Here is a 57,671-nt window from a genome sequence, read left to right on the forward strand (position 1 = left end):
CTAACCAACTGAGCCATCGGGCCATATGAAATTGTTAAAAAAGTGGACCTTCAGGGACTCGAACCCGGGACCGATCGGTTATGAGCCGATTGCTCTAACCAGCTGAGCTAAAGGTCCAAATTAAATACGTCCCACTAAGGACAAAAGCCGATGATCGGACTCGAACCGAGAACCTGCTGATTACAAATCCGCTGCTCTGCCAATTGAGCCACAGCGGCATATTGCTGTGTATATACAATTGGCGTACACCAAGTCACTCCGACGGGAATCGAACCGGTGTTACCGCCGTGACAGGGCGATGTCTTAACCGCTTGACCACGGAGCCAAAACTATTTTGGTGAACTGTTTTATAACAGTGACCGAAAATTATAATAGCATAACTATATGATTTTGACAAGTGTTTTTTTGAAAAAAATAAAATTTTTTGGCTAAATTTTTAGCTTAAGGAGAAAATGAGGAATATCTGTGTCGGAAAGCTGAAAATTTATAAGATAAAAAAAGAGCCGATACAAAACTGTATCGGCAGAGTAGAGAGAAGATATATATAAAAGGTATAGGTCAAAGACATATGCCTGATTTTTTAGGCGGACATCCTGATAATCTTACAGAGTTTATATCATATAGGATTACCGGCGTCCCTTAACTTTATGCATTTAGTATAATGGGAAATTATGGAAAGAATGTGACGGGCAGATAAAGAAATCCTGAAATATCTTAAAAACTTCTGAAGAAGAGATAAATTTCAGCAAAACAGTTGACATATATAGATTATCGATATAATATGAAGGTACAAAGTATATAGATAATCGATATAAGGAGGGAGAAAGAAATGGCAGTTGATAAAAGTCTGATATCAGGGAGTACGACTCTTTTGATCTTAAGCCTTCTGGAAGAGAAGGATATGTATGGATATGAGATGATCGATACGTTGAAAGGAAAGTCAAACAATGTATTTGAACTAAAAGCGGGAACCTTATATCCGCTACTGCATTCTATGGAAGAAAAGGGATGGCTTACCGTATATGAGCAGGAGACCGGCGGAAAGATGAGGAAGTATTACCGGATTACCAGAGATGGGAAAAAGCAGTATCAGGCAAAAAAGAAAGAGTGGAAAGAGTATTCGGAGGCTATTTTACAGGTGATCGGAGGTGTGTGTTTTGGAACGGCGTGATTATCTGGAATTGATGACCGGTCAGATCCGCTGCAAGAAAATGTGTCCGGTTATTGTAAGGGAAGTAGAAGATCATATTGAAGATCAAAAGCAGGCTTTTATGGCAGAAGGGATGAAGGAAGAAGAAGCTGAGAAGGCAGCTGTGGAGGAGATGGGTGACCCGGTGGAAGTCGGAGTGGAGATGGATCAGATCCACAGACCGAAGATGCCATGGAAAGCAATTTTTGTAATCGCTCTGATGCAGATTTTAAGTGGAATGTTTGCAGCTTTCTTTTTGAAACAGAATGAAAGTTATGGATATATCGCAGGAATTCGGCAGATATTCCGGCTTGCGATGGCATTTTCGGTTATGATCCTGGTGTGTTATATGGATTACAGCTGGATCGGGAAGCACGCAAGGCTTTTGGCAGGCAGTTATCTGTTGTTTATGGTTCTGATGAGACATTTTTTTGCCCTTCAGATTAACGGTGCAGTAAGATGGATTGGAGTCGGCGGCTTCATTGTAAGTCTTTCGCTGATGAGCTGGCTGTTTCTTCCATTGTATGGTGCAGTGTTGTATAGGTACCGGGGAGAAGGATATGGTGCTGTTCTTAAAGCCATAGTCTGGATGCTGCTTATCGCAGGGATCCTGATCACCTGTCCGGATCTTGTGATGGCAGGGACGGTTGGACTTTCCTGTGTCTTTATGCTGATGCTGGCACTGGAAAAGGGATGGTATCAGGTTGCGGTTACAAAGGTGATGACCGGAATAGGTATCAGTGTTGTTGGAGTTCCGGTTGGCATACTGGCATATTTTTTCTTCTTTGGTGCGGAATATCAGAAAAGCCGTATCCTGGCGATGTTTGCAGTGAATAAGTCACAAATGATGGAGGGAACAACGCTTGGGGCAGTACGGGAACTGCTGTCGAAATGTATGGCAGTTGGACGCGCCACCGGAGTAGAGGACTTTTGGACTGGGGACCGTATCAGTTCCGCGGATTATATGATGCTTGGAATTGCGGGGTATTGTGGAATTCTTGTGATGGTTCTTTGTATTGCAATAATTGCCGGTTTGCTGTGCTGGTTTTTAAGAAGCGCGCTGAAGCAGAAGAACCAGCTTGGTATGATGATGGGATTTGGCTGTGTGATGGTTCTGGCAATTCAGTTTCTGTTATCACTGCTGGCGAACAGTGGGGTATCCGGGTTCGGTCAGGGAGCCTGGTGTCTGTTCTTCGGATATGGACGAAGTGGCCAGATGGTTTCAGCAGTATTGATGGGAATTTTGCTGAGTATTTACCGGCATCAGAATGTAACTCCTGAGCTTGTAGTTGAAAAAAGAGCGGTGGTGAGCTAAGATAGAAGAAAAAAGAGGAGGAACAAGATGCTGGTTTGTGATTATATTGTAGAGAGAATCGATGGAGATTATGCGATGCTGAAGCGGACCAATCTGCCAGAGGAAGAGGCAAAGATGGTAGCAAGAGCACTTCTTCCGGAAGAGATCCGGGAAGGAAGCCGCCTTCATTATGAATTACTTCAGTATACAATTGTTGAATAAAGGTATGGAAAATGTGTGTGCCCTGGGACTGGAAAGTGCCGGAGCACACTTTTTTCAAAGTGTAATTTTCTGTTTAGAAATTTTTCAGAAAATATTAAGGGAAATGGATGTGCATATTTAATAAAAAGAGAGTAAACTCTACTTCCGAGGTGAAGAATATGGATAAGATTTCGGTAGTAGTACCATGTTATAACGAAGAAGAGGCATTGCCTGTTTATTATAAAGAAATGTGCCGTGTAATGGACGAGATGAAGGATGTTGTATTTGAACTGATTTTTGTAGATGATGGTTCATCAGATGCGACGCTTGGTATCATGAAAGACCTGAATGAAAAGGACAGCAGGTGCAGATATCTTTCATTTTCCAGAAACTTTGGAAAGGAAGCTGCGATTTATGCAGGACTGAAAGCATCGGAAGGCGATTATGTTGCACTTATGGATGTAGATCTTCAGGATCCACCGACGCTATTACCTGAGATGTATGAGATCCTGCAGGAGGATGGATACGACAATGTAGCGACAAAAAGGGTTACAAGAACCGGAGAGCCACGTATCCGTTCTTTCCTGTCAGAAAGCTTTTACAAATTTGTCAATGCTATTTCAAAGACAGAGATTGTAGATGGAGCGAGAGATTACCGGCTGATGAAGCGGAAGATGGTGCAGGCAGTTCTGGAAATGAGCGAGTATAATCGTTTTTCAAAGGGAATCTTCGGCTGGGTTGGATTCCGTACAAAATGGCTGCAGTACGATAATATTGAGCGCTCTGCCGGAAAAACCAAGTGGTCCATGTGGAAGCTGTTTAAATATTCGGTGGAGGGAATTACCGGATTTTCAGTGGCACCGCTCTCACTGGCGTCGGTAGTGGGTGTACTGTTCTGCGTGCTTTCCTTTATTATGATCGCAGTGATCGTAGTAAGGACGCTGGTCTGGGGAGATCCGGTATCTGGCTGGCCGTCACTTGCCTGTATTATTTTCATGGTCAGCGGAGTACAGCTTCTCTGTACCGGAATTGTAGGGGAGTATCTGTCAAAGACTTATCTTGAGACGAAGAAACGTCCGATTTTTATTTTAAAGGATTCCAGCGATGATAAGGAGCAGAAGCATGAAAGAACGTAGAAAAGGTCTGCTATGGGAAATGGCACTGATCCTGCTTACGGTTGCCGCCTGTCTGTACTCTACAGGCGCAGGAAATATTTTCGGGGCAAAGGTGGACTGGAGCAGTCAGCACAGTGTGTTCCCGGAATATTTCCGACAGCAGTTTTATCGTACAGGGCAGTTTTTTCCTGAGTTTGCATTAAATATTGGCGGTGGTCAGAATATTTACAATTTTTCTTATTATGGATTGTTTAGTCCGGTCGTTTTGATCGGTTATCTTCTGCCGAATGTGAAGATGTCGGATTATATGATGGTGGCAAGTATTGTCTGTCTGGCAGCAGCGGTTATAATTTTGTACCGGTGGCTGAAAAGCCGAGAATTTACAGCTGCGGTAAGCGGGATGACAGCGCTGATGTTTCTTTTTGCAGGACCTATGATCTATCAGTCGTCGCATCAGATTATGTTTGTAAATTATATGCCATTTCTTTGTCTGACATTTTGCGGAATCGACCGATATTTTGAACAGAAAAAATCTGGTCTGCTGATCGGCGGAACCTTTCTGATGATCATGACAAGTTTTTATTTCAGCATCGGTGGAATACTGGCGCTTGGTCTATATGGAATTTACCGGTATGCAAGGACAAAAGAGCGGGCAGAAGAGATGATTACGGTAAAAGGATTTCTAGGTGACGGACTGCGGTTTGCAGGAAGGATTCTGACGGCAATCATGCTTGCAGGAGTTCTTCTTGTGCCGACTGCGATGGCTCTTCTCGGGAGAAGCGGAAGCAAGGGAGAAAAAACAGATATCTGGCAGCTTCTGACACCGCAGATTAATTTGGAAAAATTTCTGTATGGGGCATATGGACCGGGACTTAGCTGTCTGATGCTGATTATTTTGCTGACCGGACTTTTTTATAAAAAGGCTTATGAGAAGATCCTGTCGCTTGGTTGTCTGGTGGTGCTGACAGTTCCGTTTTTTTCGTATCTGCTCAATGGTGCACTTTATATCAGACCGAAGTCGCTGATCCCGTTTTTGCCGCTTCTGTGCTATCTTACGGCAAAATATCTGGAGAAGCTGAAAAATCAGAAAATAGCGAGAATCTGGATGCTTCTTCCATGTCTGGCAATTATCATATATATTTATCTGAAGAAGGATGATGTGAAAAGCGAAGTCCTTTGGAAACTACTTTTGCTGGATGCGGTCATAACACTGTTGATCTGCGTGGCACAAGCGTATAGTGCATGGATTCGGAAGTATCTGACAGTAGCCGTTCTGGGACCGGTGATCCTGAGCCTTATTGTTACCGGAAGCTATTCCTGGGAAAAGAGTGGAAATCTGGAGAGCAGGAAAGCATATGAGGAAGATACCAGCCGGTCCATCGGGAAAGCTGTGGACAAGGCAATTACATCAGATAGTGGATTCTACCGGGTCGAGCAGGTTGGAAATGAGGATGAAAATGCGGAAAATCTGAATCGTGTGTGGAACAGTGAGCAATATATTACATCCCTGTATTCGTCTTCCTATAATGCTGATTACCAGAATTTCCGTAAAAATGATTTTCAGGTAGAGCAGCCGTACCGAAATTTTCTGATGCAGTCGGTTTCGCAGAATCCGGTATTCAGACAGCTGATGGGAGTGAAATATCTGATCTCCAGTCAGAATATACCGGGATATGAGAAAAAGTGGATGACCGGGGGAGGGGATGTGTACTGTAATGAAAATGCAGCACCGATTGCCTATGAGACGGATCAGACGATGTCGGAAGCGGAATATGACAGACTGGATTTCCCATATAATCAGCTGGTATTTACCAGATATGCTGTGACAAAGGACGGAACTGTATCGGCAGGACAGGTGAAAGAAAAACTGGCAGAAGACATAGAGAAATGTGATTTTCGGATTCCGGAAAAGAATAACGGGATTTCACTGGTTGTCCCGACTGAAAACGGATATCAGGTGAAAATGAAAAAGCAACAGGAGTTCGAAGTGGCTGTCCCGGAACAGGAAGAGAAAGATGGAGTTCTGTTTGTACAGTTTCGAATCGAAAATAAAAAACCGAAAGAGGATATCGAAATATCCCTGGAAGGAGAGCGCAATAAACTTTCGTCAATCCAGCATGTGTATTATAACAGAAATACCGTATTTACCTATGCAGTAGGACTGGAAAAGGGGCAGAAAACGGTCCGTTTATCTCTTGGAAAAGGAGAGTATACGATTAAAGATATGAGTGCATATAACGGCGTATTAAATGAAGATACCGGCCTTTATCAGAGTGTATTCAGGGTGGATAAAGAGCAGACGAAAGGGAATCTGATCCAGGGGAGAATCAAAAGTCAGAAGGATGGAATGTTCATTACGTCCATTCCGTTTGATAAAGGGTTTGAAATGACGATAGATGGCGTAAAGGTGAAATGTGAAAAAGTGAATAAAGCGTTTCTGGGATTTCATCTGGAAGCAGGAAAACATAAAATCAGAATTTTGTATCATGCGCCTGGAGTGACAGCCGGAAAGATACTGACAGGTCTTGGCGTTCTGATTGTGATCGCAGGGGCAGTAAGAAAGAAAAAATGCGCGGAGTGAATCTTTAAGATTCTGAAATAAAAAAGGATACAGTCTTATGCCAACGCCACATAAGGATGTTTTGGTTTAATGCTTATACGGTGCAACTCAGAAATGGGTTGCACCGTTTTTATGATTATGCGATAAAACGAAACTGCTGAGGATTTTTTTGCATTTCTTCCATCATTGCAAGAATTTCTTGTTCAGTCGGAATATCAATCATTCCAACAGCAGTGAAATACACATCAACTTTTACATAACAGTGACCGCTTGATTTATCGTTATTATGAACTTCAATTCGTTCAATAAGTGTATTTACAAGCGTGGGTGTAAGTTCCTTAATTTCTGTAATTTCACGGAGAGTATGTAGCAATAACCTGAGGTCGGTAACTTTCTGTCCTACATCATCTAATACCGCTTTCCATTCTTCTATTTCTGTCTGTAACCGTTTTTGCTCACACTCATAATTTTGAAGCAATTTGGAAAAGCGTTCATCCGAAAGGATTCCGGCAGCGTTTTGCTCAAATACTTTCTCAATTAACTTGTCAATTTCCGATATTCTCTTTCCACCACGCTCAACTGATAATCTGAGTTTTTTATTCTCCGTTTGTCGTACAAGATTTGTTTTCTTGGCAAGCATATACAGAAATGCGGACTCGTAGCACTTTACAAAATCTGCCAAGCTCCTTATAGATTCAAGTACAATCTGTTCTAACGATATATCTCTGATATAGTGAATTTGGCATTCACCTCTGCCGCTTTTGTAATTTGAGCATCGCCAAAATTCTTGATTTCGTTTAAGACTTTTCGCTGCACAAAAGTGTAATTTAGCTCCGCAATCAGGACAATATACCAAACCTGAAAACAAGCTTTGTCTTCCTGTTGCTGTAGGTCGGCGGCGATGTTTTCTCAATTCCTGTACCCTAAGCCACTGTTCTTCAGATATAATCGGCTCTTGCATATTGGGAATAATTTGATATTCTTCAGTAGGATTATGAATTACCTTATGAACCTTATAGCTGACAGTCGTGCTTTTGAAGTTTACCGCACAACCGGTGTATTGCCTGTTTTCAAGAATATTTACAACAGTTTTCTGATCCCATTTGCAAGAATCGCAAGGCACTTTCTGTGTGTGTTTTTTTCCGATACTTTCATAATATGCCGATGGAATAAGTATATTTTCCTTTTCTAACTGCTTTGCAATTTGTAGCGGTCCTCGACCTGCAAGACATAAAGAATAGATTTTGCGTACAATATTGGCAGCGGGTTCATCAATTATCCATTGTTCTTTGTTATCTGGGCTTTTCATATATCCGAACGGAACTGTTGCAGAAACACGCTTACCATGCTCCGCTTTGGATTGCCATACAGCACGGATTTTCTTAGAGGTTTGTGCAGCATACCATTCATTAAAAATATTGTAAAACGGAAGCATTTCCATACCGTCGCCGGTTGTGCTGTTTACATTTTCCTGAATGGAAATAAATGTGATACCTAAGGAAGGATATACAATTTGTGTAAGTCTTCCGGCTTCAACCTGTTCTCTGCCGAAGCGGGAAAGGTCTTTTACAATAATCCTACAAATCTTACCTTCCTCAGCCATTCTTTGCATACGCTGAAAATCACTTCTTTCAAAACTTGTACCGGAAATCCCATCATCTACAAAGAACATTGTATTTTTGAAGCCGTGCTTTTTACAATAATCAAGCAAGATTTGTTTCTGATTACTTATACTGTTTGATTCATCATCGGATACCCTTTTATCTTTTTCATCCTCGACAGATAATCTGCAATAAAGGGCAGTGATGAGCTCATCGTTTGTTTCTGTTGTCATAATTTTACGCTCCTTTCCGACAACAGGGCATAACAAAGATATATTTATTTTATTACGCCCTGTGTCTTTTGGATAGTGTGTGAATATCAAATTGGCTTTTCAGGCAATATCAGTTTCTGAAATTGCTGAAGCACATTTTCTCTGCCATTGGGATTAAAATGTGTGCTAACTTCGTAAGTTGTGTTGCCTATTTTCATAAAGAACGGTTCATCATTCGTTTCAAAATATGGTGCATATATTGAATTGTTTTTATCTGTCATCGCTCGTTCCTCCTGTTTCTTTCTCTTTGTTTCTGCCATTTTTCAAGCAGTGAAATAATTGTCTTTTGCATATCGGATTTGGTGTAGTTTTTCGGAAAATATTTGCGTATATCATCTTCCATAAATCGGACTTGTTCTTTTTGATTGGGCTTTTCTTCGCACAAAACGGCAAACGCAACATCGGTTGAATATCTGCCTTGTTCACTGAATTTTCTTAATCGCTGTGCCTGTGATAATGACGGCGTAGCGTCGGTAAATTCTATTTGGTCAAGCAATGTTCTTTGCTCATACTCCGACAGATATGAAATTTCAACCGCAGGAGTAAAAGATATTTTTTCTTCGTCAACCAGTTTAAGTAGTTCGGGTATTAAGCATGTCAGGCGGATATATCGTTGTATTTGCCTTGCACTATCATTGACGGTTTCTGCAATTTTTTCATCTGTCCTTAACTTTGTGCCAAGTTGGCACGAAGTCTTGCCTTGGTGTTTCAAAGCTTCTAATTTCATTTTGTATGCAAAGGCTTTTTCGCTTGGCAAGATATGCTCACGGTGTATATTTGAGTCCACCATTTGTACAATTGCCTCGTCTTTTGTAAGTTCTTTTATTGTCATGGGTATCCTCGTTATCCCCAACGCTTTGCAGGCTTCAACTCGTCTGTGTCCGCTGATAATTTCGTACTTACCTGCCGGAAAAGGACGGACAATTATTGGTTCAAGCAATCCGTTTTCTTTTATGCTTTCTGTTAATTCTTGTTGCTCAATTCCGCTTCTTTCCTTAAACGGATGATTTTCAAACGGAACAAGCAAGTCTATATCTATTATCTGTATCATTTAGTTATCTCCTATATGTTTTTCTTTTCGGCAGGTAATGTCTTATTCTATAAGTCTTAATACTTTCCGGTATTCGGAAATCAAGAAAACCGAAAATCAGAATTGTTTTAAATAGATCATGTTCGGCTTGCCTTGACCTTGTCTTTTGCGTAATATTAAGTCTGCTGTTTCGAGTTCTGAAAACAATCTGCATATTTTTTCGTGACCGAAATGCAGTTTTTCCTGAACGGATTTTATTGTGAAATATTGATACGCTCTGCCTTGCTTATCTATCCAACCGTTTTTGACGGACAGATACATTCGGTCAAGCAAAAGACCGTACAGCATTTTTGCATCTGTTGAAACCGATTTGTACTTTTCTTCAAATAACGCTTTAGGCACTTTGTAGAAAGCAAAGTTTTTGGCGTCCGATATTTTGAAATATTTGTTCACTGTATCACCTCCGTTTCTGTATTGATTTGGTGCAGAAATCAGTAATTTTTTCGCTTGTATGAGCTTTGAAATTCTTGGTAAGTGTTATTTATCATTTTTTGTAATTACGCTCCTTTTTGCCTTGAATTTGCGGCAGTAAACAATAATGACACGATAACTTTGTTTGCAATCGTTATGACATTTTCTGCCAAACTTGTTGTATGTTCATCTGCCTGTTTTGGGATTTACGAAAAAATCCCATTCCTGTTTTTGCTTTTTTGACAATCTTGGCATTGTAAAAACTCCTTTCACTCATTTGGACAAAGGGTGTCAAAATGCACACCCAAATCGGATAATTAAAAAGAAAAATACTTTTCAGCGCATAAACCATCAGGGGGTTCCTTGAACTCTTATAAAATTTATTCCTTCACTTATTAGAAATTTCTTTGCGTTTTGCCCCCTTGTTTTGTAAAAATAAAGACCCATCTGTAAAAAAGTACAGATGGGCAGAAATCCATATTATTTTCTGCTATAATAATGCTATATCATTGACATAGAATTATTAGGAGATAAAACATGAGTTATTCAGACGAAATAAAGAAAATTCGTAAAAAATATTTTCTGTCTCAAGAAGCTTTTGGGAGAGAAATTGGAGTTTCCTTTTCATCAATAAACCGTTGGGAAGGTGGCAAAAGCAAACCGAATATGGCTGCTATGAAAAAGCTTAAAGATTTTTGTGATATTCATGGTATTGACTTTACCGCTTTGGAAGAACAATGGAACATTTTGGGAAAGGACAACTAAAATTATGGCAAAGAAAAAGACAGAGGATACAATCAATCTCGATTCAATTCTTTTTAAATGTAGAGATATCTTACGTGCAGCACGTAATTCGGGTTCATTTTTTGAAAAACGTGATATGATGCTGACACTGGTATTTTTAAGATTTATCGGAGAAAAATATGAGGATGGTATTGAAAAATTACGCCAAATCTTAATTGAACAAGGGCTTGACCCGGATGATGAAAATATTCGTGCAGCATTCTTTGACGATGCCACCTTTGCGGACGGCACATATAATCTTCCACCTGAAGCAAGATGGTCTACCATTATCAATACTCCTGCACCAAAGCTTAATGTTGCATTAGACAATGCACTTCATAGTATTGCTGCCAGTTCTAAGCAATTAAAAGGGTGCTTTGTGGAAGGTACATTTACTACACGCAATCTTGCACCGAATGATATCAAAAAACTGATTGATGAAGTCAATAAAATCAGCCATAAGAAGTTCGGAGAAGAAAAAGACCTGATCGGTCGCGTATACGAATACTTTCTGAAAGAATTCGCGGTCAATGCCACCAAGGAGGAGGGCGAGTTCTATACACCGCACGATGTTGTACAGCTAATTGCAACTATGATTGAACCGTATGATGGCACGCTGTATGACCCTTGCTGTGGTTCTGGTGGTATGTTTATTCAAAGTGCTGCACTCGTAAAATCTAAACAAGGCGATATTAACCGTATCAATGTATATGGGCAGGAAAAAGAACCTGCAACATATCGTCTTGCAAAAATGAACCTTGCCTTGCGCGGCATCAGCCATAACCTTGGCGAAACCAGTGATTCCAGCTTTCTGAATGACCTGCACAAGGGGTTGTACTTCGATTACATTATGGCAAATCCGCCATTTAACCTCAAAAGCTGGTATGACAGTACCTTGGAGCATGACCCTCGCTGGGCGGATTACCAGACGCCGCCGGAGAGCAACGGCAACTATGCGTGGATTCTACATATCCTCTCGCACCTGAAAAAGCAGTCCGGCGTGGCTGGTTTCCTGCTTGCCAACGGCGCACTGAACGACAGTGACACATTGGAAATCCGCAAAAAACTGATACAGAATGATAAGGTGGAAGCGATTATCGTTTTGCCGAGAGAATTGTTTATTACAACCGATATCAGCGTTACTCTTTGGATTTTAAATCAGAATAAAAAGGGTGGCAAATACCACGGCAGAAATTTGCGTAACCGTGAGCATGAAATTCTCTTTATGGATTTGCGTACATGGACAGAAAATCCGGTAAAGGGCGAAAGCAAGAAGAAGGTAATGCTTGATACTGCGCAGATTGAAAGAGCTGCCGACATTTATCACACATGGCAGAGCGAGGGAACAGACGGCAAAAACTACGAAGTGCCTGAGCTGTACCGCAGTGTGGGCATTGCGGAGATCGAGCAGAATAACTGGGCGCTGACCCCGAGCAAATACATTGAATTTATCGACCACGACCTGGAAATTGACTACGAAAAGGAAATGTCCCGTATCCAGTCGGAAATGCAGGAGGTCATGAAGCAGGAAAAGAAATCCCAGCAGATGCTGGAAGATGCATTCAGGGGGATTGGCTATGGAATTGAGTAAATACAGGCTGGGAGAACTGATTGAACAGTGTGATGAGAGAAATACAAAAAATGATTATCTTGCTGATGATGTAAGAGGAATATCTACTGAAAAATCATTTATAGCAACTAAAGCGAATCTTAATGGTGTCAGCTTGACTTCATATAAAGTAGTCAAGCATGGTGAATTTGCTTATGTTGCAGACACATCAAGAAGAGGAGATAAAATTGCACTTGCTTTCAACAGTACGAAAAATGAAATTTTAATTTCGTCAATTTACACTGTATTTAGGGTAACCAGAGTGGATTTGCTGGATGCTGACTATCTCTTTATGTACTTTAATCGCCCCGAATTCGACAGATATTCACGTTTTAATTCATGGGGTTCAGCAAGAGAAACCTTCGATTGGAGCGAAATGTGCGACATAGAAATCGACCTCCCACCCCTCGACATTCAGCAGAAGTATGTGGATGTCTATAATGCAATGCTTGCCAACCAGCAAAGCTATGAGCGTGGGCTGGAGGATTTGAAACTGACTTGTGATGCGTATATCGAAGAACTGCGAAGAAACACACCTTCTGTTGCAATCGGAAAGTACCTCATGCCGTCAGATGAAAGGAATACACTTAATCTTTCAGCCGATTCAGTGCGTGGCTTATCGGTATCCAAGGACATGATTGAAACAAAAGCAAATATGAATGGTGTAAGTGTATCGAATTATAAAACTGTACCACCGCGCTATATTGCGTATGTTTCGGATACCTCGCGCAGAGGCGATAAAATGTCGCTTGGATTTAATCGAACAGAGGAAACCTTTCTTGTATCTTCTATTTCAACGGTTTTTAAGACGGATACACGATACCTATTGCCTGAATTTTTGATGCTCTATATTTGTCGTGATGAATTTGACCGCTACGCTCGTTTCCATTCCTGGGGCAGTGCCAGAGAAACCTTTGATTGGGACGAAATGTGTGATGTGCGGATTCCGATTCCCTCGATTGAGATTCAGCAGGATATTGTAAATATTTACGAAGCCTATCTGACCCGCAAGGAAATTAACGAGAAACTGAAAACCCAGATCAAAGACCTGTGTCCGATACTGATCAAAGGCTCTATCGAAGAAACACAGGGTTGAAAGGAGGCGTAGGCACATGGCAAAGCTGAAAAACTATAACGGTCGCTACTGCGAGTCGGAATATGAAAGTGCTTTCATCGCTTTTTTGCAGTCGGTTGGTTGGACGTATCTGCCGGGAAATAAGATTAAACGCTGTTACAGAGACGTGCTTATTGCAGATGATTTCAGAGCATTTATTACAAAAGCAAATACAGACTTGTTGGAAGAAGAAATTGAGCAAATTTATGATACTGTTCGCCTTGTCGGTGCAGAGAGTGATTTTGCCACTTTGCATAAGGTCTATAAATGGATGGTTGACGGTATTCAATTCACACCGCAAAGTGGTTTACCAATACAGGTTACTCTTATTGATTTTGAAACACCAGAAAACAATATATTTCATGTAGTAAATCAGCTAACAGTAGACTATATAAATAACGGACAACGTGAAAACCGCCGACCGGATGTGCTTTTGTATGTAAATGGCATGCCACTATGCATTATCGAATTAAAGAATCCTGCCGATTCTCATTCTACAATTTATGACGCATGGGAGCAGATCACCATTCGCTACTGGCGTGATATTCCGCATTTGCTACATTATTGCCCTTTAGCGTGTATCTCTGATGGAGTTAAAACAAGATTAGGAACGGTACGCACACCTTATGAACATTTCTATGCTTGGAGGCGTGTAAACGATGCTGATAAGATTTCTACCATGCCTTTTGCAGAAACCGAAACTATGATTAAGGGTGTGTATGCACCTGAGCGTTTCTTGGAAATATTCCGTGATTACATTTATTTTCAAGATGAAATTTTCGATTGTGATGAACGTGAAATTGTTTGCCGTTATCCGCAGTTCTTTGCTGTAAGACTGCTTAAACAGAGTATTATAAAATCCGTTATGGAGCAAACAGGAAAAGGTGGTACATATTTTGGTGCAACCGGATGCGGAAAAACATATACTATGGCGTTTCTTGCCAGACAGCTTGCCTTGCGTTGCAGTGATATTCCTGAAATTGGCTCTCCGACTATCGTTATGATTGTTGACCGTGATGAACTTCAGGAACAGGGAATTAAGCTATTTGCCAAGAGCAAAGAATTTTTAAACCTCGGTGAAGTTTCCATAGTTAAAAGCAGAAATAACCTCAGACAAGAACTTGGCAGCAGAGAAAGCGGCGGTTTTTATATTTGCACCATCCAGAAATTTTGCGACCGTAAGGAAGATAAAATTGGTCTCATTAACGACCGACATAATATTATTTGTTTTTCTGACGAAGCACATAGAACGCAGTTAGAGCATTCAAGAAAAATTCAGTTTAGTAAAGATGCTGATGAAAACATGAAAGCTATGGTTTCTAAGCCATATGCAAAGGTGTTAAAAGAAGCATTTCCACATGCCACATTTGTTGGATTTACCGGTACTCCTATTGCAGAAACTTATCAAACTTTTGGTGATGAGATTGACCGTTATACGATGGACCAAGCTGTTGCAGATGGATTAACTGTATCTATCAAATATCATCCGAGAATTGCGAAAGTCCTTTTAGATACCAAAAAAGTAAAAGAAATTGAGGCTTATTATAAAACTTGTGCTGATGATGGTGCTACCGAGGAAGATATTGAAGCAAGTAAAAAAGCTATGAGTTCCATGGAAATTATTCTTGGAGAGCCTTCCCGTTTGGAACGTCTTGCTGTAGATATTCATGACCATTATGTATCTGCTTGCGATAAAGAACCTGACAGAATACAAAAAGCGATGATTGTTTGTTCTAACAGAAAAATTGCTTATGAGTTACTCAGAAAATTTAGAGATAAATATCCAGAATGGTTTGAAGAAAAGAAAATTCCCGATGGCATAGAAGCTACAAAGGAAGAACTTGATGAATTAAAACCTATGCCGTTTATGGCTATGGTTGCCAGTGTTGGCAGCAATGATGAGAAAGAAATGTATAATTACCTTGGCGGTGTAAAAAATGATAGACGTTCAAAGGAATTAGATGCTGCCTTTAAGCAGGAAAAATCCAACTTCCGTATAGTTATTGTTGTTGATATGTGGATTACTGGTTTTGATGTGCCAAGTCTTACGTATCTATATAATGATAAGCCTCTAAAAAAACATCTGCTTATTCAAACAATTAGTCGTGTTAATAGGGTTTATCCGGGAAAGAAATTTGGTATGGTCATTGACTATATCGGAATCCGTGATAATATGCGTGAAGCTATGAAAATTTATGGCGGAGATACATCTGTTGCACCCACCGAGGATGATGTAGAACAGGCTACCCAAGTTTTTAGAGAAGAACTTGAAATTTTAAAGACTATGTTTACCGGATACGATTTGAAACCATTTTTAAATCCGAACGGAGATCCTGTAGAACGTTATTGCTTGCTTGCCAAAGCTGCGGAGTACGTGTTTTCTTCTACAGAGGAATTAAATTCTGAAGGTAAAAACGGTACACAAAAGGTATCATTTAAAACCTATTTTTTAAAGACTGTTAGAAGAATGCGTCTTGGCTACGATATTGCTCAACCATCTGGCGATTTATCTGACAGTGAATCCGCTTTGGCACAATGCTTTATGGCAATTGCTGGTTTTGTTCGCAAAATGAGTGGTACAACTGAGCTTGATACAGACAGTATGAATCGTGCTGTTTCTAAAATGGTCGACGAGGCATTACGTTACAATCAAGTGGAGAGTGTCCTTGATGCTGGGGAGGAAGAGGATATCTTTAGCCCGGAGTATTTTGAAAAGCTTTCTGATGTAAAAATGCCTGCCACCAAGCTAGAGCTACTTATAAAAATGATTCGCAAGCAGATTAAAGAATACAGTAAGATTAACAAGATTGTTGCAAAGACTTATCAGGAAATGCTTGAAGAAACGATTGCTATATATCATGAAAGACGAAAACATATTAGTGCAGAAGAAGCTGGAGCTACACAAGAACAGGCATCTGAAGATATTATTAAAAATGCCACGGAACAAGCATTACAGATACTCCGTCAAATGAACGAAAGCCGTGAAAGTTTCCGTAAAATTGGTTTAACCTTTGAGGAAAAAGCATTTTACGATATTTTAGTATCCTTACGAGACCAGTATAATTTTGAATATGGCGAGGATAAAGAAATTGGTGGTATGATTGTAAATGATAAATGTAAAATTCTTGCTAAAAAAGTGAAAGAGATAATTGATACAAAATCTTCTTTTTCTGATTGGCTTAACAACCAAAATGTACGCAATCAGCTCAAACTTGATATTAAAATTTGTCTCGTAAAGAACGGCTATCCACCTCAATATAGTCCAGAGGTTTTTACGAAAGTTATGGAACAAGTAGAGAATTTTGAAGAAAATTCCGATATGCCTATGGCTACTACTTATACATTTCCACAATCTCGTACTGTATCTATGGTAGCGGAAGATATCATTCCATATGGAAATAAATCGGAGAATTGATGAGGAACTGAAATGAAAGCAAAAAAATGGCTAACTATTATTACATTGATTATTACAGCCTTGTCATTAGTTCTTGCCTTTATCATTGGCAAGAATAGTAATTGTATAACTTATGACATATCTATGGCAATTTTCGGCGGAGCTGCTCTTGGCTTTATAATGTCATTAACAGAATATTATGTTGAAAGACGAAAAGCAATGGAAGAATTTTGGCTTCAGGCAACCAAGGTATTAAATGAATTAAAAAAGATAAAATATCTTGATGTGGATGCGCCTATAAATTTAATTGTTGATGCAATACATGAAGACGATTCAAATGCATTGAAGGAAAAATTTCATCTTTTAAGTAATGATGAAAAAATATCAGTTAATGCAAAGGAAAATTTGATTTCTTGGTATAAAGAAAACATTCCCATTCCTTTTGATGAAAATACTGATGATAACAAGGAATTAACTCATCTATATGATTCGAATATGGCTGGTTACAAAGAAGTTTTCCTTCAATGCATGGACAGTTATCGAGAGGCATCAATGGTTGAATTGGGAAATCTTGACAACGCATACGGGAACTTGGATTTTATTATAGCTAACAAATGTATTCGACAAAAAGCATATGAGCAAATATATGATAAGTTGAGAAAAATTGTTTATCAGTTTCGAAACGAAGTATACCATTTTAATCTATTAAAAGATGGAAATGGCAATTTTCCAGTATGTATTTTAAAAGTATCTGAACTTAATCAGAAATACTTTTTGTCAAAAGAGAAAAATCTCCAAGGGTATACTAATGTTTCAATATTTCAAAATGTTTTTGATGATATTGATGCTTCATTAGAAAAATTTAGATGCAAAATATATAGAATCGAATATGTTGAACCAAAAGCAATACCTGTTTCCGGTAAAACATTTTTCAATAACAACGAAAAGTAGAATTCGTATTTTGAAATTTGGTAATGGAGTGTGCGTAACCGCTAAGCAAAAATTATTATCCGGGTATTAGGGTGTCCCTAATGAGCATTTTACCGTTTGGATAACCAAATGGTCTGCTCGCTAAGATTATACAATCTAATCTCACAAATAAAATTAAGGCACAACCTACGGAAATTTTCTCCGTAAGTTATGCCTTTTCCTCATCTATAAATCACTTGTTCATTAACGATTTCTGTTGCTCGGTTGCGAATATTATTCATCTTTTGCACCCATAACATCATATTCATTGCTTTGAGTTTTTCTGTAACTTGCTCCTTTTCGGCAAGTGATTTTACTGTCTGTTCAAATAAATCTTCTGCTTGACACTCGACACCGTCAAGATAATCATAGAGCCTTTCTCTCGTCAGAAGATTATAATATCGCACCTTATGGTTCTGCTTTAGATATTGTCTGTGACGGTTTGCCAAAACGCCTAAATGTATTTCTTCTTGCTCCTTGGTTCTTATGCAAGGGATAAGATAATTGCCTTGCTGTTCATACTGCACATTCATAATCAGCCCTCCTGATAAATTATTTTGAAATTCTTTTTCTTTGCACCGATAAACTCCACAAGCACATCATCGACTGCATCGGTATATCTGCCTTGTGCGATTAAGTCGTTTCTCAGGTTATTTAGTGAATTGATGATTAAACTGTATCCGTTATCGGTCAGTGCAAGATGGTATTTGATAGTTCTCATTGCGAATCCCTCCTTGACTATATTCTACTCGGCTGATTTTTAAATTGCAAATGTGTGGATTTTCAAAACATAGAAAAAAGACTCTGACCTTTTACAGTCAAAGTCTTTCTCTGTTCTTTGCAATGCCCTATAAAGTTGTATTCTTATAATTTTTAAGTTACTGCCTTATGTGGTGTTAGCATAGAGCTGCATCCTTTTTTATTTGACAGAGAATTCCGAAGAAGCTTGCTTTTGCCATCCATGTATCTGCAGGTAGTAGTTTACTCCTGGCGCTTGATCTGAAAATGAATGGCATCATCAGACCAGATCTTATCGGTATATCGGATTTCGATGGTAGACCAGTTCAGTGGGACTTCCAGAGAAAGATATCCTTCCAGGGTTTCGCCGGGAGCGATCGTTCCATCGAGCTTTGGCTGGTCGCTTGTGGTTGCAAGAGCAGTAAATGCAGCTGCACTGTAGTCAAGTTTGGTATCGTCACAATAATTTTCAAAGCTTGCCATACTGCTGATGACCAGATCATCAGATGTCTGATTGACAATTGTCATATGGACAAACATAAATTCATTGCCTTCTGTCGGGACAGACCAGTCATCTCCTTCGGATTCTACGTAGCTGTCCATCGTAATCTCAATGCCATTGTATGCGGCGGTCTCATTTTGCTTATAGATCTCTTTGGTGGCATCAGCTGTCTTCTTCGGTGTTGAAGTGCCGGAAGAATTGTCAGAAGAAGTGTGCATTTTGGGAAAAAGGAATATAACCGCAATAATGATCAGGATGAGAATCAAGATGATAAACGGCAGACTTTTTTTGTGTTTCTTTTTGGGGTTTGTTAGCTGGTCTGGTGAAGTTACATCATCAGAAGATACATCGGACTTTGTGCCTGCAGTATCGTTTTTGGAAACTGGCGTTGGTTTGGCAGCAGGTTCATCTTCCTGACCGGAGCTGATAACTGGTTCTGGAACTGGAGCATGCTCCTGTACGGAGGATTCATTTCCGGAAAAGGGTTTGTCTGTAGAAACTTTTTCAGTCTCTTTTTTTTCAGTGGTTTTCTTCTGAGCTTCTGCTTCTTCTGCTTCCGGAACATTTTTACGCATGCTGCGCATGGCAGCAGCTGTGCTGTGGTAGATCTCCGGTCCGTTCAGGGGATCGTCGAAAAAAGCCTGCTGTCTGGCAGCCGGGCGCTTTTTTCTGGAAACAGATCCATGCTTATGGGCAGAAGATCTGGCACTTCGGGTATCTGTATCATCCGGAATCACAGCGGATGCCGGAAATCTTTTACGGCAGGTATCACAGAGATATTTGCCGGGATATTTTTTGCTGGGGCGGACTTTGTGACCGCATACAGGGCATTTCATTCTAAGTTAAGTCTCCTTTATGATTCAAGTGTTCTGTTTTTATTATAGGGGAAAATCCTGTCAAAAACAAGGAGGTATTCTTGTCGAACAGGCAGAAAAGTGATATCATACTGACTAAGTAACGTGGCAGAAAGTCGAAGCTGTCAGATACAGGAAAACAAAAGAAAGCAGGGAATGATATGACATATCAGGAAATGATGGAAAACGCAAAATTATCTATGGGGCTTTACTGCAAAGCCTGTCCGGTTTGTGATGGAAGAGCATGTAAAAACCAGATACCGGGACCGGGCGCAAAAGGTGTTGGTGATACTGCGATCAGAAATTATAAAAAGTGGCAGGAGATCCGCGTGAACATGGATACGATCTGTGATGGCGGAGAGACAGACACTTCTGTGAATTTATTTGGAAAGGAATTTAAGATGCCGTTCTTTGCAGGACCGGTTGGAGCCGTGAATCTGCACTACAGTGACAGGTATGATGATGTTTCTTATAATAATGTACTGGTATCAGCCTGTGCAGATGCCGGAATCGCCGCATTTACCGGAGATGGAGTGAATGCAAAGGTAATGGAGGCTGCAACGGAGGCAATCCGTGAAAATGATGGATGCGGGATACCTACAGTAAAGCCTTGGAATCTGGATACTGTCCGGGAGAAGATGGAACTGGTGAAGAAGTCAGGAGCATTTGCGGTAGCGATGGATATTGATGCGGCAGGACTTCCGTTTCTGAAAAATATGAATCCGCCGGCAGGAAGCAAGAATGTACAGGAGCTTTCCGAGATTGTGAAGATGGCTGGAAGACCATTTATTGTCAAAGGCGTGATGACAGCGAAAGGCGCGAGAAAAGCAAAAGAAGCAGGTGCCGATGCGATCATCGTATCTAATCACGGAGGAAGAGTGCTGGATCAGTGTCCGGCAACTGCAGAAGTGCTGGAAGAGATTGTAAAAGAAGTGAACGGTTCTATGAAGATTCTGGTTGACGGAGGGATTCGCTCCGGTACAGACATTTTTAAGGCACTTGCACTTGGTGCTGATGGTGTACTGATCTGCCGGCCGTTCGTTGTAGCGGTCTATGGCGGTGGAGAAGAAGGTGTGAAGCTTTACATTGATAAGCTGGGAGCAGAACTCAAAGATGCCATGCAGATGTGCGGTGCACATTCTGTTTCAGAAATTACAAGAGATATGGTAAGATATTATCAGGACTAGAAAAATACATGCAGGAGGATAATACAATGGGAATGAGAGTGAACGCAGAGCTGCCATTACCGGCAGACCTGAAAAACGAATATCCGTTATCGGATAAATTAAAAGCTATCAAGGCGAAGCGGGATGAGGAGATCCGTGATATTTTTACAGGGAAATCAGACAAATTCGTGGTGATCATCGGGCCATGTTCGGCGGACAATGAAGATTCGGTATGTGAGTACGTGAACAGGCTTGCAAAGTTAAATGACAGAGTATCGGATAAGCTGATGATCATTCCAAGAATCTACACGAACAAGCCACGTACAACCGGAGAGGGATACAAGGGAATGCTGCATCAGCCGGATCCGGAGCAGGCACCGGATCTGCTTGCCGGAATCATTGCAATCCGTAAAATGCATATCAGAGCCATGCAGGAGACTTATCTGACAGCAGCAGATGAGATGCTTTATCCGGAGAACAGAAGTTATCTGGATGATATTCTTTCTTATGAAGCGATTGGTGCGCGTTCGGTTGAGAACCAGCAGCACCGTTTGACTGCGAGCGGAATGGATATCCCGATTGGGATGAAGAATCCGACAAGTGGAGATTTATCGGTAATGCTCAATTCTGTTGTTGCAGCACAGGGACCGCACCGCTTCATTTATCGTGGGCAAGATGTGACGACAGGTGGGAATGATCTGGCACATGTGATCCTGCGGGGCGGCGTGGATAAATATGGCACAACGATTCCAAACTACCATTATGAGGATTGCAAGAGACTTCTGGATATGTATGAGCAGAAGAATTTGAAGAATCCTGCAGCGATCATTGATGCCAATCATTCCAATTCTAACAAGCAGTACAAAGAACAGCTCAGAATCGTAAGCGAAGTGCTGCACACAAGAAATTATGATTCAAAGCTGAAAAAACTGATCAAAGGTGTAATGGTAGAAAGCTACTTGGTAGAAGGAAGACAGGATATCGGCGGAAATATGGTATACGGTAAATCGATTACGGATCCGTGTATTGGATGGGAAGATACAGTGAGACTGATTGATAAGATTGCGGAAGACTGTTAATTGTAAAAATACAGTGTATCAAGGTTGAAAAACTTTGATACACTTTTTTTTTGCAGAAATGATTACAAAATTACAGTAAGATATATTTCCAGGGCAGATAGAATGTATGTTGTAAAAACATAAATTACGGGTTAATGAGAAAACTTCTCAAAAATTCCTATAGACAAAATCCCACTAATATAGTAGACTATAAATAGTTAGAAAAAGCTAACTAAAATAAATTTAAACAAACTCATACAAGAGGAAAACAACATGAACTGGATGCAGAAAGATGCACAGACATCTGCTCAGATGGAAATTGCATGGCAGTGTGCTCCGGTATTGACCGGTGTAAAGCCATCCAATATTCTGACCTTGAAAAATGTAAGTGAAAAGGAAGTTGCGGAAAGTCTGAAAGAGATGGGAATTTCATACAGCATGCTTTGCGACAGCGGAGTCCGAAAAGTATGGCTGATCTACAGAGAAGAAGAGATTCTTGAAATCCTTGGAAAAAAAGAATACAGCGAATTTCTTGATACATTTGGCTATCGGGGATTTGAGTTTCCACAGATGCTTCAGATCATGAATCTGAGATTTGAAGGATATCAGCATGGAAGTGCAGAATTTCCACATGAACTTGGAATTTTCCTCGGATATCCACTTGCAGATGTGAAAGGGTTTATTGAGCACAACGGAAAAGATTTCCTTTATCAGGGATACTGGAAAGTGTATGAGAACGTAGAAGAACGCAAGAAAATGTTTTCTATCTACAACGTTGTAAAAGAGGAATTTATCAGGGAAATGCAGGCAGGGAAGGATTTGTGGCATGCAGCAAGAAGCGTGAGACAGCCATTTGACATACAGCCTGCATAAAGGAATAAAACCTGGTAGATGATAGAAAGAAAAAAGAAAGGAAGAATTTAAAAATGAGTGATATTTGTGTAGCATACTGGAGCGGAACAGGAAATACAGAAGCAATGGCACAGGCAATTGGAGCAGGAATTACAGCAGCAGGGAAAAGTGCTGATGTAGTACCGATGGAAACTATTTCGCCTGCTGATTTAAAAGATCAGGCTGTCTGGGTACTTGGATGCCCTGCAATGGGAGCTGAAGAACTGGAAGACGGAACGGTAGAACCGTTTGTATCTGAACTGGAAGGATTTGCATCAGGAAAAAAGGTTGCCCTGTTTGGATCCTATGACTGGGGAGACGGCGAATGGATGCGTACATGGGCTGAAAGAATGGAACAGGCTGGCGCACAGATCGTCGGCGGAGAAGGACTTATCTGCCACGGAACACCGGGAGCAGATGCAATAGATGAGTGTGAGTCACTCGGCAGGGAGGTGGCTGGCTTATAAGAGATACGAACACCTTTTAAATAAAACAGAAAACCGAAAAAGCTAAATAATCAAATAAAATTATAATCGAATCAAAAACAAATAAAAATCAAAAATTAAAAGCTAAATAATCATCAAAAAAGAGCCGCTCCGTTTCTGCGGGGCGGCATACAAAAAAATCACAATCGTTATTAGAATGAATTAAGGAGATGGATAAGAATGAGCGTTGTAATTGTAGGAGGTCATGACAGAATGGTCTGTCAGTATAAAAAAATATGCAAACAGTTTAAATGTAAAGCTAAAGTATTTACGCATATGTCTGCCGATCTGAATAAGCAGCTTGGACAGCCTGACCTGTTTGTACTTTTTACAAATACAGTATCGCACAAGATGGTAAAAACCGCGCTTGATGAGGCAAAAAGAAGCAATGCGAAGGTGGTTCGCAGTCATACAAGCAGTGGTGCGGCTCTGACAGAAATTTTAACACAGGAAGCAGGAGCAGCAGTTTAAAGCATGAATTTATTTACCGGGATCATGATCCCTTTTATTGGAACGACGCTGGATGTGGCACTTGGATAGAATGCAGAGTGGAAAAGCGAAAAGAAATGAAATGAATGTGTCCTGGTATGAAAATTATCTGGGCACTTTTTATATGTGCCCAGCTTGGCAAATATAAAAAAGAGGTCTTTCTCACGAAAGACCTCTTACAGCGTGCGTTAGAGGATTCGAACCCCCGACCTTTTGGTCCGTAGCCAAACGCTCTATCCAGCTGAGCTAAACGCACATTTATATCGTGTGTTGAACTGTGTTGCTCAACAACAAAATTAAGTATACATCAGAAAAAATAATATGTCAAGTATTAAAATGAAAAAAGTTCAAAAAATCTTGACCTCATTTTTGAACGGGGCGATGAAAGCCGGTTTGCTGGTTCTTATTCGAGATAAGGACAGATCTGATTCCATTTGGTAAGCAGGCGTTTCTTTGACCAGGCTGCATTTGCCGGACTTGTGGATGGCAGACAGATTGCTTTTTGCTGAGTTTGTGGAAAACAGTATTTTTTATATAAGCGGTATGCAGTGCCACCGTTGGTGAAAATCTGCCGGATGGATGCCGTCTGAAGAATCTCTGAAAGGTCATTGGGAACGACATTGTGGATACTGCTGTCACTGGAGCCTTCGATATCACAAGAGGCGATCACATCCCAGACGGCAATGTGGTGTGCAAGGAGCAGTGATTTTTTCTCTTCTATGCCGGCAGGAAGTGGTTCACCTGTAAGTGTGGCAAGAAGATCCCAGAAACGGTTTCTTGGATGCCCGTAGAAAAACTGACTTTCCCGTGATTTTACAGAAGGGAAGCTCCCAAGGATCAGAATGCGGGAGTCTGTGTTAAATACAGGATGGATTTCGTGAAGTACATGTGAAGATTGAGCCATAGGTATGCCTTCTTTCATAAATATATTCAATAAAAGGATAAGCGATACGGGAGTGAAAAGCAAGTGGGAATGGGAAAAAGTACAGTCCGGGTTACTGTTCACTCCCGTGTCAATCACGACGCTGATTGGCACGGAGGCTGCACCTTTTATCTTGAATCGCATCTCGCCCATCGCCAAAGGCGATTTAAAATGGCGAGACGCGTTGCTGGTCACAGGTACTGTGAACAGTAACCAATCTGGCAGAATGCACAAGACAGGGAATCCTTGTGACTGTCAGAGGATTATAGAAAATAAAAAGATCAGTGACTGATTTTAGAACAAAAAGTTTGTGAATTATTGAAAAAAGTTCTGCTTGTAAAGTGGCAGATGTCAGTGTATAGTGAAGTCACTCTAATTCGATTCTAATTTTATTTTATAGGAAATTGCATCCGGTATAATGAAATACTCTGAAGATACGCCGGGTGACATTCTCTGCTTTGAAACAGATCACAAGAAAAGTATATGATATCAGACACATGATTCGATGTGACATTTTCAGGACAAGTTAATATGAATGAACAGACACAGGGAGGAACAGGATGGAAGAAAGAAGAGACTATGCGGTACTCCGTTTTGTGGATCAGAATGGCTGGAGTTATATGGTAAATGACTATGCAAAAGGCTGTTCTTTGATGGAGTATATCAAACAGGGGATCCGGGTGGAAAAAGAAACAGTATTTGACTGGATCAGACAGCTTTCAAAACAGCTGGAACAGTATTATCGTTGTGGAAATGAGGATGCGGCGTATGGATATGTGAATCCATATGCAGTGATCATAACCGGAGACGGAATGCTTTGTCTTCTGGATATCAATGAACCGGAAAACGAGGAACTTTTAAAGCAGATGAAGAAGAAAAAGCTTCGTATGCTTTTTGTAAGGAAAGAAAGGGTTCTTTCGCAGAAGACAGAACGGTCGGATGATCTGTATGGTCTGGCAAAGATAATGGAATTTACAGTAGAAAAATGTCTGGATCCAAAGGCATTTACACGGAAAGAAGAGCGAGTCTGGAAAAGAATGCTTGGAAAGTGTTATAGCAGTGGGAAAAATGCCATAAAAGTATTGAAAAATATGCAAAAAGAAATTGGTTTTCTGGAAAGGGAAATGGAAAGACCGAGGGATAAGGTTTCGGCAAAAAAGATTTTGCTTGCAATTCTGGCGGTTTGTATCATGAGTGCAGCAATCATCGGAGGGACAGTGAAAAAGCCGGAAACAAAAGCGATTGCAGCGGATCAGGATCAGCCAGAGGCGGGAGTTCAGGAAGGAGTAAAGGAGAAAAAGGAGACAAAAGAGGTTGTGGAACAAAATGGGGACAGTCCTTATCTGGAAATGGGACTTATTTATTATGTAGCGTGGGAAGATTATGTGAACAGCCTGGATAGTCTCGATAAGGAAATGCAGGAGACAGAGTTTTCCGATGCATACCGGGTAGTCATAGCGAGTCTGGAAGAAGGGAGTATACAGCAGGAGGATGGATTAAGCGCAGAAGATGCAGTAAAAAAAATATTAGATGAATTGGAGAAACGTGCAGAAAAAATACAGATGAAAGTGTATTTGTACCAATACCCGCTATTGAAGGTAAGTGTTCTGGAAGAGAGTGAAAAATGGCACAGGCTGACAAAGAGAATTGGTGAGGAGATGATTAGAAGACAGGCGTGGTACCGGTGGGATACAAATGGAGAAAAGGAGTGTGAGGTCAGAAAATATCTTGCAGAAAGCTATTTTAAACTTGGTGAGAATTTAAAAGCAGCTGAACAATATGAACAGATCAGAAAATTAGAATCGAATGAAGAAGAATTAGAAGAGATTTATGAAAAGCTGCAGTTGATTTATGAAGAAGCGCAGGAATATGAGAAAGTGTGGGAGATCAGCAGAGAGGCGGTTGAAGTATTACCGGATTCAGAAAGGTTGTGGATGAACTATCTGGAGCGTTATTGTGAGAATCCGGAAATGGAAAGAGAATTATGTGCAGAAGCAGTAAAAAAGGCCATCCAAGCAGTTCCTGAGCTTGCAGAATCAGAAGCGTTTAAACAGCTTCAGGGAAAATATAAAATTGTGATCGATGGAGAAAATATCCGGGTTGGAGAATAAAACGCTGAAAGAAATTTTTGAAAAAGTCCCATAAAAGGGAGGATGCCGGGTGACTTAAAAGCCCCCGGCATGTATTATGAAAAAGTTATTCTATTATTAACTTCTGCACGTCTTATTAAATGATTTGTTTGAAATCTTTTATCTTTTATGTTCTTCATTTGATGATTCTAGTATATAAAACACTTGTGAAGAAAGAGTGTTTAACAAATGAAGGATTTTTGAAAGATAAATGAACAAATTGTGAACAAGACTATTTGCGGAATGCGAAGTATGGAAGTCCATCTTTCATAGGTACTTCTACACTTCCCCGGATCAGTGGACGGGCATAAGCGATGAATTCATCTCCGATGTCGGAACCGTCTTTTGTGATCCATTCTTCAGGAACAGCTTTTTCTTTATTGCAGATTTCGTTTACGTCTGCAGTTCCGAATTCAAGGATGTATGGGTCATCACTCTTACGGATAAAATTGATCATCTTTCCTGTTTCACCATCTAAAGCGGCACTTACAGCAAAACGGCCGGAAGCAGCGGCTTCGTCCAGATCTGTGGCAGATAAACAGGAGGAAGAGCATCTCTGGCAGACATTGAGCTCCACAGAGCGTACTTTGATACCAAGCTTTTCTTTTACGAGATTTTCAAGATACTTTCCGGAGCCAGTCAGCATTTTATGACCGAAAGTATCTGTGCCGACATCACTTGCAAGCTCGCAGACAAAGGTTCCGTTACCATCGTTGATTCCTTCGGAAATGCAGACAACGAGATTAGAAGTTTTAGTAAGCTTTTCTTTTACCTTTTCGATAAATGCATCCGGGGAGAAAGCAACTTCCGGAAGATAAATAAGAACCGGATTATCGCCTTTAAATTTGCGGGCAAGAACGCTTGCGGCAGTCAGCCATCCGGCATGGCGTCCCATGATCTCGACGATGGTGACAGATGGTTTATTATCATAGACAGAGGCATCAATTGCAATTTCGCGTACTGTAGAAGCAACATATTTGGCAGCACTTCCGTAGCCCGGGGTATGATCGGTCAGAACCAGATCGTTGTCGATGGTTTTCGGAACTCCGATGATGCGGATATCACTTCCGACTGTTGCTGCGTAGCGGGATAATTTACTTACGGTATCCATAGAATCATTTCCGCCAATATAGAAGAAATAGCTGATTTCTTTTTCGGTAAATTTCTGGAAAAGTTCAGGATAAACCGGATCAGAAAGATCTTCCGGTAATTTATAACGGCAGGAACCAAGATAAGAACCCGGTGTGGTGCGGATACGTTCCAGTTCGCCATTTTCTTTTAAAGGTGCCATGTCCATTGTGTGATTGGCAAGAAAACCTTCGATACCGTTGATCATACCGATGACATTATCAATCTCCGGATTTGCCAGACCTTCTGAGACAACACCATAAAGACTTCCGTTGATTACAGCAGTAGGACCACCTGATTGTCCGACCAGTAAATTGTGATTCATAGTTGAAATCCTCCTCTTTATTCATAGTAATCATATAGCTTTAACTATAGCCGAAAAATGTGAAATTTACAATATCAGTTGGAAAACAAAAAAAATTAGGCTATACTAGGAACGTGAGCTTTAAATTGAGAAGGAGAATACACATGAAATATATATCGTTTGCGATTCCGTGTTATAACTCGGCAGCTTATATGGACCGGGCAGTGGAATCTATTTTAAAAGGTGGAGAAGATGTAGAGATCATCATAGTTAATGACGGATCAAAGGATGATACTTCAAAGATTGCACATGAGTATGAAGAAAAGTATCCAACGATCGTCCGTGCAGTTGATAAGGAAAATGGTGGACACGGAGATGCGGTCAATGCAGGTCTTGACCACGCAGAGGGAAAATATTTTAAAGTTGTGGACAGTGATGACTGGGTAGATGAAGAAGCACTGTACAAGATTCTGGATGTTCTGAAAAAGTTTGAAGAGGAAGAAAAGCAGGTGGATATGCTGCTTGCCAATTATGTATACGAAAAAGAAGGAATGGAGCACAAGAAAGTGATTGAGTACAAGAATGTGCTTCCACAGGAAGAGATTTTTGGCTGGAATGATGTGAAACATTTTCATCTGGGACAGTATATTCTGATGCATTCTGTTATTTACCGGACAGATTTCCTGAAATTATGTCAGCTCAGGCTGCCGAAGCATACGTTCTATGTGGACAATATTTATGTTTACTATCCACTCCCGCATGTGCGTAAGATGTATTACATGGATGTGGATTTTTATCGTTATTACATTGGAAGAGAAGATCAGTCTGTCAATGAAAAGGTGATGATCAGTCGTGTGGATCAGCAGATCTTTGTCACAAAGAGTATGATTGATATGTATGATATGCGCAAGATTTCTAATAAAAAACTGCGGGTCTATATGACTAATTATCTTGCAATTATGATGACGGTGTCTTCGATTCTTCTGATTCGTTCCAAAAATGCAGAGAATCTGGAAAAGAAACGGGAGCTGTGGCAGTATCTGAAGAAGAATCACTACGGAACTTATTGGAAGATCCGTTACGGAATCCTTGGACAGACCATGAATCTTCCGGGCAGATCAGGAAGAAAGATTTCGTCTCTGGCGTACATTGTGGCGAGAAGAATTGTAGGATTTAATTAAAATTCGTTCTTGACATTTCCGAAGAGAAGACTATAATAACGATTAAAGAAAATATGGTTCACCAAAATTCGTTGATGAGAACAAAGTCGTATCCGTCATTATTTTCAGAGAGCCTGTGGATGGTGTGAACAGGTAATAACCGGATAAGGATATCCTCTCTAAGAAGCGGGTCCAAAGCAGAAAAGTATCTGCAAGTAGACTTCGCCGGGATCCACCGTTATATGGATAGCATATGTTGGTATGTGAAGTGCCGCAGATTATTTTCTGTGGAATTAGGGTGGTAACGCGGATTTTATTCGTCCCTTTTCAGATTGATTCTGGAAAGGGATTTTTTTGTTTCATAGGAAGTTCCTATGAAACAAAAGGCACATTCCTTTTTATTGCTGTGTATACAAAAAATCCTGTGAATTTTGTTATCGGATGATTAGAAGAACAGTTTTGTGTGGACGAAAAGAAAAAGGAGGAAACTGTAATGAAAGCATTACAAAAAGCAAGCAAATTTTTATCAGACTATACATCAGTGGTGGTAATCGCTATTGCAGTAGTCACATTCTTTGTACCGGCAATGATGGGATGGGTAAATAACCCATTGTTCGTTGATCCGGTATCCAACAAGTTCACCTGTCAGTCGATCATCATCGGAATCATCATGTTCAGCATGGGGCTGACACTGACAACCGAAGATTTTAAGATTCTGGCACAGAGACCTTTTGATATCTGTATCGGCGCAATCGCGCAGTATCTGATCATGCCATTTCTTGCATTTGCACTGACGAAAGTACTTCAGCTTCCGGATGGAATTGCACTTGGTCTGATCCTTGTGGGCTGTTGCCCGGGTGGTGTATCATCCAATATCATGTCTTATCTGTGTGGCGGGGATGTGGCATTTTCTGTAGGAATGACTACGGTATCCACAATCATTTCACCGGTTATGACACCGCTTATGGTTTCACTTCTTGCAAGCGGAACACATATTACGATCAAAGGACTTCCGATGTTTGTATCTATTGTTGAGACCGTTATTGTTCCGGTAGCTTTTGGATTTTTACTGAATTATCTGTTTGGAAAGAAAAAGACATTTACAGAGCTTCAGAAAGTAATGCCTGGAGTTGCAGTACTTGGACTTGCATGTGTAGTTGGCGGAGTTGTTTCTTCGCAGGGAGACAAATTCTTTGAATCAGGAGTTGTAATTTTTGTGGCAGTATTTCTTCATAATGGACTTGGATATCTGCTGGGATATGGCGCAGGAAGACTGACTGGTATGAATACTGCAAAGAAGAGAACGATCTCCATCGAAGTTGGAATGCAGAACGCCGGACTTGCTACCAACCTTGCAACTACAACGGCACAGTTTGCGGTGGCACCGGAATCTGCAATTATCTGTGCTGTATCCTGTACATGGCATTCTATCTCAGGAACACTTCTCGCAGGATTATTTGCAGCATATGATAAGAGAAAAGCAGGAAAGCCTGCAAATAAAAAGCAGGCTGCAGAAAATGTAGCATAAAATACAGAAATAATTTCGGAATGGTCATCATAAAATATCAGGAATAACTTACAGGACGTAAGAAGTTATGAAAGATCAGAAGCTGGAAAATCTTTTAAATCTGGCACTTGGTGCAACAGAAGAGGAAAGAGAGAAATCCTTGAATCTGGATGTCGGTTATCATCCGATTGACAGGGAATGGGAATTGATTATTAAATATTCGGGCAATCTGGACCAGATAAGAGATCTGGCGAGCCAGGTGGTTGAGCTTCAGAATGAGTACGCAATCATTCGGATCAGCCGATCTGGAATTGATAGACTTTCGGATATTCCGGAGGTAGAATATATAGAAAAACCGAAACGTTTATTTTTTCAAATAGCAAATGGAAAGCGGGTATCCTGTATCAATGAGGTACAGGATACCCGCTTTCTTGATCTTCGTGGACAGGGTGTACTTGTGGCGATAATTGATTCGGGGATTGATTATGCGAATGAAGATTTTCGGAATGCAGATGGAACGACAAGGATAAGGGCGTTGTGGGATCAGTCGCTAATATCGGATGAGAATGAAGAGAAGAATCCACCAAAAGGTTATCGGATGGGAGTGGAATTTACCCAGGAGCAGATTAACAGGGCACTTGAGGCTGCCTCGTCAGAGGAAAGGAGAAGAATGGTGCCAAGTCAGGATATATCCGGCCATGGGACTCAAGTTGCAGGGATTGCTGCCGGAAATGGGCGAGGAAGTGGAAAGCTATATGCCGGTGTGGCGCCAGACAGTGAATTAATTGTAGTAAAAATGGGGTCGCCTATGCCAGATGGATTTCCACGGACGACAGAGCTGATGCAGGCATTGGATTATGTGGTGAGGAAATCGCTGGAGGTGCGGATGCCGGTGGCGATCAATCTGAGTTTTGGAAATACCTATGGCTCTCATGATGGAAGAAGTCTGGTGGAGCGGTATATCGATGATCTGTCGAATTTCTGGAAGAGTGTGATCTGTGTGGGAACGGGAAATGAGGCAGCAAGTGCAGGACATACGTCCGGGGTGATGCAGGAAAGGAAGGAAGAAAGAATACAGCTTGCAGTGCAGTCGGAAGAACCAACACTGAATATTCAGATCTGGAAAGCGTATACGGACGAAGTGGAAATTTCATTCGTATCTCCGACAGGGACGCGGATTGGCCCGATTCAGTCTGTTCTCGGCCCGCAGAGATTTCGGATTGGAGATACGGAGATTTTATTATATTATGGAAAGCCGAGCCCGTATAATGTGGCACAGGAAATTTATATTGATATGATTCCGGTGACGAATTATATTACGTCGGGAGTCTGGCAGATTATCCTGAATCCGACAAGGGTTGTGGAAGGACAGTATGATCTGTGGCTGCCAAGTGAGAATGTACTAAACCGGGGGACGGGATTTCTGTATCCAGATGAAGAAGTGACCTTAACGATCCCTTCGACTGCGGAAAAAGTGATATCGGTTGGAGCGTATGATGCGCTTACTTTTTCCTATGCACCTTTTTCAGGAAGGGGATATACCTGGCAGGATGAAAGGACGAAGCCGGATCTTGTGGCGCCGGGAGTGAATGTCAGGACGGCAGCAGTTGGCGGAGGGATGACTACGGTGAGTGGAACTTCTTTTGCGACGCCTTTTGTAACCGGAGCGTCGGCACTTTTGATGGAGTGGGGGATTGTGAGAGGGAATGATCTGTTTTTGTATGGGGAGAAGGTGAAGGCGTATCTCCGGCGTGGGGCGAGAGAGCTGCCGGGATTTGAGAAGTATCCGAATCGGGAGGTGGGGTATGGGGCGCTGTGTGTCCGGGATAGTCTGCCGGGGTGAGGAGAGTAGGTATATACGATTATGTGTAAGAAAAATCTGATTTGCATAAAAATGAATTGACATGTGTAAACAAAAATGCAATAATATGTGTAATAAAAAATGCAAAAAAGGAAGTTGTTTATGAGAACAAATACATATATCAGATTGGAAATGCTATATAAAAAGTATAAAGGATATGTGGAAACACGAGAAATTCTGGAAGAAGGTTTTTCAAACCGCCAGATCGCTGTTTTGGTTAAAGAAGGATATTTGGAGAATGTGACACATGGACATTATTGGCTATCCGGTGGGCAATGTAAGAAGCCTCAAGACTATAAATGTATTGAAGTATGTCTTAGCAATCCAAAGGCTGTTATTTGTATGGACAGTTCTCTTTATTATCAGAAGGTTAGTACAAAGGAACCAGAGTATTTATCGGTTGCGACAGAGCGAACAGACCGTAGTATATTAAAAATGAATTTTCCGACGAGGCGGCATTATTTTTCTGGACGAAATTTTCAAATTGGTCAGAGAAAAAGAGAGACAGAATTTGGTAGTTATAATATCTATGATGTTGAACGGAGCCTTTGTGATATACGGCGTTTAGAGCCAGAAAATTCATTTGAAATCATGGATTATGTAAAAGAGAGTGAGCAACAGTATAAACGTCTGATGAAATATGCAGAGTTGTTTGGAATAAAACAATTTTAAAGGAGAAATATGGATTACATGTATGATGGCATATATATTTTGGATGAGAATCTGGAAAGTGCCAGAAAAAGACAAATGTTCAGAATACTTGTCTATTATCAAAGGTTATGTCTGTATTCGGGCGGTACAATAGCAGGTGAAAAGAAGCTAGATTCAAATAGCTTACAGACACCTTTATTTTGGGATCAGGAAAGTGCTTTGGAGCAGAGGATATACGAAAAAATGAAAAAATGGGAAATAAGACATCCCATAATGGGAATTGTGATATGTACAATACTAGGGGGAATATTGATTAGTCTGATAGCAGGAATTATTTTAGAGGGAATTATGATGGTATGACAAGAACTATAAAAATATGAAAGAGAAAAGGATTCTGCAAATGTTTTTGGATTCTAAAGGTGAGAGAAAAGTGATAAAGAATAAAATTATTAAAGTACAGGATATTTTAATTACAGTTGCCAGTGAGGATTTTGATGATTATATCTGTATTACGGATATGGCGGCCGCGAAAGGTGGAGATTCAAGAGCAGCGGATGTTATAAGAAATTGGTTGAGGAATAGGATGACGTTGGAATTTCTATGTACATGGGAAGAAATTTATAATCCGGAATTTAAAGTGTTCGAATCTGAACACTTTAAAAAACAGGCTGGATTATTAACATTTACACCTAGTGTTTCTGAATGGATAGAAAAGACAAATGCAAAAGGGATGTATGTAAAAAGAGGTCGCTATGGAGGTACATTTGCACATAAAGATATCGCATTCGAGTTTGCTTCTGCAATCAGCCCGGTATTTAAGTTGTATTTGATTAAAGAATTTCAAAGATTAAAGGAAAATGAAAATAACCAGAAAAAAATAGAGTGGGACGCAAAAAGATTTTTATCAAAAAATAATTATCTGATACAGACAGATGCGGTTAAGAATTATATTATACCGAGTGGAAATTACCGGACAAATTTAGAATGGCTTGCATATGCAGATGAGGCAGATATTCTGAATGTTGCACTGTTTGGTTTTACTGCAAAGGCATGGCGTGAATCTAATCCTGAACTTGCGAAGAAGAATAATGCTCGTGATTTTGCGACAATTAATGAATTGACGGTTCTTTCAAACATGGAGACTCACAATGCACATATGATTAGAGAAGGAAAGTGCAGACAGGAAAGATTTGCTATCTTGAAAGAAATCGCCGAATACCAGTTGAAAATACTAAATGAAGCAGATCAGGTTAAAACACAGATAGGTTCACAGGAATGATGAAAAAAGCTTCCTATGCAAAAACTTTTGTCAGGAAAGGAATTTGCATAGGAAGCGTTTTGGGTAGCAATAGTGTAACATCCGCAGTACGATTTTATGACAACAATATAACATCCTCCTCTGAGAAAAACAAAGAAAACAACGGTTTTACAGACTTTTTCAAGAGGAAAAGCCAAAAAAGTTTGTAGCAATGACTTGACATCCTCGGGGGCACTGTGTGTCCGGGATAGTCTGCCGGGGTGAAATGATTTTAGAAATATATAATGCGGAATCATGAAGTGAGTATAATATGTATTGCGATAAGCATGAAAAATAGTTATAGTTAAAGGTAAAAGACGTGAATGGAGAGGAGCGGTAAAATGACGATAGAAGAAGTATTGGCAGTCGAAGAAATGCAGGTATTTGACAGGAAAAGTGTCAATATTGCTCCCAAAGTATTGGCAATACCAATTATTGCATTTGCAAATGCTGATGGTGGCACAGTTGCCATTGGAATATCTGACAAGACACGCAGGATAGAAGGTGTCGATTATGACATCTAAAAGTTGAATGAACTTCTTCGGGTACCGTTTGATTTTTGTGTTCCGACTGTGAAAGTAGAAATAGAAAAAGTCCAGTGTATTGATTTTAAAGGAAGAGAGAATCATGTTCTTCTTATGCATATTGAACCAAGTATGGAAGTACATGCGAATCAGGCAGATGAAGTGTTTATGCGTGTTGGAGATAAATCAAAAAAGCTCGCTTTTGAAGAACGAATGCAGTTGATGTATGATAAAGGAGAACGATTTTTTGAAGATAAACCGGTTCCGGAAGCTGATATAGAGGATATTGATTTAGCTTTTGTAGAAAAATATATTGCTCAAATCGGCTATTCCAAGACAGCAATGGAATATTTGAGGGAAAATAAAGGATTTATAAAAGAAAAAAATGGGAAAGTGCAGATAAGTTCTGCGGCAATATTGTTATTCGGTAAAAATCCGCAGTTATATTTCCCAAGAGCACGTGTACGTTTTATTCGTTATGAAGGGACAGAAGAACGTGTCGGGACACAGATGAATGTTATCAAGGATGTCATTTTTGAAGGAAATATACTGAAGATGATAACAGATGCAGTTGCATACCTAGATACACAAATTAAGGAAAAAACTTATCTGGGCGAGGATGGGTTATTTGTAACAGAAGAAGAATATCCGAAGTTTGTCCGACAGGAAATTATTGTAAATGCTGTTACACATCGAGATTACAGTATTAGAGGAACTGATATTCAGATAAAAATGTTTGATGATAGGATTGTTGTGGAAAGTTACCGGGACTTGTGAAAACAGACAATATCTGACATACATATTTTTCTAGGAATCCAAAGATTGCAGAATTTTTGAAAGCATATAGCTTTGTAAAGGAATATGGCGAGGGTGTTGACCGTATGTGCAAAGAGTTAGAAGCGGTACGTTTACAAGATCCTGAATATAGACTGAATGCTTTATGCTACAGACAACAATCAGAAACAGTACTTTAACTGATAAAAAACCACGGTTTGGTTGATAAAAAACCACTGTTTCAAGTTATTGACGATGCAGTCTGCAATAAGATTTTGGCTCCTACCATTTCGGAAAATATGAAAGAAATTGTTGAGGCTTTTGACATGAATCAGATTTTTGGTCGTAAGGAAGTAAAAAAAAACTTGGATATGGTGATTATAAAGCAGGCAAAGCAATAGAGGTTATGCAAGTATTGAACATCGTAATTCCTGTAGAAGGAAAAGGAAAGGGAAAGTATATTTTAAAAGAAATGTAGTGGTTAGTTTCATTGGTCTCAAAACAAAAGTGGGATTAGTGAGACTGATGTGAGAATCTTATGCGAAGAAGTATGAACTATAAAGTGGAGGAAGAATATGGAACCTACGAAAAAGGATTGGAAACTGTACAGAGAACGAATTGGTGACTGGGAGAAACAAGTATGAAGAATTTAAGATAGAACGTATAGATTATTTCGAGAGTATGAAACTTTTTCTGTAAAATAATGTTTATAAGGTTCTTCTATGATACTATAAATATCATTAGGAGGGCCGTTTATTATGGCAAGGCAAAAGAAACCTGTACATCGTGGACAAATGACAGAAGGAAAACGAAACATCATCCATCAGCTCCTGGAAGAGTACGATATCCAGTCTGCAGAAGACATTCAGGATGCGCTCAAGGATCTTTTAGGCGGCACCATTAAGGAAATGATGGAAGCTGAAATGGATGATCATCTTGGTTACGAAAAATCCGAACGCTCAGATAATGATGATTATCGCAATGGTTATAAGCGGAAACAGGTCAACAGCCGGTATGGCTCGATGGAAATCGAAGTGCCACAGGATCGCAAATCAACATTTGAACCACAGGTTGTGAAAAAACGTCAGAAAGATATTTCCGATATTGATCAGAAGATCATTTCCATGTATGCCAAAGGAATGACTACCCGGCAAATTTCTGAAACCATCGAAGATATTTATGGCTTTGAAACTTCTGAAAGCTTTATTTCTGATGTGACTGATAAGATCCTGCCACAGATCGAAGACTGGCAGAACCGGCCACTGGACGAGGTCTATCCCATTCTCTACATTGATGCAATCCATTATTCTGTAAGGGATAATGGCGTGATCCGAAAGCTTGCTGCTTACGTGATTCTGGGAATCAACACGGAAGGAAAAAAAGAAGTTTTAACCATCAGTGTTGGCGATAACGAAAGCGCAAAATACTGGCTTTCCGTTATGAATGAACTGAAAAATCGTGGTGTCAAAGATGTATTAATCATCTGTGCCGATGGTTTAACCGGAATCAAAGAAGCGATCGCAGCAGCTTTTCCAAAGACGGAATACCAGCGCTGTATTGTACACCAGGTAAGAAACACGTTGAAATATGTCCCGGATAAAGACAGAAAAGCCTTCGCTACGGATCTGAAAACCATTTATCAGGCCACAGATGAAAAGAAAGCTCTGGCAGCCTTAGAGCGTGTAACAGAAAAATGGGCACCGAAATATCCGAATTCCATGAAGCGCTGGAAGGATAACTGGGACGCAATCTCGCCGATCTTTAAATTTTCAACGACGGTCAGAACGGTGATTTATACTACAAATGCTATTGAATCCCTGAATTCTACCTACCGGAAACTGAATCGCCAGAGAAGCGTATTTCCAAGCGATACAGCTCTATTAAAGGCACTGTATCTTGCCACATTTGAAGCTACGAAGAAATGGACCAGTACGATCCGCAACTGGGCACAGGTGTATGGTGAACTGAGTATTATGTACGAAGGACGCCTCCCAGAGTAACGAATAAACAGGCGAATAAGACGGGCGGAAAACCGTCTGCTCTTGACATGCCATTCAACAACTGTTATATATAAAACAAGGGTGAGAAGCCTGATTTTCAGGCTTGCCACCCTTGCATATCATAGAAGAATCTTATTTACAGACTTTTTCTCAGTATTTCCATACGCTCTATCTCACATTTCATATTAAATTTTTGAATTCTACAAACTGAAATTTATATAATTATCTCTCTAACTTTCCCCATTTTATAGGCTTTCCCGCCTGTCCATTAGTGAAATGATATGTAGTTTCCCTTATTTTTGCCCTTATGAGATAATCACAAGGGAAATAAGGGAAATTTTTTAGTCATTGCCTACCACTTTATCAAGAAGCCGAACCGATTTTCGTTTCGCATCTCTTGTGGAGTGAGCATAGACGTTCATTGTGGTACTGACATCTGAGTGTCCTAACAATTCCTGCACATCTTTTGGGGCAGCTCCATTTGCTAAAAGGTTGCTTGCATAGGTGTGACGTAACTGGTGGAAATGAAAGCCTTCAAATCCCTCTAATGTTTTTGCTACCTTTCTGCATACCGTTCCCAAAGTAGTCGGAAGTTCCAGACAGCCATCAGGTCTTAAGCAGACGAAAGAAATTTCTTTATAATCTGCCGGGACTTCCTCTGTTCTGTCTAAGCAATAATACTCGTAGTACACTCTGTTTTTCTCTTTGACCTCTTTGTAGTAGTTCGTGTGATAAAGTTCTCCATACTGCATTCGATTTTTTAACTGCTCTTTCCGGGCATTACGGAAAATCTCTACCAGCGTATCTCCAAAATCAACAATCCTCACTTTTTTCCGCTTGGTTGGTCCGATGATATATTTGCGTTTTGAGCCATCATATCGGATGCTGCGTCTTATGGTAAGGCATTGTTCTTCCAGATTTACGTCCTGCCATGCCAAACCACAGGCTTCTCCAATACGAAGCCCGGCATAATAGGCTATCTGGATTGGAAGTATTGCGGCTGGGTTCTTTTTTTGAAGATACGTAAGCAGTCTTTCATAATCTTCTCGTGAAATTGGTTGGATATTTCCGTCCATGTCCTCATCCGAAAACAAATCAACTTCGTCCGTCTGATACCGCAGTTTAATATACTGCATGGGATTGAACGTAATATACTGTTTTGGAAATACTGCAAAGCGGAAGGACTGCTGCATGACTGCGGAAAAAGAATGGATGTAATCTTTGCTGTAACCCTTTTTCTCTTTTCCATCGGGATGAACTCCCCCAAAGGAAAGCAAATCAAAGAAGGATTGCAAATGCTCAGAGGTTACATTTTTTAATTTCCGTTCTGCCAATGGGTGTTTCTTGATATTTCGGATTGTTCCGAGGTAATTCTCCACAGTACCATTGCTGAGCGTACCTGTTTTTAATTCCTCCTCTGCCCACACATCCAGAAGTTGTCCGACTGTGAGATTTTCCGCTTTGGCAACAAATTTCTTTTTTTCATAATCATCCATTGCCTGACGGAGCAGCTTTTCAGTTTCACTTTTGCTTTCTGTTCCAACGCATTCTTTTTGAACAAGATTGCCGCTTGCGTCCTCTACATAGAAGCGGTAGTACCATTTCTTTCCTTTTTTTCTTACCGACCCTTTTGCCATAATCGTATATCTCCTTTCGATATTAGACAATCGGAACTGATGAAATGCTTCGTGCGTGTAAGTATATCATAACTCCGGTTGTCTTACTATACCGATTCGGAATCTTCGTATAAGACTTCTGATAAAAGATTTGCAAGCCTTTGTTCTGCTGTTTTTGGTTTCTTGGAATAGAGCCTTACAACGTCTGCCATCTCATTAAGAGCATTGATGGTAGGAGTGATTTCCCTTAAGAACATAATCTCATTATATTCCTCATTCGATTCAAACCCTATTGTTTTGGCAATATCCGTCTGACCAGCATTCCCCTTGAAATTTTTGCAGGCGAACTGGAAGGAATCCAAAAACAGACCATATTGTTTTAACATCAGCAGTAATAAATCTTTTGAAAAAGCATCTTCTTCTTTGGTAAGGGCAAGCGGTAACTGTTCCAGAATATCTCCCATCGCATCACGAATCTGTAACTCTCTCTTATCCGTAATGTCGGTTTCATATTCATCTGTTTCCCCTTTGAGCCATTCCACAGATACATGGAGTGCTTCCGAAAGACCTTCCAGCACCATTTTTTTCGTATTGTCAATCGAACCATTCTCATAACGCAGGATTGTAGAAGCGGTAACCCCCATCTTTTCTGCGACATAAGGCTGTGTCAGATTCAATTCCAGACGGCGCTGTTTTACTCTGCTGCCTATCAGCTTGCGTAGTTCTTTATCTTTCATGCTGACTGCCTCCTTTTTCGGTATGTATGAATTATAGCATTGTTTTTCTAAAATTGCAATATGCAACATAAAGTTTGTTTTTGATATTTCGTAACGCTTGACAAAAAGATATGAAAAGGATATACTTACATCACAAGAATTGCATAATGCAATTTATAAGGAGGTGATTATATGACGCAAAGAAAAATTGCATTATCCATCGAAGAAGCTGCTGACTATACGGGAATCGGCAGAAATACCTTAAGACAGCTTGTAGAATGGAAGAAACTTCCAGTATTAAAGGTTGGTCGCAAAGTCCTGATTAAAACCGATATTCTGGAAATGTTTATGGAAGCTAATGAAGGTCGTGATTTGAGGGATAGAGGAAATGTAAAAGCCGTAACAAGAACTGCGGCAAATTAAAAAGGCGGCTTCCGAAGAAACCGCCAAAGGTTCTATCAGACCGAAGCCATGATATACCTACACGCAAGAAGATTATACCATGTGCTTCTTCTGATACGCAACCGAGAACTTATGTTTGTGAAGGAAAGGAGAATGTAAGAATGGCAAAATCAACAAAAAGTTATGAAGAACGAATGCTTGAAATGGAAAAGAAGGAACAGGAAAGCCTTGAAAAAGCAAAACGATATGCAGCACAGAAGAAAGAACTTCTAAAACGAAAGAAAGCCGAAGAAAGTAAAAAACGAACCCATAGGCTCTGTCAGGTTGGCGGTGCGGTGGAATCCGTTCTTGGTGCGACTATTGAGGAGGAAGACATCCCAAAGCTGATTGGTTTTCTGAAAAAGCAGGAAGCCAATGGGAAATTTTTCTCAAAGGCAATGCAGAAAGAAACAAATACCGATATGGAGGAAGTGTAATGGCGGATGGGATGAGTTTTTCATTCCCTTCATTGCTTTTTCATGAAGGGCGCACTTATGGACAACCAGAGGTCGTCCCAATAAGTTTGCCACAAGTGGCAACCGGTCTGCGCTCACGCTTGCCGGGCTCGTTCCGTCGGCGGGGCTTTCAGCCAGACCTGCTCATGCCACAGGAGGCACTCTTCGCCAGAGAGGCGCATTCCATGCAGGCTGCTATGCGCAGGGCACTCTTACGCAGAGGGCGTTCTGGCAATGCTGCTTTTTCTAAAATCGAAAGCAATGTTGCCGGAAATCTATACCGGATGTGCAGAAAGGAGGAATCCAGATATGGCGATTTTTCATTACACAATCAAAATAGTCGGACGAAGTAAAGGGAAATCTGTTATCTCCGCTTCCGCATATCTCAATGGGGATGTGATGAAAAACGAGGAAACCGGGAGAATCAGTTATTACACTTCTAAAAAAGAAGTGGTCTACACCAGTCTGATGATGTGTGAAAACGCACCTCCTGAATGGCAGATAGTACCAGAAGAAAATATAAAACGCTTTCAAAAATCTGTCCGCTACAAAAGGTCAGAAGATAAAGAAGCTGCTTTAGAAAAATTCAAAATCACATTTCAGAAACAGAGGTTATGGAATGAGGTATTGAAGATTGAAAAAAATGCAGATGCCCAACTTGGCAGGTCATTTGAATTTGCCCTCCCCAAAGAATGGAGCAGACAGGAACAAATTCAATATACAACCGACTATATCCAAAAAACTTTTGTAGATAGAGGAATGTGCGCTGATTGGAGTATCCACGACAAAGGGGATGGCAACCCCCATGTCCATCTGCTTCTAACTATGCGTCCTTTTAACCCGGATCATTCTTGGGGAAAGAAAGAAGTCAAGGATTGGGATTTTGTCAGAGATAAAAACGGAAATATCGTGATTGATGAATCCCATCCGAACTGGTGGCAGGATAAGAAAAACCCTGACCGTCATGGAATCCGTATCCCTGTATTAGACGAAAACGGAATTCAGAAGATTGGAGCAAGAAACCGCCTGCAATGGAAACGGGTGCTGACCGATGCTACTGGATGGAACAATCCAAAAAATTGTGAACTGTGGCGGAGTGAATGGGCAAAGGTATGTAATGAACATCTGCCTTTGCATAATCAAGTTGATCATCGTTCTTATGAAAAGCAGGGAAAACTCCAGATTCCTACCATCCATGAAGGAGCTGACGCAAGAAAGATTGAACAAAAGTTTTTTGCCGGGCAGGAAATAAAAGGCTCGTGGAAAGTAGCGGAAAATCAAATCATAAAACAACAAAACACGTTATTGCAAAAGATACTAAACACCTTTGGGAAAGTATCGGGTGCATTATCATTATGGAAGGAGCGATTAAATGACATTAGAAGAAAGCCGGGAAATTATACCCTTAATGGAATCCATGATTGGTCAAATCGAAGAACAGCAGAACCTAATGGCAGAAATGATTCTGGAAATGCAGAACCGGGACACTCAACTCTCTCTTATGCAAAAACAGAATCAGAAATTACAAAAATTAAACAACGAGTTATCCGAGCTGCTCAACATTTTGCCAAATACCGAGGAACTGCTTTCCAAGATGGAAGAACAGAAAACGAAGATAGAGCTTTTGGAAAACGAAAATCAGCAATGGCAGAAATTGGCACAGAAGCTGAACAGCGAAAACAGTTTATTACTGAAACAGAACACCGAATTGCTGAACTGGAACAGCAGATAGAGAAAGGACGTGATATAGATGAACGAATCCAGAGAATCAAAGAACGCCGAACAGTTGGAAGAACTTCTGCTCTTGACCGAGGAGATACAAGAAGAACTAGAACAGAAAGAACAGCTTATCGTGGAACTGAAGACGCAGCTCAGCGAATCTCTGACCTTGAACGAGAAATTAAACAAAGAGAACAGAGCCGGGAATATTCAAGCATTAAAGAACGACTTGAAGCTGGCAGACAGAGCATTGCGGATCGAGAAAGAGAAGTTGCGAAGCGCAAACGTCATGATAGAGGAATGTCAAGATAAAATATGCTATTTAACACAGGAACGGGATTATGCCCGGACACATCAGAAAATCGTAGAAATACCGGTAGAAAAGCCGGTACTCTATGAAAAATGTGAAGCCTGTAACCGGACAGCCTATCAGAATGCAAAAGCAAAATACGAAACACAAAAAGAGCGACTTGCAGGACAGTATAAAGCAAAAACGGTAATGTTCCAAACAACCTTGTTCCTTCTTGCATGGTATTCGTTGACAACCACTCTTTTTCAGGCAGTACAGTCAGATATGTTCCTTGTCGATTGTAAATCATTCTTCAATGATTTAGCATCATTCATACAAACCTTTGTCGGATGGACGATTGATGCCGGGCATTCTGCGGCACAGATTAGTACAAAAATTCCAAATGCTTTTATAGCCGGAATGGTATATTGGTTATTGCTAATATTGATTGTAGGAATATGTATGGCAGGAACAGGGATGCTGGCGATACTGATAGAAATAAAGGTTATAGAATTATATAAGAAAAACTGTTGGGATGTTATTACTCTACTAATGATACTGACAAGTGTTGCTATTGTCATTTATTTTGGAGAATCAATCAAAAAAGTACTGTCAGTAAATCTTCTATTGCTTTTCGTACTTTCGCAGGGCGCATATGTTGGAATTAGATGTTATCTTAAAGTTTGGTTAGAAAAAAGACCATATTAGTATTTTCAACTTACTGTATAGACAGTAAAATTACTCCATACCAGCCTAGTGAAAATTTACTGTATGAAAAGAAGTATTACAGAGAAAAAAGGCTGTAAAAACAGGAACAGCCAGCCCGAAAGAATTTACGGACTGGCTGTATCAGCAGAGTAATGTAATTGTGGAGCTGACCGAGATATGAAAAGCTTTCTATCATCAATTTCGCATTATTGCAATAACAGATTGCTTCTTCCATGAATGAATAAGCAATATTGTCATCAAACTTTCAAGCATAAACATAGCAACAGCAAAAAGAGTAAAAGCAACAACCGGAAATACAAATCCCGTAGACATGCCTGCATTTTTCAAAAATATACCGATTGCATATCCGCCGGGGATTCCAACAACAGCAGTTATAAGCAATGCAATCAAAGTAGTAAAAAGACCTTCCATCATAAATGCTTGCTTCAACTGCTTATTTGTCATACCAATAGATTTTAGTGTGCCCATTTCCTGTTTCTGTGATAAAAGATTTGTCACAGTAAGATTGATTTGATTGATGACCGCAAATATCCACAAGATGGCTGCAATCGCATAAGCTAATGTAAAACCTGCACGATTGTCTGATTGGTGTTCTACAATAAAATCTTGAAGGGTTTGTAAGCGAACATCCCTATTGTCAGAAACGAGTAATTTGAGTTCTTGCTCGATTATCTCCTGATATTCAGCTTCTGCTTGTATTTCGATTGCGTATGTACAGTCATAACCTGCAAGTTCTTTGAGCATATTTTCCGGCATTCTGAAAATATAGCCACCCATTCCATCATTGCTGGAAGTGATTGCACCAATTTTGAATGCTTTTGTTATTGTTTTACCACTATGATTTTTGAAATTAAAGGTCACAGTATCCCCAATTTGAGGTTTCCAATGGTAAACATCATAAATACGTTCGGGATCACTTACAACTAATTCTGTATCATCAGTAATATTTCCAGACAAAACCGCTGCATTTAGCGACGCCAAATCCTTTTCATTATAGCCGAGCATCAAGGTGCTATCTGAAATATCATTGTCTGTTGAGAAATCAACTGGTACGGTAGCATAAGTAAATATATTGCTAACTCCCTCTATATCTCCAACACGCTTTACATAATCAGAAAAATATTCTTTCTGCAAGAGAGCATCCAAATTTTCACTTTCGTTTTCTAAATCAATGCTGATTTTGAAATCTCCGTACTTCATATCCCAATAACGAGCCATACTCTCGGCATTAAAAGAACTCTGATAACTTGCTGCAAGGAAAAATATAACTCCGCACAGTCCCAATGATAAAATGGTCAATAGAGATTTTTTTCTGTTTCTGGAAAAGCTGATTTTCGCTAAATATACAGGCGTAATACGATGTCTTTTGTGAGTGCGGTAATTTACAATTCCCACTGGATTTTTCAGGGCGGAAATTGGAGAAGTATTCGCTGCAATTTTTGCTGGTTTACGAACACTAATATAAACAAGCAGTATTCCAAAAAGGCATGCGCCACATAGAGAAACAATAAATGCAAATACTGACCAGCCTTTTGATTGCAGACAATAGCTGATGATCGTTCCCATGATACTACCAATTAAAATCCCCGGAACTGCAAGCATATAACCCTGTTTAAGAACTATTTTATAAATTTGCTTTTTACTTGCCCCTATTGTCCGAAGCTGTCCGAACTCAGCAACTTTTTGTCCAACCGAAATATAGAAAATGCTGTAAATTACAAGTGCGGCAGCTAAAAACAAAATGGCAGCAACTACACCATATACCGCATAATTACTGAAGGACAAAGTTGTATTTACATAATCATAGTAACTGCTGACTGTCCAATTATTCAGTCCAGTCTCCTCTGAAATTTGAGATAATATTTCTGTTGCTTCGTCTTTTGTAAGGGTATCTGCATTTTCAAGCCAAACATATCCATTAAGCAGGTTATTTCCACGTAATTCCCGGCATTTTTCAAGTGAAACAAAAACAGGATAAGCGGTAGAAGTTTTATCATGATAAATACCAACAATAGTATAATTCTTCAAAGTACCATCCAGATTCAACTGAACTATGGCGTTGATTTCCGGAGACTTATTTTCACTGGCAAAAAAGGCATCTGTAACAGCAATTTCACTTGCTTTCTCTGGATATTTTCCGTCAAAGGCAGGAATCAAACTAAGCATGTCATCATCATAATAAATCAGAGACAGTTCTTTAGAATTTTCTTTCACTGTTTTGATATTACAGGAAAGTCCTACACTTTTTACTTCTTCGTTTGCTAACAACTTTTCTTTACTGTCCTGCGTAATGTCAAAGAAAATCCCTTGATGTAATCCTTCGATTTCTTTCTGATTTTGATAAATGATATTTTGCACTGTGAGCAACGACATCATTATCATAGCAACGGCTACAATAATTGCCGAAAGGCAAAATAAGTTTTTCTTCTTATCAAAACGCACACTTTTTCGTGCTAATTTTTTAATTACTGCACTGGTATCATTTTCAAAAGGATAATTCATAATTCCCACCTCCTTTAGCCAACAATTTTACCATCTTCAATCCGTACAATGCGGTCTGCGAGTTGAGCGATCTCGTTGTTGTGAGTAATCATTACAATGGTCTGATTAAATTCTCCGCTGGTATGCTTCAAAAGCCCTAACACATCTGCACTGGTCTTGCTATCAAGATTTCCGGTCGGTTCATCAGCAAGGATAATCGCAGGCTTCGTAATTAAAGCTCGTGCAATCGCTACACGTTGCTGTTGACCGCCTGAAAGATTGTTCGGCATATTTTCCAGTTTATCTTCTAAAGCCAACATATACACAACTTCGTCCATAAATTTCTGGTCTACTGTATCGCCATCCAGTTCCACAGGCAGGACGATATTTTCATATACATTCAAAATCGGAACCAGATTATAATTTTGGAAGATAAATCCGATGTTACGACGGCGGAAAATTGTCAATTCATCATCATTCTTTTTTGCGAGTTCTTCTCCCCGTACAATCACGCTGCCGGAAGTGGGGGTATCAAGTCCTCCCATCATGTGAAGCAATGTAGACTTACCGCTGCCGGAAGTTCCAACTACGGCAACAAATTCTCCCTGTTCCACAGTAAAATTTACACCATTAAGGGCACGAGTAATATTTGGTTCTGTGCCGTAATACTTCTTTAAGTCGATTGTTTGTAAAATGCTCATATTCAAATGCTCCTTTCAAGGCTTTCTATCTGTTGATAAAGCCATTGTAAACCACAAATGTTACACAAATGTCCGAGATAGAAAAAATTTTTATCGAAAATCAGAGTGAAATGTTACAACGCTCGGACATTTCAAAAAAAGTGGTTATATCTTACCTTACAGGAAGCATAATAGAAAATTCTGAGCCTTGCCTCAGCTCTGAAACAACCTTGATATAGCCCCCTTGCCTTGTTACAATCTCACGAGCCAAATACAAACCTATTCCCACACCCTGTTGATCGTGTACTTCTTCCTCACGATAGAAGCGCCGGAAGATGGCAGCCTGATTGCTTTCTGAAATGCCCTTGCCGGTGTCGGTCACTTTGACCTCTACGTACATTTCCCACTGAACCACTGATACAGAAATCTTTCCACCTGACGGAGTGTATTTTACTGCATTGTCCAGCAGATTGAAAAGGGCTTCGCTTGTCCACTTGCTGTCATGGGAGATTATCAAATTTTCCGGGCAATCCACGGATACAGCAATTTCTTTTTTCTCTGCGGCATATACAATACTGCTCATGGCTTGTGCAAGCGTATGGAATAAGCTGCTGTCTTTCTTTTCTAATCGTATTGCTCCGGTTTCCAACCGGGACGTTTTAACCAGTGCTTGGAACAGAAAATCCAGTTTATCAGTCTGACTACGTATGCCTTGTAAAAAGTCCATCCGTTCTTCTTCTGAAACAGGCTTTGTTAAAAGTGTGTCCGTTACCATTTGCAAATTGCTGACAGGCGTTTTAACTTGATGTGAAATATCAGAAATCAGCATTTGAAGCTCCTGTCGTTCCATGTCTACCTTGTGCCGGTTTTTCTGCATAATCTCATACAACCGAATTAAGCGGTGGTTGATACGGGCAAAAAGAGTTTCACTATCATTTGACTTTTGTAATTCCTCGTTTCCATCAATCATGTTGTCCAGCGTCCGGCACAAATTAGAAGTAAAATGAGAAAGGCGTTTTCCAAAAATCAGCACCAATAGCCAAATCCAGAAAAACGCACAGAGTGTCAATGTTCCACCCACTATAAAAATTCGTATATCCTGCATTATACCGCCGAAAATACCGGTAATTACCAGCATAGAGAAAACCATGCCAGCACTAACCAGTCTACAAATTTTCTTAGCAGAAAGGTTATTCAGATTCATTTCTTTTCGCCTCCTGTCCATTGATACCCCATACCATAAACCGTTTTGATATATGTGTCGCCATCCGCTTCAATCTTACTGCGAATACGGCTGATAGAAGTAGTAAGGGTATGTTCATCTACATATTTTTCATCAACATCCCACAGTTTTTCTAAAAATTGTTGGCGAGTAAGTACCTGCTTCGGATTTTTAAGAAATAGGTTCAACATTTTATATTCCATCGCAGAAAGTGCTAATGGTTTCCCGTTCAAACTTGCAAATTGTTCCGAAAAATCCAGAAACAAGCTACCATCCTCGTAAATATCCTTAGCTGGTTTGTGATGCTCCAACATAGCGAACATGGCTTTGATTTTTCGCTGCAAAGCACTAATCGAAAAAGGTTTCGTGATATAATCCACTGCACCAGCTTCATATCCCCGTATCTGATTGCTTTCCTGATCGTTGGCAGTTAGAAATATAACTACTGTATCAGGATGCTCTGGCTTGATAAGACGGCATAGGTCATAACCATTTCCGTCTGGTAAATTTATATCCAGCAATACCAAATCAAAAATGTTTGTTTTTAATGATTCAGCGGCTGTCCTTGCATTCAGAACAGAAGTTATTGTGTAACCGTCCAATTCCAAATTATAAGTAAGCGTTTTATTCAAAAGATTATCATCTTCGACAATTAAAATATGCTTCATATTATCACTTCCTTTTCTTTTTGCAGATAGTATAACAGGCAAATGTCCGAGAATTGTTACAAGGACAAATATATTTTTCATTTTACAGCTTTTTTCTGTGTACTGCAATTTTATAAAAGAAAGGACAGCAGTGTCAAATTGCTGTCCTTTCTTTTATCATAGCTGGTAGTGTATAAGCGTGGGTTCATCATATCGGGTGTGGTATCTTTAACTACAGGAAACTCCCTACAACACTATCTCACTTCTTGCTTAATAAAGTTCTAATGAATCTTCTGTATCCACCCACATCTGTAAATTGCCATCAAGATATAATCTTGCATATTCCAAAGGCTCATCCACAGCCAATGAAGTAAGCGCACATTCTGATCCATATGTGGTTTTTAAATTTTTTTCAGCTTCCCAGCAATCAATGCGAAGCATATATCCAGCACTTGTGTAAACATCAATACTATCGTGGTTTATATTATATTCTGCATAAATTGTTCTCATCGTATCTTATCTCCATTTTCTTTTGATAATCAGTTACAGAGTTAAATATCGAAAACATTTCAATCAGTTCACCATGTCGTTATTGTTATATGTTATATTGTGTTATGAAATTTTCTTTCCCTTAATTTTTCCCATATTAAGGTTCATGAAAAGCAATGGGAAAATGTAACACAAGGGAAAGAGTAAGGGAAAGTTCACTTGCTACAAACTTAGTATTTTCAAGGGTTTGCGAAGAATTTGATAATCAAATATAACAGTTATTAAATTTCCTAAAATATGTGAAATATCAACTGAAAGTTGTCAAGATATAATAAAATTATTTTTGGGCCACATAAAGAAATCTATGTATTCTGCCTTCTATTACACCATTCTTTTCTAACACTTCCTGAGCATGGTATAAGTTTAACAAACACTTCTTTACATCAAAATTAGGGAATTCCCATTCAATAATATGTGCAAACCAAACGAGAGCACCTACATTCCAAAATTTAATTGGACGATACACTTCTTCTGCTTCAAGGGTTGTAAACCCCTTTTTTTCAAATGCTTGTTGTACTTTATGCAAATATTGCTTAGGAAATGGTAATGGTGGTATTTCGTTTAATAATAGCTCAACAAGTTCCCTATCATTTTCTGCCCCTACCTGTTGCGTAATAAAAATTCCTTTGGGTTTTAATACTCGCCATATTTCATTTTCGTTGAAAGCTCCATGACGATTTATTACAATATCAAATGTTTCGTTATTAAAAGGAAGTTTTGTAAGTCCATCGGCTTCCCTAAAATCTACCCCCAGTGGAAGTAATTTTTCTTTGCATAATTCGACATTGGGTGAGTATGCTTCTGTTGCACTCAAATGACAAAGAGGGTGTTTTAATGAAAGAAGGAACTCTCCACCACCTGTATCAATGTCTAATAGTTTCATTTCAGGCAATAAATAGTGACGAATAATTTTACTATAATCCCAAGGTAAATCGTTTTCTTCTTCGTATTTTCCATGTATATGAGAAAAATCCCACCCATGAATATGTGCAACCTTTTCTTCTTCCAACCATTCATTTAATAACTGTTCTTTATTCATTGTATAACTACTCCTTTTCGTATTGTTATTTATGTTTTACGATAGGGTGCAGTTACCTGATAACATAAGTTTTTGACCTCGATGCAACCTGTTACCAGATTTTATAACTGCACCGAGTAATTACCTCGAACAAACTGCATAATTGCTTCACCGCCTTTCAGAAATTCAACCATTAAACAAATTCAAGTTTGTTACTCACATGATATCATATTTTTTCTTCAATTACATCCACCTAATTTTAATACACTGCCATTCGACTTGCTGGGATTTCTTTAGTCGTCAAAAGGTTTTGGACTAAACTTACTCTCGTAGTCAGGTCCACAAATTTCTTCAGATTTTTTTTGAGCCACTCAACCTGCATAGTTAACTGACCAACCTTTTTTGCATACTCTGCTTTTTCCTTGCGTTCTTCGGCAAGCTTATCCTTGAGGTTTTCCTCACGCTTGTCATCAAACACGGCGGTAGCATTGTTAAGAAATTCTTTCTTCCAATTGCGGAGCAGATTTGGTTGGATATTATTCTCGGTTGCAAGGGTGTTGAGATCTTTCTCGCCCTTAAGCAGCTCGATTACTAGGTCTGATTTAAATTTGGCACTAAAGTTTCTTCTTTGTCTGGACATACTGATGAATCCTCTCTTTCATACTGATTTTAGTATATCAGATTCATTAAAAAATGTCCGAAAAAGTGTCTTAATTTATGAGACCATTATACTTGGTGATCATGGGGAATTTGAAACATTCAAGAAACAGTTGATGAAGGAAATTATTCTGATCTGTACCTATGAAGCCGAAGGAGAAAATCCGGAATTAGTTCTCTATAAAAAGAGATAAAAATTGCGAAAAGATAGAAATTCTATAAAAAATCCGCTATACTGGAGAGGAGTTGCTATTGCAGAATTTGCAGTAGCGACAGATGCTTCGTATAGCGGATTTTTTTATAATGGATGATTGAGAAAATTGAAAGTTGGAATTGAGTCAATGGATGAAGTGGGCAGTATTGACTGGATAGTGGGAAAGTTCCAAAGAAGTCAATGAATAGATATTCGAAAAGCCAAAAATAAATCAACAAGTAAGGAGACAACTTATGTCAGAACAGGAAAAGAACACTGAACAAGGCGTTCACAAGCGCCGCACAAGGTACAAGGGGAAATATCCACGAAAATTTGAAGAAAAATACAAAGAATTACAGCCGGAGAAATATCAGGACATGATTGCCCATGTCATTCAGAAAGGAAATACACCTGCCGGAATGCACATTTCGATCATGGTGCAGGAAATTCTTGATTTCCTGAAGATCCAGCCGGGAGAGGTGGGATTTGATGCAACACTTGGCTATGGTGGACATACAAAAGCAATGCTGCAATGTTTGGAAGGCAAAGGGCACATCTATGCGACAGATGTAGATCCAGAAGAATCTGCAAAAACAAAGAAACGTCTGGAAGAACAAGGATTTGGAGAGGATATTTTAACGATCCGCCTTCAGAATTTCTGTACTATTGATGAGATTGCAAAGGAAGTTGGGGGCTTTGACTTTATTCTGGCAGATCTGGGTGTGTCTTCCATGCAGATTGACAACCCGAAGAGAGGATTTTCTTTTAAAGTGGACGGACCTCTGGATCTTCGCCTGAATCAGGAAAAGGGAATCAGCGCAGCCGAAAGGCTGGATACGATTTCCAGAGAAGAACTTGCCGGGATGTTATATGAAAATTCGGATGAACCGTACTGTGAGGAACTGGCGAAAGCAATCACAGAGGAAATCCGGAAAGGACACCGGATTGATACCACGACAAAGTTGCGTCAGGTGATTGAACAGACGTTATCTTTTCTTCCAGAAAATAAGGAGAAAAAAGATATTATAAGGAAAACCTGTCAGCGGACTTTCCAGGCACTCAGAATTGATGTGAATCACGAATTTGAGGTACTGTATGAATTTATGGAGAAGTTGCCGGGAGCTTTAAAGCCGGGGGGAAGAGTGGCGATTCTGACGTTCCATTCAGGAGAAGACAAACTTGTGAAGAAAGCTTTAAAAGCAGGATATCGCGAGGGAGTTTATTCCGAATATGCCAAAGATGTAGTCCGGCCTTCGGCAGAAGAGTGTGCACAGAATGGGCGTGCAAGATCTACGAAGATGCGCTGGGCTGTGAAGGCGGAGTAAAAGTAAGTGTAGGCTGATTAGAATATTGACAAAACAAAAATCAAGGATTGGCGAAGGGATTAAAAGAAGCAAGCACAAGGACACTTGGACTTGTGATACCGGATATTGATAATGCTTTTTCGGAAATGGCAAAGGGAGCACAGGATGAAGCATTTACACATGGTTATACTGTTTCTAATTTATATCATGAAGATGACCATAAATTTATTGTAAAAGTTCTTTCTGAGTATTTGAAGAAATAATTTTATGAGGTAAGAAGATGCTGCAAAGTTATCAGAAAAGATAACAGAGCGGCATCTTTTGTTATTTGAAAAATGATTAAAATATATAACAGAAAATTATAAGCCGATTTGTACTTTAGTCTACAAATTCAGATGCCGGCATGATATACTGTATGGAAAAGTTATGAAATATCTGGTATCAAAATGGAAGCTAGGAGGAAAGAAAGAGTATGAACAATTTTTTGCCACAGAAGAGGGGAATGCAGGTTGTCTGGATCATAGTGGGCTGTCTGATCTACGCAGTTGGTCTGAATGTATTTATTATCCCTATGAATTTATACAGCGGGGGAGCAGTCGGTCTTGCACAGCTGTTAAGTTATGGAGCAGGACAGATCGGGATTAAGGAAATTGCAGGTCTGAACCTGTATGGTATCATTTATTTACTGCTCAACATTCCGATTTTATTTATTGCATGGTTTAAAATCGGAAAGACATTTTTTATAAATACAATCCTTGGAACGGTAGGAATCAGTTTATTTACTTCAATCGTACCATCTCCGGCAACAGCAGTGATCGCTGATCCTGTCATTGGAATCATTATCGGTGGTGTTGTAACCGGAGCCGGAATCGGAATCATGCTGACGGCAAAAGGAAGCGGTGGTGGAATCGAGGTTATCGGTATCTGGATGGCGAAAAAATATGCGGGAATGTCCGTTGGAAAACTGGGAACCATCTTCAATCTGATACTGTATGCCATTTATCTTTTAGTTTTTGATATCTCAACGGTGATTTATTCGGTCGTCTACCTGTTCTTCTACACGGTAACTCTGGACAGGATGCATTTTCAGAACATCAATGTGAGAATGCTGATTTTCACGAAGAAGAAGGGAATCGCAGAGGCAATCATGAAAGAAACCGGACGTGGTGTTACGCAGTGGAATGGTGAAGGTGCATTTACGAGTGAACACAATTATGTTCTGGTGACGATCGTGAATAAATTTGAAGTAGAAGATATCCTGAACATGGTGTATTTACTGGATCCGGAAGCATTTACTACGGTAGATGAAGGGGTTAAGGTGTACGGAAACTTCCAGAAGAGAGTTTAGGAGTTAGGAATAAATGTATAAAATACTGATTGTTGAAGACGATAACACGATCGCAGAGCGGCTGGCATCGCATTTGAAAAAGTGGAATTATAAGACAGTATGTGTACGTGATTTCAAAAATGTAATGGAAGAATTTAAAAAGACAGATCCACAGCTTGTAATCCTGGATATCGGGCTTCCGTTTTACAACGGATTCTACTGGTGCCAGGAGATCCGGAAGCTGTCCAATGTGCCGATCATCTTTCTGTCATCGATGAATGACAACATGAATATCGTGATGGCAATGAACATGGGCGGAGATGAGTTTATCGAGAAGCCGTTTGATCTGAACGTAGTGACAGCAAAGGTGCAGGCGGTGCTTAGAAGAGCATATGCACTTCAGGGAACGGCAAATATCATTGAGCATGGAGAAATGCTGCTGAATCTGGGAGATGCATCACTTACAATAGCCGGGCAGAAGATTGAACTCACCAAGAATGAGTTCAAGATCTGTCAGATGTTTTTTGAGAGCGCAGGAAAATTTGTGACCAGAGATGCGATCATGACCAGACTCTGGGAAAGTGACGAATTCATCGATGATAATACACTTACAGTAAATGTGGCGAGACTTCGGAAAAAGCTGGAGGAAGCCGGAATGCATGATGTGATCCGGACAAAGAAAGGAATCGGGTACATGCTGGTATGACAGAGATTTTAAGGGCATTTTGGAAAGAAAAAAGACCGGAGAGAATAGCGGTTCTTGTTTCGGGCATTCTCTTTGCAGTCATCTTCTGGATCTATGAAATTCCGGTGGAGATTGCAGGATATGCGTTCCTTCTGGTGATTTTATGGAATGTGATCTGGTTTACACTTGTTTTCATACGCTATGAAAAAAGACAAAGAATACTGGAAGAAAATCAGGGAAAAATCCGGACAGAGGCAGGAGGATTTCCGGAGGCAGAAAGCCGGGAAAGCGAAATGTACCAGGAATTGATCCGGCAGCTTTACGAAGAGAAAAAGGAGCTGGAATCCTCTGTGCAGATTGAAAAACAGGAGCTGTCTGATTATTACAGCATGTGGGTTCATCAGATCAAGACTCCAATTGCAGCACTCGGTGTCCTGATCCAGAGCGGGGAAGAACTGGAAGAAGTACAGGAAAGCCCGAAAGCACAGGAACTTACCCGAAGCATGAAAATGGAGGTGTTCCGGATTGAACAATATGTGGATATGGTACTCACCTATCTCAGAATGGGTTCCGCAACCTCCGATTACGCCTTCCGGATCTGCAGCCTGGAAGAAATCGTCCGCCAGGCAGTCCGCAAATATTCCCAGATGTTCATCATGACCAGAACAAGACTTCACCTTGAAATCCAGGATCAGAAGATCCTGACCGATGAAAAGTGGCTGACCTTCGTCATCGAACAAATTCTCTCCAATGCAGTTAAATACGCAAGAGGCGGAGAAATATCAATCTACACAGAAGACAAAATTCTGGTAATTGCTGACGATGGAATCGGAATCGCCGAAGAGGACCTCCCAAGAATCTTCGAAAAAGGCTTTACCGGTTACAATGGAAGAGCAAATAAAAAGTCCACTGGAATAGGATTATATCTCTGTAAGTCAATCATAGATCGTCTCCATCATACTATCTGGATTGAATCAAAACCAGAAAAAGGAACAAAAGTATACTTAAATTTTGACCGTGAACATCGGCGGATAGAGTAAAAAATTCAATCGGTGAAAGATTTAGAAAATCTTCAACAACGGAATCAAACTGTAATTTACTTTTTGGCAGGGATCGACCAATCGAAAATGCTCATTCATTTGAACTACACAGCCGCCAGAAAAAATAAATATGGAAAATTCCATGTTTGTGCAATGGAGATGAAACACAGGAATCATGGAGGCCATTGCCGAACATGATTCCCGTCCTAAGTGGTTCATCGGAATGGTTTGCACAAAGGAATTTGGAATATTTATTTTTTCTGGCGGCGTCTCTTTCACCAAATGAGTCTTTTCCAACCCGATCCTTACAAAAATGTAAGAAACCCCACACAAATTGTCATTTACTTCGATGGAAGGAAATCCCTTACTTTTTTATAATGACTTTATCAAATAAAAAAGAAGGGCAGGTCATAAAAACCATGGCATTACTTGACGTAAAGAACGTAAAAAAGATATACACAACCCGTTTCGGAGGAAATCAGGTAGAGGCGCTGCATAACGTCAGCTTTTCCGTAGAAGCAGGCGAATATGTAGCAATTATGGGAGAAAGCGGAAGTGGCAAAACTACACTTCTGAATATCCTGGCGGCACTTGATAAGCCGACCGGTGGAAAGGTCTACTTAAAAGGGAATGATCTTGGCAAGATCCGGGAAAAAGAGATGGCAGCATTCCGGCGGCAGAATCTTGGATTCGTCTTTCAGGATTTCAACCTTTTGGATACACTGACCCTGAAGGATAATATTTTCCTTCCGCTGGTCCTGTCTGGAAAGAAATACAAGGAAATGGAGAGCCGGATCGCGCCGATCGCAGAGCAGCTGGGGATCAGTAAGCTTCTGAACAAATATCCATATGAAGTATCCGGTGGGCAGAAGCAGAGAGCAGCCGTTGCACGTGCTCTAATCACACAACCGCAGCTGATCCTTGCCGATGAACCGACCGGTGCGCTGGATTCCAGATCGACGGATGAACTTCTGGGACTCTTTAATGCGATCAACGATAACGGGCAGACGATTGTCATGGTAACGCACAGTGTCAAAGCAGCGAGCACGGCAAAGAGAGTCCTCTTTATCAAGGATGGGGAAGTTTTCCATCAGCTTTACCGTGGCAATCTGACCAGTGACGAGATGTACCAGAAGATCACCGATACCTTGACGGTTCTCACAACAGGAGGTGAGCACCGTGAATAGATCGATTTACACAAAGCTTGCCATTTCCAATCTGAAAAATAACCGGAAGTCATATATTCCCTATGTATTGACGGCCATTTTAACGGTGATGATGTATTATATGATGGCAAATCTGGCGGCAAATTCGCCAATGAACCAGGAAGCATTACAGATTATTTTAAGTCTGAGTGTTCATGTAATTGAAATATTTGCACTGATCTTTCTATTTTATACCAACAGTTTTCTGATCAAAAGAAGGAAAAGAGAAATCGGAGTGTATCACATTCTCGGAATGGGGAAACCGCAGCTTGCGAAAATGCTGGTGATCGAGACGGTTGTAACCGGTGCGGTCAGTATTCTGGGTGGAATCTTTTTCGGAACTGCGCTTGCAAAGCTGATGTATGCACTTCTGAAAAGAATGATTCATTATGACGATAAACTGGCATTTCGGATGTCATGGGAGATTGCCGGAAATACCGTTCTCTTTTTCACGCTGATCTTTGCATTGACTCTGATCTATAATCTTTTGCAGATCCGGCTTGCCAATCCAATCGATCTTCTGCATGCGGGAAGTCAGGGCGAGCGCGAGCCGAAAACCAAATGGTTTCTGACTATGGCTGGAATCATTTTTCTTGGAATCGGTTATTACATTGCGATTACGACAAAAGAACCACTTAAGGCGCTTCAACTTTTCT

Annotated in this window: 57 protein-coding genes, 4 tRNA genes and 1 other annotated feature (1 of these 62 running past the window's edge); of the genes, 39 read left to right on the forward strand and 22 right to left on the reverse strand. The window is 40.2% G+C overall.

The window, feature by feature from the left end; genetic code table 11:
* Positions 1-43: 43 nt before the first annotated feature.
* The 3 genes from PGR14_RS06450 to PGR14_RS06460 form a co-directional block, all read right to left on the reverse strand.
* Positions 44-117: transfer RNA gene (locus PGR14_RS06450), tRNA-Ile, on the reverse strand.
* A 28-nt stretch (positions 118-145) separates the two neighbouring features.
* Positions 146-218, reverse strand: a tRNA-Thr gene (locus PGR14_RS06455).
* Positions 219-253: 35 nt separating this feature from the next.
* A tRNA-Asp gene (locus PGR14_RS06460) sits at positions 254-325 on the reverse strand.
* Positions 326-829: 504 nt separating this feature from the next.
* On the opposite strand from PGR14_RS06460, the gene PGR14_RS06465 reads away from it, so the two are divergent.
* The 5 genes from PGR14_RS06465 to PGR14_RS06485 all read left to right on the forward strand — a co-directional run bounded on the left by PGR14_RS06465 (position 830) and on the right by PGR14_RS06485 (position 6,380).
* Positions 830-1,171 carry a PadR family transcriptional regulator gene (locus PGR14_RS06465; protein WP_055156014.1) on the forward strand — a complete coding sequence of 114 codons (342 nt, stop codon included), beginning with the start codon at positions 830-832 and terminating at the stop codon, positions 1,169-1,171.
* Positions 1,158-2,504: a permease prefix domain 1-containing protein gene (locus PGR14_RS06470; protein ID WP_270223164.1), complete on the forward strand. Its 1,347-nt coding sequence runs from the start codon at positions 1,158-1,160 to the stop codon at positions 2,502-2,504. The genes PGR14_RS06465 and PGR14_RS06470 overlap by 14 nt, the downstream gene beginning before the upstream one ends.
* A 27-nt stretch (positions 2,505-2,531) precedes the next feature.
* Positions 2,532-2,705: a hypothetical protein gene (locus PGR14_RS06475; protein WP_055247602.1), complete on the forward strand. Its 174-nt coding sequence runs from the start codon at positions 2,532-2,534 to the stop codon at positions 2,703-2,705.
* A gap of 158 nt (positions 2,706-2,863) precedes the next feature.
* On the forward strand, positions 2,864-3,820 hold the full coding sequence (locus PGR14_RS06480) for a glycosyltransferase family 2 protein (RefSeq protein ID WP_055247604.1): 957 nt from the start codon (positions 2,864-2,866) through the stop codon (positions 3,818-3,820).
* Positions 3,807-6,380, forward strand: coding sequence for a YfhO family protein (locus PGR14_RS06485; protein WP_172679842.1), 2,574 nt, complete (start codon positions 3,807-3,809; stop codon positions 6,378-6,380). The genes PGR14_RS06480 and PGR14_RS06485 overlap by 14 nt, the downstream gene beginning before the upstream one ends.
* Positions 6,381-6,495: 115 nt before the next feature.
* Here PGR14_RS06485 and PGR14_RS06490 read toward each other — a convergent pair whose 3' ends face one another.
* The 4 genes from PGR14_RS06490 to PGR14_RS06505 all read right to left on the reverse strand — a co-directional run bounded on the left by PGR14_RS06490 (position 6,496) and on the right by PGR14_RS06505 (position 9,715).
* On the reverse strand, positions 6,496-8,193 hold the full coding sequence (locus PGR14_RS06490; RefSeq protein WP_055261615.1) for a recombinase family protein: 1,698 nt from the start codon (positions 8,191-8,193) through the stop codon (positions 6,496-6,498).
* Positions 8,194-8,279: 86 nt separating this feature from the next.
* On the reverse strand, positions 8,280-8,453 hold the full coding sequence (locus PGR14_RS06495; protein ID WP_172680494.1) for a transposon-encoded TnpW family protein: 174 nt from the start codon (positions 8,451-8,453) through the stop codon (positions 8,280-8,282).
* Positions 8,450-9,283 (reverse strand): ParB/RepB/Spo0J family partition protein, encoded by an 834-nt coding sequence (locus tag PGR14_RS06500; protein WP_055261613.1) that lies wholly within the window; start codon positions 9,281-9,283, stop codon positions 8,450-8,452. The genes PGR14_RS06495 and PGR14_RS06500 overlap by 4 nt, the downstream gene beginning before the upstream one ends.
* A 96-nt stretch (positions 9,284-9,379) precedes the next feature.
* Complete coding sequence (locus PGR14_RS06505; RefSeq protein WP_055261611.1) at positions 9,380-9,715, reverse strand: replication initiator protein A; 336 nt, start codon at positions 9,713-9,715, stop codon at positions 9,380-9,382.
* Positions 9,716-10,270: 555 nt separating this feature from the next.
* Here PGR14_RS06505 and PGR14_RS06510 point away from each other — a divergent pair.
* Genes PGR14_RS06510 through PGR14_RS06530 form a run of 5 tightly spaced genes read left to right on the forward strand, consistent with a single transcriptional unit; the run spans position 10,271 to position 17,584 of the window.
* Entirely contained in the window at positions 10,271-10,498 is a 228-nt protein-coding gene (locus PGR14_RS06510) for a helix-turn-helix domain-containing protein (RefSeq protein ID WP_055261607.1), read from the forward strand.
* Positions 10,499-10,502: 4 nt separating this feature from the next.
* The gene (locus PGR14_RS06515) at positions 10,503-12,107 is read left to right on the forward strand and encodes an N-6 DNA methylase (RefSeq protein WP_055261605.1); all 1,605 of its coding nucleotides are present in this window, start codon (positions 10,503-10,505) and stop codon (positions 12,105-12,107) included.
* Positions 12,094-13,221: a restriction endonuclease subunit S gene (locus PGR14_RS06520; protein WP_055261603.1), complete on the forward strand. Its 1,128-nt coding sequence runs from the start codon at positions 12,094-12,096 to the stop codon at positions 13,219-13,221. The genes PGR14_RS06515 and PGR14_RS06520 overlap by 14 nt, the downstream gene beginning before the upstream one ends.
* Before the next feature lie 16 nt (positions 13,222-13,237).
* Positions 13,238-16,654, forward strand: coding sequence for a type I restriction endonuclease subunit R (locus PGR14_RS06525; protein ID WP_055297158.1), 3,417 nt, complete (start codon positions 13,238-13,240; stop codon positions 16,652-16,654).
* Between the two features lie 12 nt (positions 16,655-16,666).
* On the forward strand, positions 16,667-17,584 hold the full coding sequence (locus PGR14_RS06530) for a hypothetical protein (RefSeq protein ID WP_055297160.1): 918 nt from the start codon (positions 16,667-16,669) through the stop codon (positions 17,582-17,584).
* 200 nt (positions 17,585-17,784) lie between these two features.
* On the opposite strand, the gene PGR14_RS06535 is transcribed toward PGR14_RS06530, so the two are convergent.
* From PGR14_RS06535 to PGR14_RS06545, 3 genes are all read right to left on the reverse strand, one after another.
* On the reverse strand, positions 17,785-18,135 hold the full coding sequence (locus PGR14_RS06535; protein ID WP_055261601.1) for a TnpV protein: 351 nt from the start codon (positions 18,133-18,135) through the stop codon (positions 17,785-17,787).
* Between the two features lie 2 nt (positions 18,136-18,137).
* A complete protein-coding gene (locus PGR14_RS06540; protein ID WP_055261599.1) occupies positions 18,138-18,323 on the reverse strand; it encodes a hypothetical protein in 186 nt (61 codons plus the stop codon).
* A gap of 260 nt (positions 18,324-18,583) precedes the next feature.
* Entirely contained in the window at positions 18,584-19,678 is a 1,095-nt protein-coding gene (locus PGR14_RS06545) for a DUF4352 domain-containing protein (RefSeq protein WP_055262309.1), read from the reverse strand.
* A 179-nt stretch (positions 19,679-19,857) separates the two neighbouring features.
* Between PGR14_RS06545 and PGR14_RS06550 the strand changes: the two genes are divergently transcribed.
* From PGR14_RS06550 to PGR14_RS06570, 5 genes are all read left to right on the forward strand, one after another.
* A complete protein-coding gene (locus PGR14_RS06550; protein ID WP_055262312.1) occupies positions 19,858-20,883 on the forward strand; it encodes an alpha-hydroxy-acid oxidizing protein in 1,026 nt (341 codons plus the stop codon).
* A 26-nt stretch (positions 20,884-20,909) separates the two neighbouring features.
* Positions 20,910-21,941 (forward strand): 3-deoxy-7-phosphoheptulonate synthase, encoded by a 1,032-nt coding sequence (locus PGR14_RS06555; RefSeq protein WP_055156021.1) that lies wholly within the window; start codon positions 20,910-20,912, stop codon positions 21,939-21,941.
* A gap of 252 nt (positions 21,942-22,193) precedes the next feature.
* Positions 22,194-22,793 carry a DUF3793 family protein gene (locus PGR14_RS06560; protein WP_055262315.1) on the forward strand — a complete coding sequence of 200 codons (600 nt, stop codon included), beginning with the start codon at positions 22,194-22,196 and terminating at the stop codon, positions 22,791-22,793.
* Positions 22,794-22,846: 53 nt separating this feature from the next.
* Positions 22,847-23,278: a flavodoxin gene (locus PGR14_RS06565; RefSeq protein ID WP_008369820.1), complete on the forward strand. Its 432-nt coding sequence runs from the start codon at positions 22,847-22,849 to the stop codon at positions 23,276-23,278.
* A gap of 198 nt (positions 23,279-23,476) precedes the next feature.
* The gene (locus PGR14_RS06570; protein ID WP_008369822.1) at positions 23,477-23,767 is read left to right on the forward strand and encodes a DUF2325 domain-containing protein; all 291 of its coding nucleotides are present in this window, start codon (positions 23,477-23,479) and stop codon (positions 23,765-23,767) included.
* Positions 23,768-23,967: 200 nt separating this feature from the next.
* Here PGR14_RS06570 and PGR14_RS06575 read toward each other — a convergent pair.
* Both PGR14_RS06575 and PGR14_RS06580 read right to left on the reverse strand, forming a co-directional pair.
* Positions 23,968-24,041: transfer RNA gene (locus tag PGR14_RS06575), tRNA-Arg, on the reverse strand.
* 147 nt (positions 24,042-24,188) lie between these two features.
* Complete coding sequence (locus tag PGR14_RS06580; RefSeq protein ID WP_008369823.1) at positions 24,189-24,689, reverse strand: DNA-deoxyinosine glycosylase; 501 nt, start codon at positions 24,687-24,689, stop codon at positions 24,189-24,191.
* Between the two features lie 578 nt (positions 24,690-25,267).
* On the opposite strand from PGR14_RS06580, the gene PGR14_RS06585 reads away from it, so the two are divergent.
* Positions 25,268-26,818: a hypothetical protein gene (locus tag PGR14_RS06585; protein ID WP_055262317.1), complete on the forward strand. Its 1,551-nt coding sequence runs from the start codon at positions 25,268-25,270 to the stop codon at positions 26,816-26,818.
* A gap of 250 nt (positions 26,819-27,068) precedes the next feature.
* On the opposite strand, the gene PGR14_RS06590 is transcribed toward PGR14_RS06585, so the two are convergent.
* Complete coding sequence (locus PGR14_RS06590; RefSeq protein WP_055262322.1) at positions 27,069-28,289, reverse strand: 6-phosphofructokinase; 1,221 nt, start codon at positions 28,287-28,289, stop codon at positions 27,069-27,071.
* Between the two features lie 143 nt (positions 28,290-28,432).
* On the opposite strand from PGR14_RS06590, the gene PGR14_RS06595 reads away from it, so the two are divergent.
* The 11 genes from PGR14_RS06595 (at position 28,433) to PGR14_RS06645 (ending at position 38,042) form a co-directional block, all read left to right on the forward strand.
* The gene (locus PGR14_RS06595) at positions 28,433-29,449 is read left to right on the forward strand and encodes a glycosyltransferase family 2 protein (protein ID WP_055247620.1); all 1,017 of its coding nucleotides are present in this window, start codon (positions 28,433-28,435) and stop codon (positions 29,447-29,449) included.
* Between the two features lie 62 nt (positions 29,450-29,511).
* Positions 29,512-29,756 (forward strand) — a binding site (T-box leader).
* 165 nt (positions 29,757-29,921) lie between these two features.
* The gene (locus PGR14_RS06600; protein ID WP_055262326.1) at positions 29,922-30,956 is read left to right on the forward strand and encodes a bile acid:sodium symporter family protein; all 1,035 of its coding nucleotides are present in this window, start codon (positions 29,922-29,924) and stop codon (positions 30,954-30,956) included.
* 67 nt (positions 30,957-31,023) lie between these two features.
* Complete coding sequence (locus tag PGR14_RS06605) at positions 31,024-32,778, forward strand: S8 family peptidase (protein ID WP_055262328.1); 1,755 nt, start codon at positions 31,024-31,026, stop codon at positions 32,776-32,778.
* A 120-nt stretch (positions 32,779-32,898) separates the two neighbouring features.
* Entirely contained in the window at positions 32,899-33,468 is a 570-nt protein-coding gene (locus PGR14_RS06610) for a type IV toxin-antitoxin system AbiEi family antitoxin domain-containing protein (protein ID WP_008369904.1), read from the forward strand.
* Between the two features lie 9 nt (positions 33,469-33,477).
* Positions 33,478-33,807 carry a hypothetical protein gene (locus tag PGR14_RS06615; RefSeq protein WP_156339428.1) on the forward strand — a complete coding sequence of 110 codons (330 nt, stop codon included), beginning with the start codon at positions 33,478-33,480 and terminating at the stop codon, positions 33,805-33,807.
* Positions 33,808-33,880: 73 nt separating this feature from the next.
* The gene (locus PGR14_RS06620; RefSeq protein WP_055262332.1) at positions 33,881-34,726 is read left to right on the forward strand and encodes a KilA-N domain-containing protein; all 846 of its coding nucleotides are present in this window, start codon (positions 33,881-33,883) and stop codon (positions 34,724-34,726) included.
* Between the two features lie 359 nt (positions 34,727-35,085).
* Entirely contained in the window at positions 35,086-35,268 is a 183-nt protein-coding gene (locus PGR14_RS06625) for an AlbA family DNA-binding domain-containing protein (RefSeq protein WP_242856302.1), read from the forward strand.
* 3 nt (positions 35,269-35,271) lie between these two features.
* Positions 35,272-36,045, forward strand: a complete 774-nt coding sequence (locus tag PGR14_RS06630; protein WP_242856303.1) for a hypothetical protein — start codon at positions 35,272-35,274, stop codon at positions 36,043-36,045.
* A gap of 56 nt (positions 36,046-36,101) precedes the next feature.
* Positions 36,102-36,242, forward strand: a complete 141-nt coding sequence (locus tag PGR14_RS16255) for a hypothetical protein (RefSeq protein WP_242856304.1) — start codon at positions 36,102-36,104, stop codon at positions 36,240-36,242.
* Positions 36,243-36,260: 18 nt separating this feature from the next.
* Entirely contained in the window at positions 36,261-36,443 is a 183-nt protein-coding gene (locus PGR14_RS06640) for a hypothetical protein (RefSeq protein WP_082438309.1), read from the forward strand.
* Between the two features lie 357 nt (positions 36,444-36,800).
* Positions 36,801-38,042, forward strand: coding sequence for an IS256 family transposase (locus tag PGR14_RS06645; RefSeq protein WP_270223165.1), 1,242 nt, complete (start codon positions 36,801-36,803; stop codon positions 38,040-38,042).
* Positions 38,043-38,383: 341 nt separating this feature from the next.
* On the opposite strand, the gene PGR14_RS06650 is transcribed toward PGR14_RS06645, so the two are convergent.
* Both PGR14_RS06650 and PGR14_RS06655 read right to left on the reverse strand, forming a co-directional pair.
* Positions 38,384-39,679, reverse strand: a complete 1,296-nt coding sequence (locus tag PGR14_RS06650) for a tyrosine-type recombinase/integrase (protein WP_008394179.1) — start codon at positions 39,677-39,679, stop codon at positions 38,384-38,386.
* 86 nt (positions 39,680-39,765) lie between these two features.
* On the reverse strand, positions 39,766-40,395 hold the full coding sequence (locus PGR14_RS06655; protein WP_015530715.1) for a helix-turn-helix domain-containing protein: 630 nt from the start codon (positions 40,393-40,395) through the stop codon (positions 39,766-39,768).
* A gap of 171 nt (positions 40,396-40,566) precedes the next feature.
* On the opposite strand from PGR14_RS06655, the gene PGR14_RS06660 reads away from it, so the two are divergent.
* The 5 genes from PGR14_RS06660 (at position 40,567) to PGR14_RS06680 (ending at position 43,986) form a co-directional block, all read left to right on the forward strand.
* Entirely contained in the window at positions 40,567-40,797 is a 231-nt protein-coding gene (locus tag PGR14_RS06660; protein ID WP_004843519.1) for a helix-turn-helix domain-containing protein, read from the forward strand.
* Between the two features lie 140 nt (positions 40,798-40,937).
* The gene (locus PGR14_RS06665) at positions 40,938-41,252 is read left to right on the forward strand and encodes a hypothetical protein (RefSeq protein ID WP_008394181.1); all 315 of its coding nucleotides are present in this window, start codon (positions 40,938-40,940) and stop codon (positions 41,250-41,252) included.
* The gene (locus PGR14_RS06670; RefSeq protein WP_015561462.1) at positions 41,252-41,623 is read left to right on the forward strand and encodes a hypothetical protein; all 372 of its coding nucleotides are present in this window, start codon (positions 41,252-41,254) and stop codon (positions 41,621-41,623) included. The genes PGR14_RS06665 and PGR14_RS06670 overlap by 1 nt, the downstream gene beginning before the upstream one ends.
* Positions 41,580-43,301, forward strand: a complete 1,722-nt coding sequence (locus tag PGR14_RS06675) for a MobA/MobL family protein (protein ID WP_015530716.1) — start codon at positions 41,580-41,582, stop codon at positions 43,299-43,301. Before PGR14_RS06670 ends, PGR14_RS06675 begins: the two co-directional genes overlap by 44 nt.
* On the forward strand, positions 43,279-43,986 hold the full coding sequence (locus PGR14_RS06680; RefSeq protein WP_008394183.1) for a DUF6040 family protein: 708 nt from the start codon (positions 43,279-43,281) through the stop codon (positions 43,984-43,986). The genes PGR14_RS06675 and PGR14_RS06680 overlap by 23 nt, the downstream gene beginning before the upstream one ends.
* A gap of 195 nt (positions 43,987-44,181) precedes the next feature.
* Here PGR14_RS06680 and PGR14_RS06685 read toward each other — a convergent pair whose 3' ends face one another.
* The 7 genes from PGR14_RS06685 to PGR14_RS06715 all read right to left on the reverse strand — a co-directional run bounded on the left by PGR14_RS06685 (position 44,182) and on the right by PGR14_RS06715 (position 51,244).
* Positions 44,182-46,509: an ABC transporter permease gene (locus PGR14_RS06685; protein ID WP_006859032.1), complete on the reverse strand. Its 2,328-nt coding sequence runs from the start codon at positions 46,507-46,509 to the stop codon at positions 44,182-44,184.
* Between the two features lie 14 nt (positions 46,510-46,523).
* The gene (locus PGR14_RS06690; protein WP_006859033.1) at positions 46,524-47,189 is read right to left on the reverse strand and encodes an ABC transporter ATP-binding protein; all 666 of its coding nucleotides are present in this window, start codon (positions 47,187-47,189) and stop codon (positions 46,524-46,526) included.
* A 151-nt stretch (positions 47,190-47,340) separates the two neighbouring features.
* Positions 47,341-48,372 carry a sensor histidine kinase gene (locus PGR14_RS06695; protein WP_006859034.1) on the reverse strand — a complete coding sequence of 344 codons (1,032 nt, stop codon included), beginning with the start codon at positions 48,370-48,372 and terminating at the stop codon, positions 47,341-47,343.
* Positions 48,369-49,058, reverse strand: a complete 690-nt coding sequence (locus PGR14_RS06700) for a response regulator transcription factor (RefSeq protein WP_009265522.1) — start codon at positions 49,056-49,058, stop codon at positions 48,369-48,371. Before PGR14_RS06700 ends, PGR14_RS06695 begins: the two co-directional genes overlap by 4 nt.
* A 249-nt stretch (positions 49,059-49,307) precedes the next feature.
* On the reverse strand, positions 49,308-49,547 hold the full coding sequence (locus PGR14_RS06705; protein WP_006859036.1) for a DUF6061 family protein: 240 nt from the start codon (positions 49,545-49,547) through the stop codon (positions 49,308-49,310).
* 316 nt (positions 49,548-49,863) lie between these two features.
* Entirely contained in the window at positions 49,864-50,625 is a 762-nt protein-coding gene (locus PGR14_RS06710) for a class I SAM-dependent methyltransferase (RefSeq protein WP_055247629.1), read from the reverse strand.
* A 238-nt stretch (positions 50,626-50,863) separates the two neighbouring features.
* The gene (locus tag PGR14_RS06715) at positions 50,864-51,244 is read right to left on the reverse strand and encodes a transposase (RefSeq protein WP_008371407.1); all 381 of its coding nucleotides are present in this window, start codon (positions 51,242-51,244) and stop codon (positions 50,864-50,866) included.
* Positions 51,245-51,708: 464 nt separating this feature from the next.
* On the opposite strand from PGR14_RS06715, the gene rsmH reads away from it, so the two are divergent.
* From rsmH to PGR14_RS06750, 7 genes are all read left to right on the forward strand, one after another.
* Positions 51,709-52,779 (forward strand): 16S rRNA (cytosine(1402)-N(4))-methyltransferase RsmH, encoded by a 1,071-nt coding sequence (rsmH, locus tag PGR14_RS06720; protein WP_055247631.1) that lies wholly within the window; start codon positions 51,709-51,711, stop codon positions 52,777-52,779.
* A 47-nt stretch (positions 52,780-52,826) separates the two neighbouring features.
* Entirely contained in the window at positions 52,827-53,021 is a 195-nt protein-coding gene (locus tag PGR14_RS06725; protein ID WP_008371413.1) for a LacI family transcriptional regulator, read from the forward strand.
* Positions 53,022-53,230: 209 nt separating this feature from the next.
* Positions 53,231-54,106, forward strand: coding sequence for a YitT family protein (locus PGR14_RS06730; RefSeq protein ID WP_055247633.1), 876 nt, complete (start codon positions 53,231-53,233; stop codon positions 54,104-54,106).
* A 13-nt stretch (positions 54,107-54,119) separates the two neighbouring features.
* Positions 54,120-54,791 carry a response regulator transcription factor gene (locus PGR14_RS06735; protein ID WP_008371417.1) on the forward strand — a complete coding sequence of 224 codons (672 nt, stop codon included), beginning with the start codon at positions 54,120-54,122 and terminating at the stop codon, positions 54,789-54,791.
* Positions 54,788-55,810 (forward strand): sensor histidine kinase, encoded by a 1,023-nt coding sequence (locus PGR14_RS06740; protein WP_055156038.1) that lies wholly within the window; start codon positions 54,788-54,790, stop codon positions 55,808-55,810. The genes PGR14_RS06735 and PGR14_RS06740 overlap by 4 nt, the downstream gene beginning before the upstream one ends.
* A 419-nt stretch (positions 55,811-56,229) precedes the next feature.
* Complete coding sequence (locus PGR14_RS06745) at positions 56,230-56,997, forward strand: ABC transporter ATP-binding protein (protein ID WP_270223166.1); 768 nt, start codon at positions 56,230-56,232, stop codon at positions 56,995-56,997.
* Positions 56,990-57,671: the beginning of an ABC transporter permease gene (locus tag PGR14_RS06750; protein WP_270223167.1), read on the forward strand. It continues 1,283 nt past the right edge of the window; only the first 682 of its 1,965 coding nucleotides appear in the window; it begins with the start codon at positions 56,990-56,992; its stop codon lies beyond the right edge, outside the window. Before PGR14_RS06745 ends, PGR14_RS06750 begins: the two co-directional genes overlap by 8 nt.

It is taken from the genome of Coprococcus sp. AF99-45 (assembly GCF_027663865.1).
In the GTDB taxonomy this organism is placed as follows: domain Bacteria; phylum Bacillota; class Clostridia; order Lachnospirales; family Lachnospiraceae; genus Allocoprococcus; species Allocoprococcus comes.

Excerpts from the sequence above, each read along its gene's own strand:
- PGR14_RS06465 (WP_055156014.1), top strand. The coding sequence starts at position 830 with ATGGCAGTTGATAAAAGTCTGATATCAGGGAGTACGACTCTTTTGATC.
- PGR14_RS06475 (WP_055247602.1), top strand. The coding sequence starts at position 2,532 with ATGCTGGTTTGTGATTATATTGTAGAGAGAATCGATGGAGATTATGCG.
- PGR14_RS06480 (WP_055247604.1), top strand. The coding sequence starts at position 2,864 with ATGGATAAGATTTCGGTAGTAGTACCATGTTATAACGAAGAAGAGGCA.
- PGR14_RS06485 (WP_172679842.1), top strand. The coding sequence starts at position 3,807 with ATGAAAGAACGTAGAAAAGGTCTGCTATGGGAAATGGCACTGATCCTG.
- PGR14_RS06490 (WP_055261615.1), bottom strand. The coding sequence starts at position 8,193 with ATGACAACAGAAACAAACGATGAGCTCATCACTGCCCTTTATTGCAGA.
- PGR14_RS06495 (WP_172680494.1), bottom strand. The coding sequence starts at position 8,453 with ATGACAGATAAAAACAATTCAATATATGCACCATATTTTGAAACGAAT.
- PGR14_RS06500 (WP_055261613.1), bottom strand. The coding sequence starts at position 9,283 with ATGATACAGATAATAGATATAGACTTGCTTGTTCCGTTTGAAAATCAT.
- PGR14_RS06510 (WP_055261607.1), top strand. The coding sequence starts at position 10,271 with ATGAGTTATTCAGACGAAATAAAGAAAATTCGTAAAAAATATTTTCTG.
- PGR14_RS06515 (WP_055261605.1), top strand. The coding sequence starts at position 10,503 with ATGGCAAAGAAAAAGACAGAGGATACAATCAATCTCGATTCAATTCTT.
- PGR14_RS06520 (WP_055261603.1), top strand. The coding sequence starts at position 12,094 with ATGGAATTGAGTAAATACAGGCTGGGAGAACTGATTGAACAGTGTGAT.
- PGR14_RS06525 (WP_055297158.1), top strand. The coding sequence starts at position 13,238 with ATGGCAAAGCTGAAAAACTATAACGGTCGCTACTGCGAGTCGGAATAT.
- PGR14_RS06530 (WP_055297160.1), top strand. The coding sequence starts at position 16,667 with ATGAAAGCAAAAAAATGGCTAACTATTATTACATTGATTATTACAGCC.
- PGR14_RS06535 (WP_055261601.1), bottom strand. The coding sequence starts at position 18,135 with ATGAATGTGCAGTATGAACAGCAAGGCAATTATCTTATCCCTTGCATA.
- PGR14_RS06540 (WP_055261599.1), bottom strand. The coding sequence starts at position 18,323 with ATGAGAACTATCAAATACCATCTTGCACTGACCGATAACGGATACAGT.
- PGR14_RS06545 (WP_055262309.1), bottom strand. The coding sequence starts at position 19,678 with ATGAAATGCCCTGTATGCGGTCACAAAGTCCGCCCCAGCAAAAAATAT.
- PGR14_RS06550 (WP_055262312.1), top strand. The coding sequence starts at position 19,858 with ATGACATATCAGGAAATGATGGAAAACGCAAAATTATCTATGGGGCTT.
- PGR14_RS06555 (WP_055156021.1), top strand. The coding sequence starts at position 20,910 with ATGGGAATGAGAGTGAACGCAGAGCTGCCATTACCGGCAGACCTGAAA.
- PGR14_RS06560 (WP_055262315.1), top strand. The coding sequence starts at position 22,194 with ATGAACTGGATGCAGAAAGATGCACAGACATCTGCTCAGATGGAAATT.
- PGR14_RS06565 (WP_008369820.1), top strand. The coding sequence starts at position 22,847 with ATGAGTGATATTTGTGTAGCATACTGGAGCGGAACAGGAAATACAGAA.
- PGR14_RS06570 (WP_008369822.1), top strand. The coding sequence starts at position 23,477 with ATGAGCGTTGTAATTGTAGGAGGTCATGACAGAATGGTCTGTCAGTAT.
- PGR14_RS06580 (WP_008369823.1), bottom strand. The coding sequence starts at position 24,689 with ATGGCTCAATCTTCACATGTACTTCACGAAATCCATCCTGTATTTAAC.
- PGR14_RS06585 (WP_055262317.1), top strand. The coding sequence starts at position 25,268 with ATGGAAGAAAGAAGAGACTATGCGGTACTCCGTTTTGTGGATCAGAAT.
- PGR14_RS06590 (WP_055262322.1), bottom strand. The coding sequence starts at position 28,289 with ATGAATCACAATTTACTGGTCGGACAATCAGGTGGTCCTACTGCTGTA.
- PGR14_RS06595 (WP_055247620.1), top strand. The coding sequence starts at position 28,433 with ATGAAATATATATCGTTTGCGATTCCGTGTTATAACTCGGCAGCTTAT.
- PGR14_RS06600 (WP_055262326.1), top strand. The coding sequence starts at position 29,922 with ATGAAAGCATTACAAAAAGCAAGCAAATTTTTATCAGACTATACATCA.
- PGR14_RS06605 (WP_055262328.1), top strand. The coding sequence starts at position 31,024 with ATGAAAGATCAGAAGCTGGAAAATCTTTTAAATCTGGCACTTGGTGCA.
- PGR14_RS06610 (WP_008369904.1), top strand. The coding sequence starts at position 32,899 with ATGAGAACAAATACATATATCAGATTGGAAATGCTATATAAAAAGTAT.
- PGR14_RS06615 (WP_156339428.1), top strand. The coding sequence starts at position 33,478 with ATGGATTACATGTATGATGGCATATATATTTTGGATGAGAATCTGGAA.
- PGR14_RS06625 (WP_242856302.1), top strand. The coding sequence starts at position 35,086 with ATGACGATAGAAGAAGTATTGGCAGTCGAAGAAATGCAGGTATTTGAC.
- PGR14_RS06645 (WP_270223165.1), top strand. The coding sequence starts at position 36,801 with ATGGCAAGGCAAAAGAAACCTGTACATCGTGGACAAATGACAGAAGGA.
- PGR14_RS06650 (WP_008394179.1), bottom strand. The coding sequence starts at position 39,679 with ATGGCAAAAGGGTCGGTAAGAAAAAAAGGAAAGAAATGGTACTACCGC.
- PGR14_RS06655 (WP_015530715.1), bottom strand. The coding sequence starts at position 40,395 with ATGAAAGATAAAGAACTACGCAAGCTGATAGGCAGCAGAGTAAAACAG.
- PGR14_RS06660 (WP_004843519.1), top strand. The coding sequence starts at position 40,567 with ATGACGCAAAGAAAAATTGCATTATCCATCGAAGAAGCTGCTGACTAT.
- PGR14_RS06665 (WP_008394181.1), top strand. The coding sequence starts at position 40,938 with ATGGCAAAATCAACAAAAAGTTATGAAGAACGAATGCTTGAAATGGAA.
- PGR14_RS06670 (WP_015561462.1), top strand. The coding sequence starts at position 41,252 with ATGGCGGATGGGATGAGTTTTTCATTCCCTTCATTGCTTTTTCATGAA.
- PGR14_RS06675 (WP_015530716.1), top strand. The coding sequence starts at position 41,580 with ATGGCGATTTTTCATTACACAATCAAAATAGTCGGACGAAGTAAAGGG.
- PGR14_RS06680 (WP_008394183.1), top strand. The coding sequence starts at position 43,279 with ATGATAGAGGAATGTCAAGATAAAATATGCTATTTAACACAGGAACGG.
- PGR14_RS06685 (WP_006859032.1), bottom strand. The coding sequence starts at position 46,509 with ATGAATTATCCTTTTGAAAATGATACCAGTGCAGTAATTAAAAAATTA.
- PGR14_RS06690 (WP_006859033.1), bottom strand. The coding sequence starts at position 47,189 with ATGAGCATTTTACAAACAATCGACTTAAAGAAGTATTACGGCACAGAA.
- PGR14_RS06695 (WP_006859034.1), bottom strand. The coding sequence starts at position 48,372 with ATGAATCTGAATAACCTTTCTGCTAAGAAAATTTGTAGACTGGTTAGT.
- PGR14_RS06700 (WP_009265522.1), bottom strand. The coding sequence starts at position 49,058 with ATGAAGCATATTTTAATTGTCGAAGATGATAATCTTTTGAATAAAACG.
- PGR14_RS06705 (WP_006859036.1), bottom strand. The coding sequence starts at position 49,547 with ATGAGAACAATTTATGCAGAATATAATATAAACCACGATAGTATTGAT.
- PGR14_RS06710 (WP_055247629.1), bottom strand. The coding sequence starts at position 50,625 with ATGAATAAAGAACAGTTATTAAATGAATGGTTGGAAGAAGAAAAGGTT.
- PGR14_RS06715 (WP_008371407.1), bottom strand. The coding sequence starts at position 51,244 with ATGTCCAGACAAAGAAGAAACTTTAGTGCCAAATTTAAATCAGACCTA.
- rsmH (WP_055247631.1), top strand. The coding sequence starts at position 51,709 with ATGTCAGAACAGGAAAAGAACACTGAACAAGGCGTTCACAAGCGCCGC.
- PGR14_RS06730 (WP_055247633.1), top strand. The coding sequence starts at position 53,231 with ATGAACAATTTTTTGCCACAGAAGAGGGGAATGCAGGTTGTCTGGATC.
- PGR14_RS06735 (WP_008371417.1), top strand. The coding sequence starts at position 54,120 with ATGTATAAAATACTGATTGTTGAAGACGATAACACGATCGCAGAGCGG.
- PGR14_RS06740 (WP_055156038.1), top strand. The coding sequence starts at position 54,788 with ATGACAGAGATTTTAAGGGCATTTTGGAAAGAAAAAAGACCGGAGAGA.
- PGR14_RS06745 (WP_270223166.1), top strand. The coding sequence starts at position 56,230 with ATGGCATTACTTGACGTAAAGAACGTAAAAAAGATATACACAACCCGT.